Origin of the sequence: Streptococcus suis (genome assembly GCF_046032115.1) — a bacterium.
Taxonomy (GTDB): Bacteria; Bacillota; Bacilli; order Lactobacillales; family Streptococcaceae; genus Streptococcus; species Streptococcus suis_AJ.
Genome location: NZ_JARQOZ010000015.1, coordinates 1 through 52,197 on the forward strand (window position 1 = coordinate 1; position 52,197 = coordinate 52,197).

Here is a 52,197-nt window from a genome sequence, read left to right on the forward strand (position 1 = left end):
AGCCTTTCGACCAAAGTCGACACAATAATGTTTCTCTAACTCATCATAGATAAAACTAAAGTCACAGAGTTCCGTTATGGCTTCGAGCCAGTTTTTCTCGTAGAGAAAAACAAGAAAACCACCAGCTATGCTGGTGGCTGACAAGGCTTTGAGCTTCCATTTCTTTTTCCTGATATAATCTAATTGTTCAGGTTAGATAAAGGAGGAGTAAACTAGTCCAGTGGACTAGTTTAGCATGGCTAAAACCAGTTACAGTTTATCACATACCAAATGGATGTGCTCTATCACATAGTTTTCACACCTAAGTACCGTAGAAAATCCATTTACTACAAAATAAGGCAGGACTTAATTGATATTTTCCGTCATCTATGTCGATACAAAGGCGTGGAAATCAAAAGTTTTGGGCTAGAGGCTACTATGTTAGTACCGTTGGACTGAATGAAAAGACAGTTGCGAAATATATTCGCGAGCAGGAGAAAAATGACATTGCACTTGATTCTTGAGTGTCAAAGAGTATGAAGATCCATTTTCAGATGGCAGTTTTAGAACGAGATAAAAGCCCGTTGTTACGGGCATTAGTCAAGTAATTATAGCACTAACCTGAACGAAGTTCAGCGAACGTCTTTAGACGTCGCTGGAGAGAAACGGCTTATAGCCGGTGTACAAGCCACCCGTTTTCACGGGTGGTTATGACTAGCTGCCGTAAAAAATGATTTTTGGGAACAACAATATCATACAGGGGAGAATAGGAACTAAGATCTAACTGAATTTGATTATCAAGCATAGGAATCACCTCGACTCTAGTATAGCAAAAAAAGCCATCAAGTTGATGACTTTTTCAGTGGGTTCAAAATTAGCACGTCAATTTTTTGGAGGCGTTTTTATTATAGTTTAGTAAACTAAAAGTAAGCTTATACTAAACCTTGGGCAATCATGCTATCCGCAATTTGTTCAAAGGCTGCGATGTTAGCACCTGCGAGGTAGTCTGTACCAAGGTCGTATTTTTCAGCAGTTTCTTTAGCTGTGTTGAAGATATTTGCCATGATGTCTTTAAGACGGCCGTCCACTTCTTCACGAGTCCATGACAAGCGAAGGCTGTTTTGGCTCATTTCAAGGGCAGATACGGCTACACCACCAGCATTGGCTGCTTTAGCAAGGCCGTAAAGAACGCCATTTTCTTTGTAAACTTTGATAGCATCAAGGTCAGATGGCATGTTGGCACCTTCAGCCACACAGTAAACGCCATTTTTCACAAGGGCAGCAGCTTGCTCGCCGTTGATTTCGTTTTGAGTCGCACATGGAAGGGCAATGTCAGCCTTGCCATCGTAGTTCCATACAGAACCTTCGAAGTACTTAGCAGTCGCTTTTTCTGCAGCGTATTCTGTCAAACGAGCGCGGCGTTTTTCTTTGATGTCCACCAAGAGGTCGAAGTCGATACCAGTTTCGTCAATGATGTAACCATTTGAATCTGAAACAGAGATAACTTTGGCACCGAGTTCAGTCGCTTTTTGAACGGCATATTGGGCAACGTTACCAGAACCTGAGATAAGGACTGTTTGGTCTTTGAAGGATTTACCGTTTGCTGCCAACATGTTATCAGTAAAGTAAACCAAACCGTAGCCTGTTGCTTCTGGACGGATCAATGAACCACCGAAGCCAAGAGGTTTACCAGTCAAGACACCTGCATCAAACTGGCGGAGGCGTTTGTATTGACCGTACATGTAACCAATCTCACGACCACCGACACCGATGTCACCAGCAGGGACGTCAAGTGAAGGTCCGATGTGTTTTTGCAATTCAGTCATGAAGCTTTGGCAGAAGCGCATAATTTCAGCATCAGTTTTTCCTTTAGGGTCAAAGTCTGAACCACCTTTACCACCGCCGATTGGAAGACCAGTCAAGACGTTTTTGAAGATTTGCTCAAAACCGAGGAACTTCAAGATGGATTGGTTTACAGTTGGGTGGAAGCGAAGACCGCCTTTGTAAGGACCTACAGCTGAGTTGAACTGAACACGGTAGCCACGGTTGACTTGAACATTTCCATCTTTATCTGTCCATGGAACACGGAAGCTGATGATACGCTCTGGCTCAACGATACGGGCCAAGATGTTTTCTTCGATGTATTCTGGGTGTGCTTCAAAAACAGGCTCAAGTGTAGAGAAGAGCTCTTCTACAGCTTGGAGGAATTCTGTTTCATGTGGGTTGCGGGCTTTAACAGCTTCAAATGATTGGGCAATATAAGCTTTTGAATTTGACATATGGTCACCTGATTTCTTTATTTTTTATTAAATTGTCTGACAATTTAATTTATCTGACAATTATTATAGCACCATGATTTTTTCTTGTAAAGTAAAAAATGCAAAATATAAAAAATTATTTGGCTTGAAGACGAACGTTGCTAGAAAATACTAGTCAATCGTTTCTAATTTTTGTTATAATGAGGAAAAATCAATTAAGGAGAATCTATGGTTTCGACAGCAACGACACTTGGTGGATTTGAATTTGACAATTGTTTGATGAATGCGGCGGGGGTATGGTGCATGACCAAGGAGGAGTTGGCAGCGGTCAAGGAATCTGCGGCTGGGACCTTTGTGACCAAAACAGCAACCTTGGACTACCGCGCGGGTAATCCAGAACCACGTTATCAGAATGTTCCGCTTGGTTCTATCAATTCGATGGGCTTGCCAAATCAGGGCTTGGCTTACTATTTGGATTATCTACTAGAATTGCAGGAAACGGAGCCAGAACGCACATTTGTTTTATCTGTAGTTGGAATGTCGCCTGATGAGACTCATGAGATTTTGAGAACTGTAGAAGCCAGTGATTTTAAGGGGCTGACAGAGTTAAATCTTTCTTGTCCCAATGTCCCTGGAAAACCGCAGATTGCCTATGATTTTGAAACGACGGAAGCCATCTTGCGAGAGGTATTTAGCTACTTCACTAAGCCTTTGGGCATCAAATTGCCACCTTATTTTGACATTGTTCATTTTGATCAAGCGGCAGCGATTTTTAATCAATTCCCCCTTGTCTTTGTCAACTGTGTTAACTCCATTGGAAATGGTCTTTATATAGAAGATGAGCAAGTGGTTATCAAACCTAAAAATGGTTTCGGTGGTATCGGTGGGGAATACATCAAGCCGACTGCCTTGGCTAATGTCCATGCCTTTTACCAGCGTTTGAAACCTGAAATTCAGATTGTCGGAACAGGAGGCGTGCTGACGGGACGGGATGCCTTCGAGCATATCCTCTGCGGTGCCAGCATGGTTCAAATCGGTACAACTCTGCAAAAGGAAGGGCTGGTTGCCTTTGAACGAATAACTGCTGAATTACAGGCCATTATGGCAGAAAAGGGCTATGAAACCATTGAAGATTTCCGAGGCAAGTTACAATATATTGAATAAAGTAATTAAAGTGGGACTGACGTCCCACTTTTACTATGGATTTTTTAGTATTAAAGGTGTATAATGATGTTAATCGGAGGTTGTAAGGATGTCAAGGAGGCGAAGACGGGCTCGAGCACAACAACGTGCTATTCGGAGAAGTGTCCGACAGCTTGTAGGGATTGCTGGATTTTCTCTTATTTTGCTGTTTCTCATTCTTATATTGGAGCATTTTACTCTCTTGAAATATGATAGCAGTCAAACTAGTGGTCTGTCGGATAAATCAGAGTCTCAACAAGTTTTGCAGGAAGCGACAGGGATTCAGACGGCTCGTATCATGGCTCATGGGGATTTGCTCTATCACTTGCCTATTCTTCGAGGAGCAGAACGGCCAGATGGAAGTTACGATTTTTCTGAGAATTTTACCTACGTAAAGCCCTGGATAGAACAGGCTGATTTCGCTATCGCAGACTTTGAAGGGACCATTTCCCCAGATGTCGAATTAGCAGGTTACCCACTTTTTAATGCGCCTGCCATTGTCGCCAACAATATCCATGATGCAGGCTACGATTTGGTGGATTTGGCCCACAATCATATCTTGGATTCACATCTTTCTGGATTGGTTTCCACTGTCAATACATTTAGAGATGCAGGTGTGGATACAGTCGGTGTCTACGCTGAAGGTAATCGGGCAACTGCACCACTCTACATTCGAGAAGTCAATGGTATCCGTATAGCGGTTTTAGCCTATGCTTACGGCTTCAATGGGATGGAGGCTTTGCTGAGTCAGGAGGAATATGATGCCTATTTATCGGATTTTGATAAAGAAAAGATGCAGGCAGAGATTGAGCGAGCTGAGAAAGAGGCAGATATTACCATCGTCATGCCTCAGACGGGTGTGGAATACCAGTTGGAGCCAACGGAGGAACAAACCAGTTTGTATCGTCAAATGATTGATTGGGGGGCTGATATTGTTTTGGGCGGACATCCCCATGTGGTCGAACCGGCGGAAATTCTTGAGAAAGATGGGCAGAGAAAATTGATTATCTATTCTATGGGCAACTTCCTGTCAAACCAGCGTATCGAAAGCATGGAGGACACACCCAATGCCCAGTGGACAGAACGGGGTGTTTTGATGGATATTACCATTCAGAAAGAGAATGGGCAGACCAGGATCCAGACAGCCCAAGCTCATCCGACCTGGGTCAATCGCTTGTCCAAGGGGACGTATTCGTCAGAAGGTTATGAACAATTTGCGTATCAAACCTATATCTTGCAAGATTGGGTAGAAGGCGGTCAGTATTATGGGCAGTTGGATCCAGATACCCAGGCGCGTGTGGGCACAGCCTATCAAGAAATGAAGGATTTTGTAAATCTAAATTGGTAAGGGGAGAATATGGCAGTTCGATTAGTTGCAACAGATATGGATGGCACATTCTTAGATGGTCAAGGAAGTTTTGATAGAGAGCGATTTTCGAGGGTCTTGGAGAAGCTAGAAGAGAAACAGATTCCATTTGTCATTGCCAGTGGTAATGGGATGGGCAGGTTATTGCAGCTTTGCCAAGGATTTGAAGACCGGTTAATCTTTGTAGCAGATAATGGAGCCCATGTTTATCAAAATGGCAGAACAATGATTCGACGTGCTATTCAGCAAGAAGAAGTCGAAGCAATACTGCATTTTTTTAAAGGACGTTGGGCGGATGTATGTCTGATGTTGTCCAATGAAGAAAATATCTATATGCAGGCGGGAGCCGGACAGCCTTTTGAGGGAACGGATTTACCGATTGAACCTGCTCAAATGGCTGCCTTCCAAAATCGTGTGACCTATTTAGACGACCTCAGTGCTTATCCTATTTCTGAGCCGATTTATAAGGTTGGTCTCTGGGTTCCTGAAGCGCGTGTGGAGTCGATAACGGAAGGCTTTAATCAGGCCTTTCAAGGCAATCTAGTGGCAGTCACCAGTGGCTATGGCTCCATCGATATCTTGCCGCAAGGGATTCATAAGGCATGGGGCTTGGAACAGGTTTTGAACCGTTTGGATATCGAACCTGAACAGGTAATGGCCTTCGGCGATTCGGATAATGATATCGAGATGTTAAACTATGTAGGTTATTCCTATGCCATGGAAAATGCGACGGACAAGGTCAAGGCGGTTGCCAAATACCTGGCTCCAAGCCATTTGGAAGCTGGTGTGCTTCAGGTCATTGAAGAATATATAGTCATTTAGTTTATCTTTGATTACTTCGTTAACTCGCTTTGCCGTACTCCAGTACAGCCTGCAGCTCGTTGCCTTGTACTAAAAGCAAACGAAACAACTATATTTTATAAGTATATAGAAAAAAGCTAGAACTCTCCGTCCAGAGAATGCTAGCTTTTTTATACTCTTCGAAAATCAAAAGCAGATGCTGTTGACTTGATTTGATGAGTGAAAGGCTCCAGTGGAGTCTTTCAGTCTGTTACCTTGAAACAAAATAGTAACAGGGGTCTATCTGCGTAAGTAGAAACGAACTACGTTCGCTCTATCTCCAACCTCCAAAGGTTCCCCAAACCTTTGGAGCTAGTCTGATTTTGATTTTCGAAGAGTATAACATCATTAACTCGTCAACCACAAAGCCCTCACTAAGATTATACACCTAGTGAGGGCTTTGTGTTCGTTTTCATTATTCTGTGGGTGAGGGCGAAGCCATCATGGATGTCTTTCCCACTCCCGCTTTTTTTTAATTTCCAACGCTGGTGAACTTGGTCATACCATGGCGGAAGAGCTTGTAATTGATGGCAAATAAGACTAGGACAACCAGTGGCAAAGCCAGTCCCCACATAGATAGGTCTAAGAAGTAGAGGGCTGGGAAATAGGCTGTAAAAGCATAAGGGAAGACAAAAATCAGCAGGATTTGAATGATTTTTGGATAGATATTAAGCGGGTATTGAGCCATCTGATTGAGGGCGAAAATTCCCATAGTCAAAGGAAATGATTCTACAATCCAAAATGCTAAAGCAGTTGGTCCCAGCTGAATGGCTGCATAGAGTAGGCCGATACAAATGGCAATAAAGATTAGTAGGGCTAGTTTTCCAAGACTCCATTCCATACCCAGTTCCTTGGAAGCTTGGACTAGTGCAAGGGAACCGATAAGGGTTGTTCCGATTCCTTGTGGCTGGATTCGTTCGCAAATTAGCTGAAAAAGAGGATTGACTGGCATGAGGAGGAGGCGTTCAAATTCGCCTTGTCGGATGTAGCGACTGCCAAACATCCAGAGATTGTCAAAGAAAATCAAGTGAATGGAGCGTCCGACGGTAGCTATTCCATATATAAAAAGCATTTGACCGTAGTTGAAACCAGCGATTTCCTTGATATTTCCAAAGAGGATGTTGAGGAAAATCAGGTAGACAATTTGTTCAATCAACGAGGAGAAAAGCCCGATGAAGAAGTCCACCCGAAAGGACATCTGGGCCATCATGTAGACCTTGATGTTATATAGATAGAGGCTGATATATTTCTTCATGTTAACCTCCAAAAATGACAATACGACGCTTGGCTTGGGACCAAAGAGCGGCGATGAAGAGAGCGAGGAATGGTATCCAGAGAACTTGCAATCCCAAAGCTGTTAGATCACTTTCCTGTCCTAGTAAAATGGAAACAGGGACATTAACCGCATAATTATAGGGAAGGAGTTTCAAAAAGTTTTCCACAGACTGTGGATAAAAACTGAGTGGCAAGAGTGCTCCAGAAGCCAGATTGAAAAGCCCCATCCGCAGGAGCATGACTCCCCAGGCATTGACCGTAAAAAATGCTAAGAAGCCAAAAGCCATATCCAGTAATTGAACGATAAACATCCCTAGAATCGAACTGACTAGAAAGAGCAAAATGGTCTGGCCATCAGGCAGGTAGAAATCTTGATGAACAAGTAAGATACCGATAAATACGATGGCAAATTTTATCAGTTCCAAGAGCTTATTTCCAAGGTCCTTGAAAAAGAGGGCTAGGATAAAGGAATAGGGTCTGAGAAATTCCCCCGCAATACTTCCTTTTAAAATGCTGTAGGACAAATCTTCTCCGAGTGAGAAAGAATTTAAACTGGCTAGTAGATTAGCAAAGATGATATATGTAGTAAAGGTTTGCAGGGTAAAGCCATTGACTTCTGATTGAGTGAAGAAAATGGTTTTCCAGACATAGAGAGCCACCAAAATCTTCACTGCCAGTGAAACGAAAGTCGCTAGAAAGAAAGCCTTGTACTGCATGGCATTCATCATGGTCAGGCGGGTCATGTAGAGATATTTACGCATGGATACCCTCCTCATAAATTTGGCGGACCATGGTTTCAATTTCCAATTCCTTCATGGTGACATCTTCAACCGAATAATGATTAAAGATTTGCTCAATCACTTGGGCACTGGTCCAAAACTTACTTTGGTAGTGGATTTCAAAATGAAAGTCATCTATTCGTTCAAATTCCCAGCCTTCTAGCTGCAAGTCTTTTTCAATCGGCTTTTCTGTGGAAAAGAGAATGGTCTTCACTGTGGAAAAGCGTTCTTTGAGGACGGTCAGAGAACCATCGTAGACCTTCTTTCCCTTATCAATGATAAAAATCCGCTCACAGAGGCTTTCGATGTCCTTCATATCATGGGAAGTAATCAAAAAGGTGGTCTGGTATTCTTGGTTCATATAGCGGATGAAGGAGCGAATGGTCTCCTTGACGCTGGCATCCAAACCGATGGTTGGCTCGTCCAAAAAGACAACGGCAGGCTGGTGGATAAAGATAGCCGCAAATTCACAACGAACCCGTTGGCCCAGTGACAGATTACGGATTGGTTGCTTCATAATATCAGCCAAGTCCAATAAATCAATCAAAACAGCTAATCGCTCTTTGAATACCTTATCTGGAACATCATAAATTTTTGCGTGAAGGATAAAGGATTCCTGGACAGGCAAGTTCCAATCCAAATGGGATTTTTGTCCAAAGAGTACTCCGATTTGCTTATTGACAGCCTTGCGGTTCTCTTGTGGATTGAGGCCGTTGATTCGGACTGAGCCCTGGTCTGGATAGAGGACTCCCGTCAGCATTTTGATGGTGGTCGACTTACCGGAACCATTGGAGCCGATATAGCCGATGATTTCGCCTTTTTTGACCTGCAAGGAAATATCTTGGACGGCAGGAATTTTCTTTTTCTTGGGTTTGAAAAAGGCCTTAATAGAACCTTTGAGACCGACTTCCTTATCTATGATGGAATAGGTTTTTGATAGATGTTCAGCTTGAATCATTTCATCATCTCCTTTAAGAAAACGTTTGCACGATAAGACTATTATATCATATTTCTTAAGGGGTGAAGGTAGAAAATAATGATTACGGTAACATTTTTATTAGAAAATCGGTCATATATTGAGGAGATTCTTGCTTCCCATTTTTTATCCATACTTGAATGATTCCAAAGAAGGCATGTGAAAAATAGATACTGCTGTATTCTTTTTCAAGTGGTGATAAATCTTCTTTCCCCAAACGCTCAGCCAAATCATTTGCGACCAGCAATCTGACTTTGTTAATCAAGAAATTTTGGATTTCTTGAGTTCCGTTATGGGTCAGTAGGGCTGAGAGCAATTTTTCACGATAGAGCAATTCGAAAATTTCTAAAAATGATGATTGGCGATTGCCATCATAACGGTCAAATATAGCCTCTAATTTGTGAAAAAGTCCTTGTTGGTAGGAGTCGATTAATTCGTACTTATCTTTATAGTGGGTATAAAAACTGGAACGACTGATACCAGCAGTCTGTGCTAGATGGGTGGTTGTAATCTCATTAAATCCTTGAGTTTCTAAGCAAGTCACCATTGCTTCTAAAATGGCTTGACGAGTTCGTTCTTTCCGATTATCTGTTCCCATTTTGCTCCTTTTATACATTTTTAGACACATTGTACAAAAAACGATTCTTATTACTTGATTTTGAAAATGATACTTGTATAATATATTTTATCAGTTTTTGGACAGGATGTCTAAAGGAGTTTCTTATGTCGGAAAAAGTAAAGAATTTTTTCAAAAAACCAATGACCTTGATCACCATTCTCGGTGTTTCCTGTGTCCCAGCCTTATATAACATTAGTTTCCTAACCTCTATGTGGGACCCTTACGGCCGACTAGACCAGTTGCCTGTAGCAGTTGTCAATCAAGACCAGTCGGCGAGCTTTCAAGATAAAACCCTCACCATTGGTGATGATATGGTGGATAATATGAAAGAGAGCAAGAGTCTGGATTTCCACTTTGTATCAGAAAAAGATGCGGAAAAAGGTTTGGAAGAAGGGGACTATTATATGGTCATCACCCTACCAGAAGATTTGTCAGAAAAAGCTTCTAGTCTCTTAACGGACCAGCCAGAGCATCTAATAATTTCCTATCAAACCTCTAAAGGTCACAGCTTTGTCGCTTCTAAGATGGGCGAATCAGCCATGGAAAAATTGAAAGCGTCTGTTTCAGAGACGATTACTGAAACATACACCTCGGCTGTTTTTGACAGCATGGGAGAGATTCAATCTGGTATGGTTGAGGCAGCAGATGGAAGTCAACAATTAACAGATGGTGCTAGTCAATTAGAAACCGGAAGTCAGACTCTATCATCAGGCCTATCTACCTTATCTTCATCAGGTCAATCACTGGTGACAGGAGCAAACCAATTGGCCACCGGTCTTGTATCTTATACAGATGGAGTCAATCAGGCTGCGACAGGCAGTCAAACACTTTCCAGTGGCTTAACAACCTACACAAATGGGGTAGCGAGTCTTGCTTCAGGTGCAGAGCAATTAAATGCCAATTCCTCTCAGCTCATCGCTGGGGTGGGACGATTGCAATCAGGAGCAAGCCGGGTTGAACAACTGGTAACAGGAGCCAATCAATTGCAGGCAGGCTTGGAGCAACTCGCTAGTTCAACTAGTATGTCTGCTGAACAGTCTAGTCAAATACAGGCCTTATTGACAGGGCTTCCTCAGTTGCAAGCAGCTATCAATCAATTAAATGATAGCCTCTCAAGTATCGGAGGACTTGCAGTAGATACCTCTACTCTATCTAGTCTCTTGACGGAGATGGGGGCTCAGGCTCAAGGATTGTTGACTGCAGCCCAAGCCGATAAAACAGCCAGCATTGAAGCCTTACAAGCAACGGCTACCTATCAAAACTTGACAGCTGATCAGCAAGCTGAATTGGTTGGCGCCCTCCAAAACTCGCCTTCGACAACAGCGACAGGAGCCCAAACGATTTTGGGTCAATTGTCTCAACTCAGTCAAGCCTTATCTAGCCTACAAAGTCTTTCTGGCATGGCAACACAAATGAGCCAGCTGCAATCAGCTGTCGGTCAGATTAACACGGCTGCCAATCAAGCATTGCCAGGAGCTACAACAGCCATTGAAAACCTATCAAGTGGCTTGAGTCAGGTCAACACCGCTTTGAACCGGCAAGTTCTACCAGGAACTCAAACCTTGACGAGTGGTGTGAGTCAACTTCAAACGCAATTATCAAATGGAGCTAGTCAACTCATGTCAGGGGTGACAGCCTATACCGCCGGTGTTGCTCAATTAGCAGAGGGTGGAGCTCAGTTGGTTGCGAATAATAGTAGCATCCAATCAGGAGGTAGCCAGTTAACATCAGGATTGGCAACCTTGTCATCCAACTCCAGTCAACTTGTCAGTGGTTCAGGACAACTGGCTTCTGGTAGCCAGCAATTGATTGCTGGTGCGGATCAATTAGCTAGTGGCGGTCAAACCTTGACAAGCGGTATTTCCAGTCTTCGTACAGGTAGTGAAACCCTAACAAATTCACTCAGCTCAGCCAGTCAACAACTATCAGTCATCTCTGTAGAAGACAAAAATGCACAAGCAGTTTCTCAACCAGTCACCTTGGAACACAGCGACCAAGATGATGTGAAGACCAACGGTGTCGGAATGGCTCCTTACATGGTATCAGTCGCACTGATGGTTGCAGCCTTATCAGCGAATGTTATTTTTGTCAAACACATTGATAATCGTTCCTACAAGAATCGTTGGGATTGGGCTAAAGGGAAATTGTTACTGAATGGTACGATAGCCAGCCTAGCAGCATTGATTCTGTACGGTGTTCTTCGCTTGATTGGAATTGATCCGGCTCATCCAATGGCAACCTTGGGATTAATCCTCTTATCCTCTTGGACCTTCATGGCCCTCGTTACAGCCTTGGTGGGCTGGAATAATCGTTTCGGATCCTTCGCAAGTTTAATTATCTTGTTACTACAGCTTGGATCAAGCGCAGGTACCTACCCAATCGAACTTAGTCCACGCTTCTTCCAAGTCATTCAGCCTTATCTTCCAATGACCTATTCTGTTTCAGGCCTTCGTCAAACCATTTCAATGGTTGGAAATAGCAGTCATCAAGTTTGGATGCTGAGTCTCTTCTTAGTAGGCTTCATGGGATTAGGTCTCATGATTTATAATCAAAAAGATGAATAATGAGAAAACCAACTGCGTGAACAGTTGGTTTTTGGTTGATGTAGTTATTTTGGTGTTGGTGTTCGTAGATTAATGGTTGCGTTAGTTGAAGTAATGGTCAGGCTATTATTGCTCTCTTTTTTCTCCAAAGTTAAGGTTTGTTTATCCTCCTCTTTTTTGATCGATAATGTTTGATACTTATCTTTAGTGAAAATACCGACGTTTTCAGCTTGTTCGTTGAAGTAACTCATATCACCAACAGCTTGCTTTAGTTCTTCGAGGGTTTCATAGTGGTAGCCTAAGTGTTCCGCAAGTGTTTTGATGTCCAGCTGTGTACTGATATTCAGATTGATGTCTTGTAAGCTCTTATCTGTTAGGTTTATATTTGTAACAGATAGGCTGTATTCGGAAGGAGTGAGGACGTTTTTTCCTAGGAGAGTCAATTGATCTGCATTCAGTTCTTGGTAATTTTTAATTGTAACATTTTCCAAACTGGTTTCAGATAAGCGGATGCTGCTTCCCTGTAGGTTGATGTGCATATCTTTTAGAGTGGATTGTGTCGCTTGGAAGTAGCCTGCTTCAATCTGACCGCTGTCAATAGTCACCTTGTCAAGAGTGACACCACCAGACAGATTTGCCTCTTTGATATGGATATTCTCAATCGTGAAACCGCCAAAATCATAGAAGTGGAGATTGTGTCCCTCTAATTTATCCAGTGTCTTCCCTTTAGGCACTTCAATGGTGACGGAGAAGACATTGATACGACGTTGGGCCAACCTTTCTCCAAGATACTGCATAATTCCTTCGATAGCAAAAGATTCTTGTTGTGAAGAAAGGGTCAAAGTTCCCTCTTTTTCTGCTAGTTTTAAGGGGGATTGCATATTGTTGTCGGAGTTGGCATAGGTCACATGGTAGTTGCTATCGCTAGACTCCTTGATATAGACGCTGTGGGGGATAAAGTCAATTTTAATGGTATTCAAATCTGTGAAGGTCTTATGGACTTCCGTCGGAGCAGCAACCTCTTCCAAGCGGGTTACGCCCCCAGTGAAAAATCCAATGCCAGCCAGAATTAAGCCTGCAATCAGGCTGACAAAACCGATAATAATGGCGATGGTTAGTTTCTTTTTCATGCTCGTTTACCTCGTTTCAAGATCCATTTGAAGCAAGCCTTGACCAGTCGCCAAGACCAGTAGGCAAAAAATCCAGTCAAGATGTAGATGAGAATAGCTCCGCCAATCAAAGACAAACCTGAGCCAAACCCCATGAGGAAGATATTGAATCCTTCTGACATGAGGCTAAAGGCTTCCCAAATCAGATAGCCACCGCTGGTAAGAAGTCCGACACCCAGAACAAAGGCACCGACAATGAGGGCCAAGATGAGCGCCACCAATCCCAATAGACTAGCTAGGAGAATAAGCAAAAGTGGAATGGCGATAGGCAGGGAAATGACAGCTAGGATAGCCAACCAGAGCGTTCGTTTTGTTTGGCTAAAATTACGGAAGTAGCGACCGAGGAAAAAGGCGCCGAGGATAAGAGTTGCAAACAGAGGAATGACTCCGATAAACTCTCCCATGATAAAGAGTAGGAAGAAAGAGAAGAGACCTGTCATACTTAAGGCTCCCAGACCAACCCAGAGTTTCCAGTTGAGTTGAATAGGTTCTTGTTGATCCTTCTCTTCTTGGATTTGCTTGTTGAGCATGTTGTTGATGAGTTCGCTGGCAGCTTCTTTTGGAGATCCTAATTCTTCGATAATCTCAGCTTCACGCTCTGGTCCAGCCTCGTCAAAATACTCATTAAAGAAGCTGATGGCTTCGAAGTATTCCTTGTGGGGCAGTTTCTTCAAGTGTTTTTCTAACTGCTCCATGTACTCAGTTCTTGTCATGGCGGACGCTCCCTTCTATAATACCGTTGATGGTTGTTGTGTAGGTATCCCAATCATCTTTGAGTCGGACCAATTCTTCGTGACCTAACTGAGTTAGGCTATAATACTTGCGCATCCGACCCTGATATTCTTGGGAATAAGTAGTCAAAAAGTCATTTTGCTCCAATCGCTTTAGGATGGGATAGAGGGCGGACTCCTTGATGTTGGCAATGAGTTTGATGGTCTGACAGATTTCATAACCATAAGAATCATCGGATTCCAAAATAGCCATGATGAGAAATTCTGTCAGCACTGCGGGGACTGGAAAATGCATAGGACGCTCCTTTCCTTTGTTGTTAGTTGGGTTCGGTTTTGATATATAGTGTTCATTTGTATATATCAAAATTTGTTATATATTAAATATACACCTACAAAAATAAATTGTCAAGTGATTATGTGCAAAATAAATAAAATAGCTTAAGACAAATTTTTAAGGTGTAAACGTTTTATAGCCTTGAAAAATATTTTCAGAGTAGTAAACTTAATAACAGTACTAACATTAAGGGATTTTCTAGACTAAAAGAGAATGACCTCAGATGGATTAGTAATATTTAAGGTGGTGTAAAGATGAAACTATATGTTCAGTTTATGATTATTCTAGTATTTTCATTTTTAGGGGAAGCTATTTCGACTATTTTTCATCTTCCTATTCCGGGAAGTATTATTGGCTTAATCCTCCTATTTTTAGCCCTAGAGTTCAAATTGATTCGTCTTCGCCACATTCATACGGTTGGAAATTTTTTGCTGGCTAATATGACCATTCTTTTTTTGCCTGCAGCGGTGGGCATTATGGAGAGATTTGATGCAATTAAAGATTATTTACTTCCTATTTTCATCGTCATTTTAGGCGCCATTTTTTTAAATATCTTAGTAATTGGTTTTGTTGTTCAATTTGTGAAGCAAAAGTTTGAAGGTGACTACATTGATACGGAGGGAATTCATGACTGAACTTTTTTCAAATCCTATTTTTGGTATTATGTTATCAATTGCAGCATATTTAATTGGAATGCTGATTTATCGAAGATTTCCTCATCCAATCACAACCCCACTATTAGTAGCTACAGGATTGATTATTGTCTTTTTAAAAATGACAGGTATTTCCTATAAGGAATATTATGCAGGAGGGTCCTATCTAAATATGCTTATTGTACCTTCAACAGTAGCTCTGGGTATCCCTTTGTATCGTTCTTTCCATCTAATGAAACATCACATTCGAAGTATTCTTTTGGGAATTTTTCTTGCCTGTATTGTCAATACTGTCTTTACTGCCCTAATTGCAAAATGGTTTGGGATGGATTTTTTTCTAGCAATCTCTCTTTTTCCAAAATCAGTCACCACTGCTATGGCTGTTGGTATTACTGATAAAATGCAAGGGATAGCGACAGTTACTCTTGTAGTCGTTGTTGCAACAGGGATTCTGACAAGTGTTCTTGGCCCAGTCTTTTTAAAGTTACTAAAAATTGAAGACCCGGTAGCTGTTGGTCTTGCTTTGGGAGGAACAGGGCATGCCATTGGAACGGGTACAGCGATAAAATATGGGCATACGCAAGGGGCGATGGCTGGCTTAGCTATTGGGATTACAGGCATCATGTATGTGGTGATTAGTCCTATAGTTGCGCAGATTATCTTACAATAAAAAAACTACGATTGGAATTCCAACCGTAGTTTTTTAGTCTACATAAAGTTTGGATTGATTATTCAACCAACTATAAAGAAGTCCGATAAAGAGACCGCCCCCCACGTAGTTTCCTAGTCCAGAAAAGAGGAAATTACTTAATACACTTACTAGATTCATTCCTTCAACTGGTCCACCATTTGCAAAAAAGGCCAGGGAGAAGAGTGAAAAGTTCGCAATGACGTGCTCATATCCCAAGAAAGCAAAGATAAAGATGATGAAAATAACGGAAATGAGACGTCCAGCGTCATCTTTGATGCGTAAGAAGGTAAATACGCCGATATTCACGACAATATTAGCAAAAATCCCTTCAATAAATTGAGTCAAAGGTGTCTTTGAAAGCTTGGCCACCGTTGCTTCAAATAGGTAGCTGTGAGCATCAACATGTTGATAAGGCAGTGTCAATGAAACCAAGTAACAAACAAGGACAGCACCGATAAAGTTGAAAAGGATACAGGTTGCCAACATCTTGAGGGCTGTTTTAGTAGGAATCGTTTTTCGATGGCTGGCTACTGTCATATACATCATGTTGGATGTTCCTAGTTCGGCATTCATATATAAAATCATGAGTAGCCCCCAACCAAACATCAACCCATAACTAAACTTCCCGAGTCCTTCTGCGACATGGTTGAGTTTGTCTGCTGTATAAAGAGAAATGACAATTCCTAATCCTAAATAAAGACTGGCTAGTATCGATCGTACAGCGTAGGCAGAAAAACTGTGTTCAAACAAATCTGCTTTTTTCTGGATACTCTTTTCAAGTGTATACATTAATGTCTCTTGGTTAGCTCCCATCCTAATCTCCTTACTGAATCTACTACTTTTTTGAGTAAACGTTTTCTTTTTGTCGAATGGCTTTACTTTGTTTATTATACTTGATAAAATGGTTGTTGTCCAAAAAAATTTAACTTTTGAAAGGAAATATAAGAAAAATATGGATGTTACATGGACAGTGAAATATATCACTGAATTTTTAGCGACTGCACTCCTTATTATCATTGGTAATGGTACAGTTGCAAACGTTGATTTAAAAGGCACAAAAGGAAACAATTCTGGTTGGATTCTCATTGCGATTGGCTATGGTTTGGCAGTTATGATGCCAGCATTGATGTTTGGTAACGTTTCTGGAAACCACATCAACCCAGCCTTTACACTTGGTTTGGCTGTTTCAGGTCTCTTCCCTTGGGAACATGTTGCACAGTATATCGTTGCGCAATTGTTAGGTGCAATGTTTGGTCAGTTAGTGGTTGTAGCAGTGTATAAACCTTACTTCTTGAAAACTGAAAATTCTAACCATATTCTTGGTTCATTCTCAACTATCAGTGCGCTTGATAATGGAACGAAAGAAAGCCGTAAAGCTGCAACTATTAATGGCTTCTTAAATGAGTTCGCTGGTTCATTTGTATTGTTCTTTGGAGCACTTGCTTTGACTAAGAATTTCTTTGGTGCAGAGCTTGTTGGTAAAATCATTGAACAAGGCTATGACAAGACAGTCGCTGAAACAATGGTTGCTCCATATACTTCAGGTTCAATCGCAGTTGCTCACTTAGGCATTGGTTTCCTAGTTATGGCCTTGGTAGCCTGTGTCGGTGGTCCAACTGGTCCAGCTCTTAACCCTGCTCGTGACCTTGGTCCGCGTCTTCTTCACCACTTCTTGCCAAAAACAGTACTTGGTGAAGCAAAATCTGATTCAAAATGGTGGTATGCTTGGGTGCCAGTGGTTGCTCCAATCCTCGCATCAATTGCCGCCATTGCACTATTCAAATTCTTGTATCTTTAATAGTGAACCCGATTCGTCGGGTTTTTCTTTTTTGTTTTATGGATATTGAGGTGATTCGGTTGTCTGCTTTGCTATTTTCTTAAAAGTTATGCTACAGTAAAGCTAGAAAAAATCGGAAAAGAGGCTAGAATATGTCAGATGTTTTTGCTTTTGGTTATGGGCGTGAGCGTGCAGAAATGCAATTTAAACGGCTCAACCGTCATGGGATCATCGCAGGTGCGACCGGAACAGGGAAGACAGTGACCTTAAAGGTCCTGGCAGAGCAGTTGAGTGACGCGGGTATTCCTATTCTTATACTGTCTGTACCTCGGTTCCGGGTATGAAAGTAAATTCGTTCGGTTATATCTAGACAAAGTTCTTGCCAGATGCCACAAAATTCGTTAAAATAAACGTAAATCACTAATTAGTAAGGAGTTACCATGACTGATCAATTGCAGGCATTATTGAAAGACTATCAGCCCCAGCCATTGGGTGAAAAACGTTCTTATGCAGTCTTCTTGCCCTTAGTCTGGTCAGACAATCAGTGGCAGGTCTTATATGAGATTCGGAGCGAGTCCATTTCTCAACCGGGAGAAGTTTCCTTTCCAGGTGGTGGAATTGATGATGGGGAGACAGCAGAAGAAGCAGCCATTCGTGAGGTTATTGAAGAACTTGACATTCAACAGGAACAAATTGAGTTGCTGGGAGAAATCGATTATCTCGTTTTCGGTCGCTCAACGATTCGCTGTTTTGTCGGTCGACTTCACTTGGACTGGCAGACCCTTCAACCCAATGATGAAGTAGCTCGATTCTTTACAGTTCCACTAGAAACCTTGTTGAAAACGTCCCCTGTCTATTATCAACTGGATTCACAGATTGTCCCAGATTGTGACTTTCCCTTTGAACGTTTGAGAGGTGGGGTTGACTATCCTTTCAGTCATCACAAACGCTCCGTTCCATTTTATGAAAATCTACCAGAAAATATCTGGGGAATGACCGCCCAATTTACCCATCGGTTTGTGGAAATCATAAATCAAAAAACTTCGCCCAGATGAGCGAAGTTTTCTGTTTTTGTTAACATCCCAAATGTCGTTGAACTTATTTTTCAGTTTCCAATAAATGTTGACCTACTAGAGCGGCAAGTGCAGCACCAACTAGCGGAGCAAGGATAAAGACCCAAACTTGGCTAAGAGCGGTTCCACCTACAAAAAGAGCTGGCGCCAAGCTCCGTGCTGGGTTAACTGAAAGACCTGTCACGTTCAAGCCCAAGATGATGAGCAAGGTTAAGGTCAAACCGATTACAAGACCTGCAATTTTTCCGTTGCCCTTACTTGCTGAAGTTACTGTAACGATAACTAAAACAAAGATAAAGGTTGCAATTGCTTCAAACAAGAAAGCACCTGCGGCATTTACAGTTGTAAATCCATTTTCTCCTAAACTTGCTGTTGAAAGTCCAGCATTTGACAAGAAGAAAATCAAGGTTGATGAGGCAAGGATTGCTCCCAAAACTTGTGCAACCACATAAGTAGCAAATTCTTGTGCATTCAAACGTTTGTTGATGAACATAGCCAATGAAACAGCAGGGTTCAAGTGTGCACCTGAAACAGTACCAATACTGTAAGCAGCCGCTACGATAGAAAGACCAAAGGCAAATGCAATTCCAAGATGACCAAGACCATCTACACCATTACCAAAAACAACAGCGCCAGTCCCAATAAAGACCAACATAAATGTACCGATAAATTCGGCTAAAAACTTCTTAGACATGTTTTTTTCTCCAGTCATATAGTGAAGCATTTTCATGAAAATTTCAAGAAAATAGACTTTGAACTTGTGCCAGCGGATGGGAAAGGTTAAAATATTCCTCTCAGATACAGTTAGCTTTTTGTTACTTTTTGCCAAAAAGTAACGTTTTTGTAGTTTTGACAGCCCTGTGATCCATCAAAACTACAAACGCTTTCCGCGGGGTCTTGCAGACGGCTAAGCCAAAAATAAGAAAACAAATAACGCACCAAAAATGGTGCGTTATTTGTTTTTGTGCTATAATGAAAGCAAATATGAGGAGGTCTTTATCTATGATTGGAGACAATATCAAGTCACTACGTCGAACACATGATTTAACACAACCAGAATTTGCGAAAATGGTCGGTATTTCACGCAATAGTTTAAGTCGTTATGAGAATGGAACTAGTAAAGTTTCAACAGAACTTATCGACCGTATTTGTCAAAAATTTAACGTCTCTTATGTTGATATTGTAGGGGAGGATAAGATGTTAGCACCTGTTGAAGATTACCAACTGACTTTAAAAATAGAAGTGATCAAAGAACGAGGAGCAGCCATATTATCACAGCTTTATAGATACCAGGATAGTCAAGATATTGCTTTTGATGATGAATCCAATCCTTGGATTCTGATGAGTGATAATTTGGCTGAATTAATCCATTCGAAAATCTACCTTGCCTATACTTTCGATGAGATCGAGCGTTACAATGGCTATTTAGGTGGTATTGAGCGGATATTAGATATGGTGAATCATCGGAAGGTGCCGTAATGAAACGGGAAATGTTCTGACTTCTGTTCGATATACAAAATGTAGAGATTTTGATTGTGTTAAATCAACAAAAAAGCACCTGAAACCATTGTTTCAAGTGCTTTCTTAGTTCAATTATTTCACCTCAGTAAAGGTTTGAAATGTTGTTTTAGCTGGCTAAAAACGTTATTAAATCAAGGTTTTTAGTATTTTCATTTAGAAAATGTAGTCAAAAATGTAGTCATTAGACTAGCCTGTTAGTTTAGCGATTTCTTTCAGATAAAGATTAACCATTTAGCCAAGTCATCATCATGTAGCACCATAACACGTTTATTAGTTAATTTTGGCTTGGGAGGAATTCTGACTGTGCGTGCTGGATTGTGGGTAAGACTAAAATTGGTTATGCCGAAATCAAAAATATCACTTATTGGCGTCGATTATAATCTAGTTTTTCTTTGTGAAACATAGGAAATACCTCACAACTCTTCTTAGCTCTATTATACGACTTTGCACAAAGAAAAGCCCTTGGAAACTTGTGTTCCAAGGACTTTGTCTTCAATCTGAGCCAAGGTAATTTTAAAAATTACCTTGGCTTTTTCGAAACTACACAAAGTTCACTATTATCAGTATTAACCTAAAGATAATGTACAAAATGGTTTGCGAATGATATAATTTAAGTACAAAAAAATGTTGATGTTTTTTTGTATTGTGGTTAGAAAAACTTATGCAGTTAGAAGAAAAGGAGAATTAAAGATGATTACAAAGAGCTTCGAAAGAAAATTAGAAAAACTTGGTGCATTTGAAATTAGCTTTGATATGTTGAAATTATCAGAAAAGAATGAGAAACATTTGAAATTTTTGAATGCAGGAAGAGGAAATCCTAATTGGATTAATACCTTGGGAAGATTAGCTTTTGCAAGACTGATGGAATTTGGCGTGTCAGAATGCAAAAGAACTCTAGATAAAGGAGATTTAGCTGGATATGTTGACTCCAATGGAATTGAGGAGAGGTACAATGCTTTTTTAAATCGTGACGATGAGGTGGATGTATTTCTTAAAAAGATCGTGGAGTATAGCGTAGACCATCTAGATTTAGATAAGAAAAGCCTTATTTTGGAGCTTACAAATGGCATTATAGGAAATAATTATCCGGTTCCCAGCCGTTGTTTGGAGAATACGGAGCACATCATCAATGCATTTCTCCAAAGTATTCTGTACGGAAAGGCTGACTTAAGAAAGGAAACGAAGGTATTTCCGGTAGAAGGCGGTACGGCTGCAATTGTTTATATATTTGATTCCTTAAAGCATAATGGACTACTTAATGATGGAGACCACATTGCAATCAACACACCGGTATTTACTCCTTATATTCAGATTCCGAGACTATCAAATTTTAATTTAACAGAGATCGATATTCAAGCAAGGGAAGAAAATCAGTGGCATATTCCAGATTCTGAATTTGAAAAGCTTTTGGACCCTTCTGTCAAGGCATTTTTCTTAGTGAATCCATCAAATCCCGGTTCCCGCAGTCTTACAGATGAGACTTTGGAACAGTTAAGAAAAGTAGTTGAAAAGCGCCCTGACCTTATTATTATCACAGATGATGTATATGGAACCTTTGTCAATAACTTCCGTACAGTTTATTCCGTTTGCCCGAGAAACACTATTTTAGTCTATTCGTATTCAAAGCTTTACGGGGTTACAGGATGGAGACTCGGAGTTATAGCAATTAATGAAGATAATGTTTTTGATGAACTGATTAAGAAGCTTCCTGAGAAGAAGAAAAAAGAACTAGAAAGCGATTATTCTATCGTTACACTTAATCCTTCGGAAATGAGCTTTGTTGAAAGGATATGCGCGGACAGCAGATCCATCGGATTGTATCATACCAGTGGGCTCTCCACTCCGCAGCAGATTATGATGGTTCTTTTGTCTATGACGCATTTGGTTCTTGAAAATGAAAAGGATCAATACATTGAAGCTTGTAAAGAAATTACAGCGATTCGTTACCACAATTTAATGTCTACATTAGGCTTACCTGAGGATAACAGTGATTCCAATGCTAAATATTATACACTGATTGACATATATCAACTTGCAGAAACAAATTATGATAAGAACTTCGCAACATGGCTTAGAAATGAATTTGAGGAAATAGATTTTCTTTTACATCTAGCAAAGGAAGAAGGTGTTGTGTTGATGGAAGGAGTTGGTTTTGGAGCAACTCCTGGTACAGTTAGAATTTCAGAAGCAAACCTAGAGGACAATGATTATAAGAAAATAGCAAACCGTATTATATCCCTTTTGAAAGAATATTACGAAAAGTATACAAAAGAGAAAAAAAAGCTATAGTATGGGGAGGAATTTAAAATGGATATAGGTTTAATCTCACATGAAGTGTTGGAAACAGCAGAACGTATTACGGTAACAGGTTTCTCTGATATAGCCCATTATTTGATTGCTAATCCAGTCATTTCTATCTTTATATGTCTTGCACTTGGATATTTTATTGGAAAGGTAAAGATAAAATCCTTTACGGTAGGTGCCACTGTAGGAACTTTGCTGGTAGGACTTCTCATTTCCCTAATATTGAAGGGGGCAGGAACTTATGAGATTGACGGAACTGTAAAGACAATCTTTTTCTCACTGTTTATTTTTGCTATCGGATATGAGGTTGGACCTTCATTCTTCGCAAGTTTAAAAAAATCTGGCCTTAAAATTATTGTCCTATCCATATTCTTCGCCGTGGTAGCCTTTGTCGTTTCTATAGTTTTGTTTAAGGCTTTTGGTATTGGAGCTGGAGAAGCTGGCGGAATTTTGGCAGGTAGTCTTACACAGTCAGCAATCTTAGGAACAGCGGATTCTACTATGAAGGCTATGCTTTCAGGAACAGAACTGAAAACGGCGGAAAGTCAAATGGCAGTTGCATATGCGCTTACCTATGTTTTTGGAACGATTGGGGTAGTGGTATTTTTGAAAAACGGTGCAGCGAAGTTAATTGGTGCAAATTTGACAGATACAGTTAAGAAGAAAATTGAGCAAACAAATTTCCATGAGTCTTCTTCGGAAAACACTGTGGTTGGAAATATTAAAGCACGTGCATTTTGCTTAGAAAAAGGTGCAGAACTTATTGGCAAAACAATCGGTTCGGTGGAAGAGCAGTACGAGGATGATCTTACAATAACGCAAATCATTCGAAAGGGTAAAAAGGTGACCCTTGCGCCAGATGTGCAGCTCCTGGAAGGGGATACGGTTACGATTATCGGACTTCTTGATGCAGTATTACATTTTGAAGCTCCGGGCATGAAGGAAACGGATGATTCGGAAGCCCTTAAGCTTGATGTGATAAAGCAGGAAATCGTTTTGACTAATCATTTCTCTCTGGATGTGATAAAGCATCTTTCAGAAAATGGAATTGTCATTTCAGAGAGGAAGAGAGACAACAATATCCTATCTGAAGATCAGGCGTTAAAAGCTCTCGACCACTTGACCTTGGTGGGACCAAAAGCTGCTATTTCTAAGGCTGTAAAAAAACTTGGGTATGTGAAGGATACAGGTACTGAGACAGACGTGGCCTTCATCAGCATGGGGCTTGTAGTTGGTCTATTAATAGGTGCAATCAGCTTCGTTGTATCCAAAATTCCGATTACACTTGGATCTGGTGGAGGAGCTTTAATTGGAGGACTTCTGTTTGGATATTATCAAGATAGACATTCTAACTATGGACTGATGCCGAAAGCAACCCGATGGTTTTGTAAGAGTGTTGGATTAAATCTCTTTATAGCCATTGTGGGACTTACTTCTGGAGCTTCCTTCATATCTGCATTGCAATCTATGGGCTTAAAGGTACTATTAATTGGTATTTTGGTAACCATTTTGCCTCATATTGCTTCCGTTTACTTCGGAAGATTTGTATTAAAGCTGGATGCTGTAGATATCATTGGATCTCTGTGTGGTGCCGGAACCTGTACCGCAGCGCTTAACGGAGTTGTGGAGGAATATGACTCCAGTATTTTTGCAGTAGCCTATACACCAGGATATGCAATGGGAAATATTTTACTTACAGTTTTAGGTCCTCTTGTAGTAGCAATATGCATACATTAGTTATTTGAGTAGATAAGATAGATTCATACATTTATTTTAAGGAAAAGTGGTTATATAATATTTAGCGTTGGTGAGAGAAAATTCTCTCCCAACGCTAAATTTTTGCAAAAAAATAGGAACACGCATCAAATCTCGTGTATAATTTAAATCGCACAAAATAAAAAACAAGGAGAAATGATATGTGTTCTAATGCTAGTAGAACAGAAATCTTAGGAATTAACGATAAGAATTTAGTAATAGTAATAAATCCATAATTCAAAAATATTTTAATTACCTTAATCCCAATGTAGCTACCTATAGAAATCTACACTTTAATATTGATGACAACAAAAATACCTTAGATATTGAAATAGTAAACAATAGTCAAACTATCAAAGCTGCCAATGTTCTGAGTTCTGGACAGCTTAATGTTTTGGCAATTTCAATTTTTATTGCAAAGAATATCGGTCAAAATAATTCAGCAATTGATTTTATTGCCATAGATGATCCTATTCAAAATATGGATGATATTAATCAATTTTCAATGATTGATGTTTTGGGGAAATTGAATAAACAACTTATTTTTACAACACATGATGCAAAATATGTAAACCTTTTTTTGAAGAAAAATGAGCTTCGGATGAATAATATTGCTGTTTACTATTTAGATGCTGAAGAAGGTAGATATGAGAATATACTAGACTATAACTAAGTGAAATTTTTTTATCTACTTATATCGTCAGTCTATAAATCCATAATCTGATGCTATTACCACAAATGTTCAAATTTCCAACATATTCTTGTTTATTTTTGATATAATGTAAAAAAACAACAAAGGATTAAACATGAATAAACGAGAACGACTAGAAGAAATTACACGATTGGTAAACAAAAAAGGCACCGTTCGAATTTCTGAGATAGTAGAATTGCTAAATGTTACTGATATGACTGTTCGACGTGATTTTATTGAATTGGAAGAGCAAGGTATCTTAACAAAAATTCACGGCGGTGCTAGAAGTAATAAAGCTTTTCAATATCGGGAATATTCCCATTCTGAGAAACACATTCAGAATAAGGAAGCCAAACAAGAGATAGCAGAAAGGGCTGCACAACTGATAGAAGATGGAGACACGGTGTTCTTAGGCCCAGGAACAACAGTGGCCTTTCTGGCTGAGGCCATTAAAAATCCTCGTCTCACTGTCATCACAAACTGTATGCCTGTTTTTACCATCCTATCTCAAAAGAAGACCGAGGAGTTTCAAGTCTTTCTCTTGGGGGGAGAATATCGCCAAGTGACAGAATCTTTTGTAGGAGAAATTACCAATACAAGTTTAGAAAAAATGCGATTCAGCAAAATTTTCTTTTCAGGTAACGGACTTAAGGGAACTGATGTCATGACCTCTACCCTAGCGGAAGCCTATACGCAAAATATTGCCATTAAACATTCGTTAGAAAAATATCTACTGCTGGATGCCTCGAAAATTGGAAAAGATGATTTTACTTCCTTTTGTGATTTGAATGATGTAACTGCTCTAGTGACCGATATGACTGCAAAGGATGAAAATTACCAATTATTAAGTAAGCACATCGAAATTATCACTACAAAATCATAAAGTTATCAAAACCAACAGTGAAATGTTGGTTTTTTGTTTGTATACGAAAAAAATAAACAAAAATAAAACAAAATATGTTGACTTTGTGTTTGTTTAGTTGTATAATTTAAACATAAAAAAGCGAAAACGCTTTTCTAAGTTTTGCAAAACAAAGATTTTCTGCCAAATATGGCTACAACTTTCTATTTTTGTTAGGAGATAGGTTATGACAATCATTATCGGTGCTGATCCAGCGGGCTCAAAACTAAAAGACGTTATTAAAGATTATTTGCTAGAAAAATCATATGACTTTAAAGATGTCAGTGATGGAAGTGATTTTGTTGATACAACTTTGGCAGTAGTTGCAGAAGTTAATCAACAGGAAGGAAATCTTGGCATTGTGATTGATGCTTATGGTGTTGGTCCATTTATGACCGCAACTAAAGTCAAAGGCATGATTGCTGCAGAAGTTTCAGACGAACGTTCTGCCTATATGACAAGAGGACACAACAATTCGCGTATTATTACAATCGGTAGTGAGATTGTAGGAGAAGGAATTGCTAAAAATATCGTTAAAGGATTTGTTGAAGGTGAGTATGATGGTGGCCGTCACCAAATTCGTGTCGATATGCTAAATAAAATGTGCTAATTGTTGTAAACAAAGGAGAATAAGAGATGAAAATTGCAATCGGTTGTGACCACATTGTAACCTATGAAAAAATCGCTGTGGTAGATTATTTGAAAAATCAAGGATATGAAGTATTGGACTTTGGGACTTATGACAATGTTCGTACTCATTACCCAATCTTTGGTAAAAAAGTTGGTGAAGCTGTTGCAAGCGGACAAGCAGATTTGGGAATTTGTATTTGTGGAACAGGTGTTGGAATCAACAATGCTGTAAACAAGGTACCTGGCGTTCGATCAGCTCTGGTTCGTGATATGACCTCTGCACTCTATGCAAAAGAAGAGTTAAATGCCAACGTCATTGGTTTTGGAGGAAAGATTACAGGTGAGTTGCTCATGTGCGACATCATTGAAGCCTTCATTAAAGCAGAATACAAACCAACTGAAGCAAACAAACGTTTGATTGAAAAGATTGCTGCAGTTGAAACGCTCAATCAAGAGCAGGCTAATCCAGAGTTCTTTACGGAATTTCTTGAAAAGTGGGATCGTGGAGAATACCACGACTAGGAGGCTCACATGATTTTGACAATCACTTTAAATCCGTCCGTTGATATTGCCTATCAATTGGATACCTTTCATTTGGATACGGTCAATCGAGTAGAAAAAGTTCAAAAAACAGCTGGAGGCAAGGGGCTCAATGTCACACGAGTTTTGAAACAAATCGGTGAAGATGTTGTAGCAACAGGCTTTATTGGCGGCGAGATTGGAAGTTATGTAAAGAAACAACTCACTCGAAATGATATTAAAAATTCCTTTGTGGAAATTGGGAGCGAAACACGTAACTGTATTGCGGTTCTTCATGATGGCAAACAGACGGAGATTTTAGAACAAGGACCAACTATTCAAGAACATGAAGCCTTGAATTTTATTGAACACCTTGAAATTATTCTGAACAATGTAGATGTAGTTGTCATTTCAGGAAGTTTGCCTAAGGGACTTGCTAGCAATTATTATGTTGAGATTGTAGAACTTTGTAAAAAATTCGGTGTAGCTGTTGTTTTGGATTGTTCTGGTGAGGCGCTGAAAAACGTTTTAGAAAGCCAGCAGAAGCCGACAGTTATTAAGCCGAATACAGAAGAGTTATCACAACTGATTGGTAAAGAAGTTACTGATGATATTCAAGAGTTGAAATCAGTTTTGTCTGGTCAACTTTTCCAAGGAATTGATTGGATAGTCGTCTCATTAGGAGCACAGGGGGCTTTTGCCAAGCACAATGACAAGTTCTATCGTGTCAGAATTCCAAAAATCAAAGTCGTCAATCCAGTGGGATCAGGAGATTCAACAGTTGCAGGTATTGCAGCTAGTTTGGTACATGCCTTACCTGATACAGAATTACTTAAAAAGGCTAATGTTTTGGGCATACTAAATGCCCAGGAAGAACAGACAGGTTATGTCAATTTAGAAAATGCAGAATCGTTGTATTCTCAAATCGAAGTCGAAGAGGTATAATATGGTAGTAACAACAGATAAAAGAAAATACATGGAAAAAGTAAGCAATGAAGCAGGTATTATTTCAGCTTTAGCATTTGACCAACGTGGAGCCCTGAAAAAAATGATGGCAAAACATCAGACAGAAGAACCTACTGTGGAGCAGATGGAAGAACTAAAGAAACTAGTTTCAGAGGAATTAACACAGTTTTCTTCCTCAATTCTGTTAGATCCTGAATTTGGTTTGCCAGCATCACGCGCCCGTGACGAACAGTGCGGTTTGCTCCTAGCTTATGAAAAAACTGGCTATGATACAAGCTCTACTAGTCGCTTACCAGATTGCCTAGTAGAGTGGTCTGTAAAACGACTAAAAGAAGCAGGGGCAGATGCTATCAAGTTCTTACTCTATTATGATGTTGATGGAGACCAATATGTCAACCTTCAAAAACATGCCTATATTGAACGCTTGGGTTCAGAATGTCAGGCTGAAGGTTTACCATTCTTCTTGGAAATTTTGAGCTACGATGAAACGATTGAAGACAATGCCAGTGTGGAATTTGCAAAAGTCAAACCTCGAAAAGTAAATGAGGCTATGAAGGTATTTTCGGACGAACGCTTTGGAGTGGATGTTCTCAAGGTAGAAGTACCTGTGAACATGAATTTTGTAGAAGGCTTTGGAACAGGGGAAGTTGTCTATACAAAAGAAGAAGCAGCCGAATATTTCCGTCAGCAAGAAGCGTCAACTAACTTACCCTACATTTATCTAAGTGCAGGTGTTTCTGCTAAACTCTTCCAAGATACTCTAGTGTTTGCACATGAAGCTGGTGCTAAATTTAATGGTGTATTATGTGGTCGTGCAACATGGGCTGGAGTTGTGCCAGTTTATATTGAGCAAGGGGAAGAAGCAGCACGAGAATGGTTACGAACTGTTGGTCGTGAAAATATTGAGGGACTTGATGCAGTCTTGTCTCAAACAGCAACTTCTTGGCTAGAAAAATAATTGAAAAATAACCATTTTCTTAAAAGAAAGGGTTTACATTTTCTGAGAATATGCTATAATAATCTCATCAGTAAGAATAGAGTGGATTGTAACTAATTCGATTAGGCAAGACTACAAATGGATTTGAGAGTGGGATATTCTCGGTTTGTTTGTAGTCTTTTTTTGCTTAAAAATATAGGAGGGATACATGTTTAGGATTATACAGTCACTAAATAATAACGCTGCACTGGTGAAAAATGAACATGGGGAACAGGCAGTTGTGATGGGATTAGGTATAACCTTTCAAAAGAAGAAAGGGGATTTAATTGTTAAGGACAAGATAGAAAATATCTTTTCGCTAAAAAATGATGAAGCCAAAGAAAATTTTCTAACCTTATTAAAAGATATTCCCTTAGATTTTATTTCGGCAACCTACACGGTTATTAATCATCTGGTAGAAACTTATCATTACCCTGTACAAGAATATCTATATGTGACACTGACAGATCATATCTATTGTGCATATCAGGCGGTTTTAAAGAATACCTATCAAGAAAGTAGGCTACCCAATATTTCAGCCGAATATCCATTGGAATATAAAATGGCGCGCGAAGCCTTAGCTATGTTTCGTGAAAAGTTGCTAAATGATTTTCCAAATGATGAGATTGGTAAAATTGCACTTCACTTAATCAATGCAAAAGGTGAAACAATTCATCCCACTAGTGAAGAACATGACATCAGTAAGAAAATTATTGCTGAGGTTGAACAAATTTTGATAGAGAACGGGATTAAACGCACAAAAGAAAATAGCAATTTTTATGATCGCTTTATGATTCATTTGTCCTATTTTCTGAATTACTTAGATAGATCCCATCAGTCAAATGAATCAATTGCTAGTTTGGAACAGTACATCAAGCTCCAGAATCCAAGAGCCCATCAGGTTGGAAGTCAGATTTTTGAGATGATTACATCATTGGTTGATGAGCCAGTAAATGATAGTGAAAGGTTCTATATTGTACTACATATTCAACGGTTATTGTAAATCATACTCTTCGTAAATCCAATTCAGACGTTGTTGCCTTAACTTGATGAGTGAAAAGCTCCAGTGGAGGTTTTCAGCCTGTTCCATTGAGATGAGAGGGGAACAGAGTTCTATCTACGTTTGATTGATACGAACTCGTTCGTCTTATTTCCAACCTTCAACAGCCCATTCCGAGACTGTTGAAGCTAGTCTGAATGGTATTTCCATTGAGTACATAAAAAATAGGAGGTTCATATTATGAACAGAGAAGAAATTACGTTATTAGGTTTTGAGATTGTTGCATTCGCTGGTGATGCTCGTTCTCGTTTGATGGAGGCACTGGCTGCTGCTCAAAAAGGTGATTACGCAAAAGCAGAAGAACTAGTTGAAGCTGCCAATGCTTGTATTGTTGAAGCCCACCATGCTCAGACAAGTTTGTTGCAGAAAGAAGCGGCTGGTGAGGATTTAGCCTTTAGTGTGACGCTCATGCATGGCCAAGACCATCTCATGACGACATTATTATTGAAAGATATGATGAGTCATATGATTGAACTTTATAAACGAGGTGATAAATAATGAACAAATTGATTGAATTCATTGAGAAAGGGAAGCCTTTCTTTGAAAAGATTTCGAGAAACCCTTATTTAAGGGCTATCCGTGATGGTTTTATCGCTGCCATGCCGGTTATCTTGTTCTCAAGTATCTTTCTAATGGTAGCATTTGTACCTAATATCTTTGGATTTACTTGGTCAGATGAAGCAGTTGCAGCTATCATGAAACCTTACGGTTATACAATGGGTATTGTAGCTGTCTTAGTTGCAGGAACGACCGCAAAATCTTTGACAGATGCGTTTAACCGTCAATTGCCAAAAACCAATCAAATCAACTTCATTTCAACCATGATTGCTTCAATTTCAGGTTTCTTATTACTGGCTTCTGATGGTATTGAAGGTGGATTTGCCAATGGTTATATGGGAACTAAGGGACTTTTGACAGCCTTTCTAGCAGCCTTCATTACGGTTAATATCTATAAGGTCTGTGTGAAAAACAATGTTACCATTCGTATGCCAGACGAAGTTCCACCGAACGTATCCCAGGCATTTAAAGATGTGATTCCATATGCATTGTCTATCTTTGTCTTGTATGGAATCGATCTTGTAACACGTCAATTCCTTGGAACAAACGTTGCTGAGGCTATTCTGAAATTATTTGAGCCATTATTTACAGCAGCAGATGGTTATGTGGGTATTACCATTATCTTTGGTGCCTATGCTTTGTTCTGGTTTGTCGGGATTCATGGTCCATCTATTGTTGAACCAGCAATTGCAGCCATTACTTATGCTAATATTGAAACCAACTTCCAGCTTCTACAGGCGGGTCAACATGCGGACAAAATCCTGACTTCAGGTACTCAAATGTTTATCGTAACAATGGGTGGTACAGGTGCTACCTTGGTTGTGCCATTCATGTTTATGTGGTTGACTAAGTCTAAACGAAATAAAGCAATTGGACGTGCTTCAGTTGTTCCAACTTTCTTTGGTGTAAATGAACCGATCTTATTCGGTGCACCACTTGTACTCAACCCCGTATTCTTTGTTCCATTCATCTTAGCTCCAATTGCTAACGTATGGATTTTCAAATTCTTTGTTGATACGCTAAAAATGAACAGTTTCAGCGTCAACTTAGCATGGACAACTCCAGGACCGTTGGGGATTGTAATGGGAACAAACTTTGCTCCACTCGCCTTTGCACTAGCTATCTTGTTGGTAGTTGTCGATGTACTTATCTATTATCCATTCTTGAAAGTTTACGATGAGCAAATTCTTGCTGAAGAACAATCAGGGAAAGTTGAAAATAGCTTGAAAGAGAAAGTGGCGGCTAACTTTAATACTGCCAAAGCGGATGCTATTCTTGAAAAAGCTGCAGTCGAAACCGAAATTTCTGAACAAACCAATGTTTTGGTACTTTGTGCAGGAGGTGGTACAAGTGGATTGCTTGCCAACGCTCTAACTAAAGCTGCAAAAGAATACGGTGTTCCAGTTACAGCTACAGCAGGAAGCTATGGGGCGCACCGTGAGATTTTGCCAGAGTATCAATTAGTCATCCTTGCACCTCAAGTAGCATCAAACTACGATGACATTAAACAAGAAACCGATGCATTGGGTATTAAACTTGCCAAAACTGAAGGGGCTCAATACATTAAACTCACTCGTGATGGTCAAGGTGCTCTTGACTTTGTCAAACAACAATTTTAGAACCTATATTCACAGTTCAGCACTTCCATCTAAGGCTAGTTTTTCAGCTACTCATCGTTAGTTTTTTTCAAAATACAGTCAGTATTCCCTCAAAAAACCGCCTTGATTAGCGAAAAACTATCTCTTATATACAAGCACTTCACTTGTGAATACAGGTTCTTAATCAAAAGGGGAGGGAGTGAAATCTCCAACTCCTACCCCTATATTTATTTTTGATAGAAGAAGGTAGGCATATGGTTAAAACATTACCAAAAGATTTTATATTTGGTGGAGCAACTGCTGCATATCAAGCAGAGGGTGCCACAAAGACAGATGGAAAAGGTCGTGTTGCATGGGATAAGTATCTAGAAGATAATTACTGGTACACTGCGGAACCAGCTTCAGATTTTTATAATCGTTATCCAGTTGATTTAGAACTAAGTGAACAATTTGGGGTAAACGGCATTCGTATTTCAATTGCGTGGTCTCGTATCTTCCCAACAGGCTTTGGAGAAGTGAATCCAAAGGGAGTAGAGTTTTACCATAAATTATTTGCGGAATGCCATAAACGTCACGTAGAACCATTTGTAACGCTTCACCATTTTGATACACCAGAAACGCTACATTCTAATGGTGACTTTCTAAATCGAGATAACATTGAACACTTTGTCAATTATGCAGCATTTTGCTTCAAAGAATTCCCTGAAGTTAATTACTGGACGACCTTTAATGAAATTGGTCCAATTGGTGACGGTCAGTATCTTGTTGGGAAGTTCCCACCAGGTATTCAGTATGACTTAGCTAAAGTATTCCAATCTCATCACAATATGATGGTTTCACATGCCAAGGCAGTTAAGCTCTACAAGGATGCTGGTTATAGTGGAGAAATTGGTGTTGTACATGCATTGCCAACGAAATATCCTTATGATCCAACCAATCCAGACGATGTCCGTGCAGCGGAACTTGAAGATATTATTCACAATAAATTTATCCTAGATGCTACATACTTGGGTTACTATTCAGAAAAGACCCTTGAAGGTGTTCGCCATATTCTGAAAGTAAATGGTGGGGAATTAGACCTTCGTGATGAAGACTTCGCGGCCTTAGATGCTGCAAAAGATTTGAACGACTTCTTGGGCATCAATTACTATATGAGTGATTGGATGAGAGCTCATGATGGAGAAACGGAAATTATCCATAATGGTAAAGGTGAAAAGGGAAGTTCTAAGTATCAAATCAAAGGAGTCGGTCGTAGAGAGTCTCCAGTTGATATTCCAAAAACGGACTGGGATTGGATTATCTATCCGCAAGGCCTTTATGATCAAATCATGCGTGTGAAAAATGACTATCCAAACTATAAGAAAATCTACATCACTGAAAATGGCCTAGGCTATAAAGATGAGTTTGTAGATGGTACAGTCTATGACGATGGTCGAATCGACTACGTGAAAAAGCATTTAGAAGTGATTTCAGATGCTATCTCAGATGGTGCCAATGTTAAAGGTTATTTCATCTGGTCCTTGATGGATGTATTTTCTTGGTCAAATGGATACGAGAAACGATATGGATTGTTCTATGTTGACTTTGAGACCCAAGAACGTTATCCAAAGAAAAGTGCTTATTGGTATAAAAAAGTAGCAGAAACACAGGTTATTGAATAAAACTAATACAAGGATGCCTAGCTCAAGTTAACATCCTTGTTTTCATATAAGGGAGGCAGTTTTTATGCTCGAATTAAAAAATGAGAACTTAACAGTACAATTTTCTGAATTAGGTGGGCAAATGACTTCGATAAAAGACAATGATGGTGTCGAGTATCTTTGGCAAGGAGATCCGACCTATTGGAGCGGTCAAGCGCCAGTTCTATTTCCGATTTGTGGAAGTTTACGAAATGATTGGGCTATCTATGAACCTGCAGAAAGACCGACATTTACAGGCACAATTCCAAGGCATGGACTTGTGAGAAAAATGCTGTTCAAAAATGTAAATAGTGCTGAAAACTCTTTGGAATTTTCTATTTCATCAAATGAAGAAACCGTAAAAAATTACCCATTTGAATTTGAACTTTCCATTAACTACTCACTATTTGGCAATACAATTCGAACTGAATATCAGGTGAAAAATCTTGAAGGACATAGAAAGCTACCTTACTTTATTGGGGGTCACCCAGGTTTTAATTGTCCCTTGTTGGATGGTGAGAGTTATGAAGACTATTATTTAGAATTTGAAAAAGTAGAATCTTGTACAGTACCTAGAAGTTTTCCAGAAACTGGCTTACTTGATCTGCGAGACCGCCGACCATTCTTGGAAAATCAAAAGACCTTGGACTTGTCCTATCAACTGTTTGAGCACGATGCCATAACATTGGATCAATTAGTATCACGAAAGGTAACCTTGAGATCCAAAAATCATCAGAAGACTCTTTCTATTGCATTTGATGATTTTCCATATTTAGTGATTTGGTCAACTACAAATCAGAGTCCCTTTATCGCTTTAGAGCCATGGAGCGGACTCTCTACTTCACTGGAAGAATCTGACATATTCAATGCCAAACGAAATATTAGTTACGTCGCTCCAAAAGAAGTTGATAAAAAACATTTTGATATTATTATTGAGTAAACTCTTGAAAATGTTTGCTCGTTACAGAAATTTGGTAAAATAATTCATATAATGAAAAAACTAAAAAATAGTAAGCCACGATGGTTTATTCTTATTTGTATCCTAATTTTTCTTGCTTTAGGTTTTGACAGTCGGCTTCAAGTAACTCATTACAGGCTTGTTAGTCCCAAAATATCTCGACCAGTCAGACTTGCTCTAATTACTGATTTACACTCATCAAATTACGGTAAAAACCAGATACAAATCTTGGAAGTATTAGAGAAAGAAGGCCCAGATATCATTTTATTAGGTGGTGATATTTTTGATGATGAACTTTCGGACAAAAAAACACTAGAACTGTTGAGCGGGCTAAGTAAATTTAATCATACTTACTATGTGTCAGGTAATCATGAAATATGGAGTAATCGATATAAACAGATGCTAGAACATCTGCGACAACAGAATGTAGCCATATTATCTGGAAACACTAGTAGAGTTGATATACGGGGGCAGTCAATCACTATTTCAGGCATTGACGATCCTGAATATTTTCAAAAGTATGATACTAGTGTGAATTTGCTAGACCAACTTGAAGACATAAAAGGGAAGCAAATAAGCACTGACTTCCAAGTTTTACTAGCGCACCGACCAGAACTAATTGATACTTATCAAAAGTATGGATTTGATTTAGTGTTATCTGGTCATGCGCATGGAGGACAATGGAGAGTGCCTTATTTGGTTAATGGTGTATTTGCGCCTAATCAAGGTTTTCTTCCGAAATATGCAGGTGGTTTATATGAAGTTGAAAATTCGTATTTTATTGTAAGCAGGGGTCTGGCCAAAGAATCTACACGAGTACCAAGATTCTTTAATCGCCCAGAAATTATCGTTGTAGATCTTGTTAATCAGTAACTTTGCTCTTTTCCAATCACTCAAAAACCCCACTGACTTTCATTAGCCAGTGGGGTTTATTACTTATCCGAATCAAAATCTTATTTCAAAAAAGGTAGTGGTTCGACTGATTTGTACTGCAATGTAATGAAAGTTCATCTTTCAAAAATCGCATTAAATCAAGGTTTCTACCGTCTATTGACGTGTAGTGAATCCCTATTTCACCTCAGTAAAAATCACGTGCTTACGCAATTTTGGTGAGTATTTTTTCAATTGAAGACGGTCTGGAGTGTTACGTTTGTTTTTTGAAGTAAGGTACAAACGCTCACCAGATTCTTTGTGTTCAAGTGTAATATTTACGCGCATGGTATCTCCCTTCTATTATTCAGCTGAAGCAGCCTTAGCGATTTTACGTCCTTTGTAGTATCCTTTCAAAGATACACGGTGAGAACGTGAGTAATCTCCAGTAGTTTCATCAAATTTCACAGTTGGAGCTGCTACTTTATAGTGAGTACGACGTTTGTTTTTCTTCGCTTTTGAAGTGCGACGTGCAGGTACTGCCATTTCTTTCTTCCTCCATTAAATTCAGGGCCAAGCCCCTTTTAAATCTAAAATAGTGCGTATGACTTTCGTCAACTGTAACAGTATAACAAAAGTTTTTTGTAAAGTAAAGTTACTTGACAGATTTTTTTAAAAATTTTACCAAATTTTATTCACCTAAATTCCCACCTAAAGAAATTTTGCTATAATGTTCAAAAAGACGCAAAATTCACTTGACAGTATATATAATGGTTGTTGGACGAGTTCCAATTATTCAATATGAAGGAGAACTGTATGAAAACAGTTGGGAAGTTTTTTGCGAAAAAGTTGGCTAGCCTCTTGGTCTTTTTGCTGGTGTTAGGTATAGGAATTTTCTGGTTTAGAAATAGCATCCTAGCATGGTTCCAAGGAACCCACAAGGTTCAATATGAGTTTGTCATTAAGAAGTTTGAAGCGGAAAGCAAGCTGGTTGTAGCAGGTGCTGAGGTGGACACGACTGCCAACCAGACCTTTGAAAACAATAAATTAAAGGAATGGCCAGACTGGACAGAACCGATTACCAAGCTCTTTGTAGGACGTGAGATGACTGTTGATATTCCTGTGCAGACGGAGTTCAAGTTGGTCTTGGAAGGGATTGGTCAGTCAGATGTTCAGATTCAAAATAATACCTTGACCTTCAAGAAACCTGTGCTTGTCGAAGTTGATTCTCAGCAACACGGAGAAATCAAAATCAGCAATAATAGCAATGGCCTGCTAGACAAGGCGGTCGATGTCTTCACTTCTGGACAAAAGGCTCAGGAATTTTTAAATGATAAATCCCAAGAAGCCATTTACAAGACAAGTGAGGAAGTCTTGAATGATGCAGGACGCCAAGAAAAAGTAGCGGCCTTTGCAGAAATAGCCTTATAAAACCTCCTCAATCTCAACTCAGAAGAAAAACTTGAGGTTGAGATCGAAGTGGCCGACTTGAATTTCCATATTGTAGACAAGAAATAGTTTTTTAAACAAGGTCGTGTCAGTAGGCACGGCTTTTTGTCTGCTCTGCCATTTCCAAAAAAGCCCAAAATATGATAAAATAAGGAAAAGTTTTAGAGAAATGAGAAGGCCTATGAAATTACAAAAACCCAAAGGGACCCAGGATTTACTACCGCAGGATTCTGCTAAATGGCAGTACGTGGAAAACTTTACCCGTAGCATTTTCAAACAGTACAATTACGCTGAGATTCGCACACCGATTTTCGAGCATTATGAGGTGATCAGCCGTTCGGTAGGCGATACGACAGACATTGTGACCAAGGAGATGTACGATTTCTATGACAAGGGAGAGCGTCATATCACCCTCCGTCCAGAAGGTACGGCACCGGTTGTTCGTTCTTATGTAGAAAACAAGCTCTTTGCTCCAGAAGTGCAAAAGCCAGCTAAGTTCTATTACATGGGCCCAATGTTCCGCTACGAGCGTCCACAGGCAGGTCGTCTCCGTCAGTTCCACCAGATTGGTGTGGAGTGCTTTGGTTCCAATAACCCAGCGACAGACGTAGAAACCATTGCTATGGCCTATCACTTCTTTGAAGAGTTGGGGATCAAGGACATCCGCCTCCACCTCAACAGTCTGGGCAATCCAGAGAGTCGTGCCGCCTACCGTCAGGCTTTGATTGACTATTTGACACCGCTCAAGGAACAGTTGTCTAAAGATAGCCAGCGCCGTTTGGAAGAAAATCCTTTGCGTGTGTTGGATTCCAAGGAAAAAGAAGACAAGGTCGCAGTGGAAAATGCACCGTCCATCTTGGATTACTTGGATGAAGAAAGTAGAATCCACTTTGAAACTGTCAAGTCCATGTTGGACAGCCTAGGCATTGCTTATACCATTGACACCAACATGGTACGCGGTCTGGACTACTACAACCACACCATTTTCGAGTTTATGACAGAAGTGGGTGGCAACGACCTGACCATCTGTGCCGGCGGTCGTTATGATGGTTTGGTGTCCTATTTCGGTGGACCAGAAACACCAGCTTTTGGCTTTGGTATGGGGATTGAACGCCTCATCCTCGTCCTTGAAAAGCAAGGCATCGAGCTCCCTCTCGACACCCAGCTAGATGTCTACATCGCAGTTTTAGGTCAGGAGGCCAATGGCGGAGCGCTTGAGTTGGTTCAAGCCATTCGCAAGCAAGGCTTCCGAGCAGAGCGAGATTACCTTGACCGCAAGCTCAAGGCCCAGTTTAAGTCAGCAGATGTCTTTAGAGCTAAGGCCATCATTACCCTAGGAGGTAGTGAAATCGAATCTGGACAGGTTGTGGTTAAAAATAACCAGACAAGAAGTCAAGTTGAAACAAGCTTGGAAACACTTAAAACAGATTTTGCAAGTATTTTAGAAGAATTGGAGAAGCAGTAGTCTAAAGCTGCTTCTTTTTATTTTAGAAAGTAAAAAAGAAGCGATTGGATAATCACTTCTTGAAAATAGTGGAGAACGCATTAGTGTGAGTGGCAGAAGTCTAAGACCATGCGGCCTTGAATAGTTCCCGCTGCCATTTCATCAAAGACTGCTTCGGCATCTTCGACAGGACGTTTTTGAACGACTGGAACAACTAGTCCCATAGCACCGAAGTGGAAGGCCTCTTCTAAATCTTTACGAGTACCAACTAGTGAGCCGACCACTTTGATACCGTCTAGCACAGTCTTCACGATACTGAGGTCCATGTATTCAGATGGAAGTCCAACAGCCACGACATAGCCACCTGCACGAACGCTGTCAATAGCCTGGTTGAAGGCAACCTTAGAAACAGCCGTTACGACAGTTGAGTGGGCACCGCCTCCCGTTACTTCCTTGATATAGCCAGGTACGTCTTCTACTTCAAGTCCATTGATGATAACATCTGCGCCGACTTCCTTGGCTAATTCTAGCTTGTCATTGTTAATATCGACAGCAATAACGTGGGCATTAAAGACTTTCTTAGCGTATTGGACTGCAAGGTTGCCAAGGCCACCAGCACCGTAGATGACAATCCATTGGCCAGGTTCCAAGTGCGCTTCTTTGATAGCCTTGTAGCAGGTTACGCCAGCACAGGTGATAGAACTTGCTTGAGCTGGATCAAGACCTTCTGGAACTTTTACTGCATAGTCTGCTGTTACAATACATTGCTCAGCCATACCACCGTCAACAGAGTAGCCTGCATTTTTAACAGTACGGCAAAGGGTTTCCCGACCAGTTGTACAATATTCACAAGTGCCACAACCTTGGAAGAACCAAGCAACACTCACACGATCGCCAACTTTTAAGCTAGTCACATCTGGAGCAATTTCAGTCACAATACCGATACCTTCGTGACCAAGAACACGACCAGGAACCTTACCAAAGTCACCTTGAGCAACGTGTAAGTCTGTGTGACAAACACCGCAATACTCAATCTGAACCAAAGCCTCGCCAGTTTCAAGTGGACGAAGTTCTTTTTCGACAACGACAACACCAGTAGATTCTGGATTAACAACAACTGCTTTCATGGCAGACCTCCTATTAAATTGCCACATTTTTATAAAATGTGTTAATATATTTATTTATTGTTAATAATATCACAAAAACCAACATAATGCAAGTATATTAATAGATGTTAATGCGAGTATTGGTTTGGAAATAATCAGAAATTTATCCATATTTTTTCACAAAAGTTGTTTGCTTGTAAGCGTTTTCTTGTTAAAATAGAAGCTAAGGAGAAGTTTGTGTTGATTTTCGCTCAGTGATGAGTTGACAAGGGTAGTTTTTGGGAATTTACTGAAAATAGTCAGAAAAATATCGGAAAACGGAGATAAAGCGAGCGTTTTCAAAAATAAAACAGAAAAAATGTGAAAAAATTAACAAATTCTCTTTACAAATAAAAATAAAAGTTGTAGAATAACATTGTGAAAAAGTTAACAAAATGTTGACGAGAAAATTTGGAGGAACACAATGGCTGATAAAAAAGTTGTATCACCAGAAGAAAAATTAGTAGAAGCTCGCAAACACGTTGATGAGCTTGTTCAAAAAGGATTGGTTGCTCTTGATGAGTTCCGCAAACTTGGTCAAGAAGAAGTAGACTACATTGTGGCCAAGGCTTCGGTAGCTGCTCTTGACAAGCACGGTGAATTGGCAATGCATGCCTTTGAAGAAACCAAACGTGGTGTATTCGAAGATAAGGCGACGAAGAACTTGTTTGCCTGCGAACACGTGGTTAACAATATGCGCCATACAAAAACAGTTGGTGTCATTGAAGAAGATGAAGTAACAGGCTTGACCTTGATTGCCGAGCCAGTTGGTGTTATCTGTGGTATCACTCCGACAACCAACCCAACGTCAACTGCTATTTTCAAGTCATTGATTGCTTTGAAGACACGCAACCCAATTGTCTTTGCCTTCCACCCATCTGCACAAGAATCTTCAGCCCATGCAGCGCGTGTTGTCTATGAAGCAGCAGTAGCAGCTGGTGCTCCAGAAAACTGTATCCAATGGGTTACAAAACCATCTATGGAAGCAACGTCTGAGTTGATGAATCATGACGGAATTGCAACAATCCTTGCGACTGGTGGTAACGCAATGGTACGTGCGGCATACTCTTGTGGTAAACCAGCTCTTGGTGTAGGTGCGGGTAACGTTCCAGCCTATATTGAAAAATCTGCTAACATCCGCCAGGCGGCACACGATATCGTCATGTCTAAGTCATTTGACAATGGTATGGTCTGTGCGTCAGAGCAAGCAGTTATCATTGATAAAGAAGTATACGATGAGTTTGTGGCTGAATTCAAATCTTACAAAACCTACTTTGTTAATAAGAAAGAAAAAGCTCTTCTTGAAGAATACTGCTTCGGTGTGAAAGCCAACAGCAAAAACTGTGCAGAAGGCAAATTGAACGCTGACATCGTTGGTCGCCCAGCTGCATGGATTGCTGAACAAGCTGGTTTCTCAGTACCAGAAGGTACAAACATCTTGGCAGCTGAAGTTGCTGAAATCGGTGAAAAAGAGCCATTGACTCGTGAAAAATTGTCACCAGTTATCGCTGTCTTGAAAGTGGATGGCCGTGAAGAAGGTCTTGAAGCTGCTCGTCAAATGGTAGAATTCCACGGTCTAGGTCACTCTGCTGCTATCCATACTGAAGATGCTGAACTAGCTAAAGAATTTGGTACAATCGTGCGTGCTATCCGTGTTATCTGGAACTCTCCATCTACTTTCGGTGGTATCGGTGATGTTTACAATGCCTTCTTGCCATCATTGACACTTGGTTGTGGTTCTTACGGACGCAACTCTATCAGTGATAACGTAAGTGCTATGAACTTGCTCAACATCAAGAAAGTAGGAAGACGTAGAAATAATATGCAATGGTTTAAAGTTCCTTCTAAAACATACTTCGAACGTGACTCTATTCAATATCTCCAAAAATGTCGTGACGTTGAACGTGTCATGATCGTTACAGACCGTGCCATGGTAGAACTTGGATTCCTAGATCGTATCATCGAACAATTGGACCTTCGTCGTAATAAAGTTGTTTACCAAATCTTCTCAGACGTTGAGCCAGATCCAGACATCACAACGGTTTATAAAGGTACAGAATTGATGCGTACCTTCAAACCAGATACAATCATCGCACTCGGTGGTGGTTCACCAATGGATGCTGCCAAAGTTATGTGGCTCTTCTACGAACAACCAACAGTTGATTTCCATGACCTAGTTCAAAAATTCATGGATATCCGTAAACGTGCCTTCAAGTTCCCAGAACTTGGTAAGAAATCTAAGTTTATCGCGATTCCAACTACATCAGGTACAGGTTCAGAAGTAACACCGTTTGCCGTTATCTCTGATAAAGCAAACAACCGTAAATACCCAATCGCTGACTACTCATTGACACCAACTGTGGCAATCGTTGACCCAGCGCTTGTATTGACAGTACCAGCACACGTTACAGCTGATACTGGTATGGACGTATTGACCCACGCAACAGAAGCCTATGTTTCAACTGTAGCTAATGACTTCACGGACGGTTTAGCTCTCCAAGCTATTAAACTTGTTTTTGAAAACCTTGAAAGCTCAGTGAAGAATGCGGACTTCCACTCACGTGAGAAAATGCACAACGCATCTACCATTGCAGGTATGGCTTTCGCCAACGCCTTCCTAGGTATTTCTCACTCAATGGCCCACAAGATTGGTGGACGTTTCCACACAGTTCACGGTCGTACAAACGCTATCTTGCTTCCATACGTAATCCGCTACAACGGTACACGTCCAGCTAAGACAGCGACATGGCCTAAATACAACTACTACAAAGCGGATGAAAAATACCAAGATATTGCACGTATGCTCGGTTTGCCATGCTCAACCCCAGAAGAAGCAGTTGCTGCTTACGCACAAGCTGTTTACGACCTCGGTGAGCGCATCGGTATCCAAATGAACTTGAAAGCACAAGGTATCGACGAGAAAGAACTCAAAGAACACTCTCGCGAATTGGCTCTTCTTGCCTACGAAGACCAATGTACACCAGCTAACCCTCGCCTCGCAATGGTTGACCATATGCAAGAGATTATCGAAGATGCCTACTATGGTTACAAAGAGCGTCCAGGTCGTTTGAAATAATCCTATTCCGTCGTCTTTCGTCGTTAGATTTCCTCGGTGAACTATAGTTCTACCCTCGTCAATCTGCCTAGAACGACTTAGGACTAGAATTATTTCGGTCGTTCGCCTTGTCTCGTTTAGAAAATCATTCTTTGATGGTTTAGCTTCGCCTTCGCCGCCTAGACTCTCTTAGGAAAAACTGATTTCAAAATGAACGTGTAAGTGTTTGTTGGACAAGTCTTTCCTTGATTGAGGATAACTTGCGTCACGATACATCGTTAAAGCTCCTTGCCTAACTTTAGTTATGCCTACGTCGCTTTGCCTTGTCTCGCTTAGAAAATCATTCCTTGATGAATGGGTTATCTTCGTCAATTTGTCTAGATAGCTTTTGGCTTAGAATGATTATAGTAGTAAGTTTAGGAACGTATGGTAAATCCAGTCTCGGTTAGTTGACTGACATATGATTTACAGGAAAATTGCCTCCAAACTTTCATAGATACCGGTCTATCTTGGGATAGGCTGGTATTTTTGATGGAACTTGGTAGGACTAGAACAATAATCTGGGTAATATTGTTAGGAAACTAGGGTTAAAGCCTGACTTTTCCATCATATCTTGCCAATTTTCTGTCAATTTGTGGTAGAATAGAAAAAATAGATTTTTTATGAGGGATACCATGACACTAGTTTATCAATCAACACGTGATGCTAAAAATACTGTATCGGCTAGTCAAGCTATTTTGCAGGGCTTGGCGACCGACGGTGGTTTGTTTACACCGATTTCTATTCCTGCAGTTGACTTGGATTTTTCTGTTTTGAAAGATGTTTCTTATCAAGAAGTTGCCAAATTGATTTTGTCGGCTTTCTTGGATGATTTCACGGCAGATGAGCTGGACTACTGTATCAACAATGCCTACGACAGCAAGTTTGACACGCCAGTTATTGCCCCAGTGGTTAAGCTAAAAGGTCAATACAACTTGGAGCTCTTCCGAGGCTCAACCATTGCCTTCAAGGATATGGCTCTGTCCATCCTGCCTTACTTGATGACGACAGCAGCGAAAAAACACGGTTTGGAAAATGAGATTGTCATCTTGACTGCGACTTCAGGCGATACGGGCAAGGCAGCCATGGCTGGTTTTGCAGACGTTCCTGGCACGCAAATCATTGTCTTCTATCCACGCGACGGGGTGTCTAAGGTCCAAGAATTGCAGATGACTACTCAGACAGGTGCTAACACGCATGTGGTGGCTATTGACGGAAACTTTGACGATGCCCAAACCAACGTCAAGCATATGTTCAACGATGAGGCCCTTCGTGCCAAGTTGGCGGCGAAGAAGCTCCAGTTTTCATCAGCCAACTCCATGAATATCGGCCGCTTGGTGCCACAGATTGTTTACTATGTCTATGCCTACGCTCAGCTGGTTAAGACTGGTGAGATTGCGGCGGGTGACAAGGTCAACTTCACCGTTCCGACAGGCAACTTCGGTAATATCTTGGCGGCTTACTACGCTAAGCAGATCGGTTTGCCAGTTGGCAAGCTCATCTGTGCGTCCAACGACAACAATGTCTTGACCGACTTCTTCTCGACAGGCGTTTACGACAAGAACCGCACCTTCCGTGTGACAACCAGTCCGTCCATGGACATCTTGGTGTCCTCGAACTTGGAGCGGTTGATTTTCCACCTCTTTGGCAATGACGCTGTAAAAACAGCTGAGCTCATGGAAGCTTTGAACACAACTGGTCAGTATGACATTCAAGGAGCTGACGTGGACATCCTCTCTCTCTTTGCTGCCGCCTTTGCGACAGAAGAAGAAACCGCTGCGGAAATCAAGCGTGTCTATGAGGAGTCAGGCTACATTGAAGATCCACATACGGCTGTTGCCTCAGCTGTCTATAAACAGTATGTGGAGCAAACAGGGGACCAAACTCCGACAGTGATTGCTTCTACAGCAAGTCCGTACAAGTTCCCAGTAGTTGCGGTTGAGGCTGTGACAGGCCAGTCAGGCTTGACTGACTTCGAAGCCCTTGCCAAATTGCATGAGATTTCAGGTGTAGCCCTTCCACCAGCTGTGGACGGCTTGGAAACTGCACCAGTCCGCCACAATACCGTCGTTGCAGCTGCAGATATGCAGGCTGAAGTAGAACGCTATTTGGGTGTTTAATAAAAAATAACTTATGACAAACTGCTTAAAACAGGCAGTTTGTTTTCTTTTTTCAATACAAATTAAAATTTACAGACAATTCAAAGAATGATATACTATATGGGAATATGTTTGAGGGAGGTGAACTATGGCACAAGAACAGGAAAAAATCACCAGAGAAAAGAAAAAAGCCCTCTTGAAGCGGCTCAAAGAACGCATCAAGCCCAAGATGAAGCTGGTCTATTTGGCAGCCTTTCTATCCTGGGTGCAGTTTTTGATGCGGATTATTTCCTTCTATTTGATTGCTAGGGGCTTTGTGACCTACTATGAGGGCGGGCAGGTTGATTTAGTACAGTTTGTCCTCATCTTGCTGGGGCTCAATGCCTTTGGTTATGGTGTGGCCCTGATTGCCAAGCGTTTGCAGGGGCTAGGCTCCCAGTTTGCTCGGGATTCGCTCAAGCAGTCCTTCTTTGAGGCCCTCTTGGCCAAGGACGGTCAGTTTGCATCAAAAGCGACAGCGGCAGATGTCTTTAACATCGCTTCGCAAGGGATTGACAGCCTGGATACCTACTATTCCTACTACATGGCTTCTTCCTTGCGGACCCAGTTCAACTGTGCGACTGTGCTCTTGCTGGTCTTTCTGATTTTCCCGTTGGGTGCGGTCATTTTCATCTTGGCCTTGCCTTTGATTCCCATTTCCATCATCGCTATGCAGAAGCGGTCCAAGCGGATCATGAATCGCTACTGGGGCTCCTACATGGATGTGGGCAATCTTTTCCTGGACGACCTCCAGGGGCTCAACACCCTCTATTCCTATCAGGCGGACGTTGCTTATGAAAAGACCTTCAATGAGCAGGCGGAGGACTTCCGCGATGCGACCATGGAGCTACTCAGTTTCCAGCTGCAAGCGGTGGGCTACATGGATGCGGTCATGTATCTGGGGATTGGTCTATCTGGTTTTGTGGCGGTCAATAGCCTAGCGGCAGGCAATCTCTCCCTCTTTAGTATGCTCTTCTTTGTCCTCATTGCGACGGAGTTTTTTGCACCCATACGGGAGCAGGGCTACGGTATGCACTTGGTCATGATGAATACCAAGATGGCGGATCGCATTTTTGGTTTCTTGGACAGCATGACAGCGGAGCGGGAAATCGATGCTACCCATGTGCCTGTTTTTGACAGTCTGAAATTGGAAAATCTGGCCTTTGCCTACGGAGAAAAGCCAGTCTTAAAAGATATTTCTATGACCATGACGGCTGGCAAGGTCTATGCTTTGGCGGGCGAGTCAGGGCAGGGGAAAACGACCTTGGCCCAGCTGCTCTTGGGACGCTTGCGGGCGGATAAGGGAGCTATTTACTTGGGTCAGCAGGAGATTTCAGGTGTTAGTCAGTTATCTCTGAATGAGCAGGTCCTCTATGTGTCGGGCCAGTCAACCTTGCTCAACCAGTCAATCTATGAGAATTTACGCATGGCTTGCGACTGGTCTAAGGAGGACATCTTGGCCTGGGCAGATCAGCATGGGGTCTTGCAGTTTGTTAAAAATCTGCCAGACGGTTTGGACACGATTGTGGGCGATGATGGGGCTTTCTTGTCGCCTGGTCAACGCCAGCAGGTCATCTGTGCCCGTGCGGTCTTGGCCAAACGCTCGCTCTATATCTTTGACGAGGTGACTTCTAGTGTCGATCAGGACAATGAAGCCTTGATTTACGACCTGATTAACTTGGTGGCAAAAGATGCCATTGTCATCATTATTACACATAAGATGAAGCAGGTAGAGCAGGCAGATGATATTCTCTTCTTGTCTGAGGAGGGAGCTGTGACAGGCAATCATGCCACGCTTTATCAGACTAGCTCTGCCTATCGTCAGCTGGTCGATCAACAAAGAGAATTGGAGGAAGCCGTTTATGGATAAGAAAGAAATGCCAACAAGTGTGCTGATTCCGAGACTCTTGCAGTCCATGAAGCACCTCTTGCCACGGATTGCGGTGGCAGTTTGCTTTGCGATCTTGGGACAGGTGGTGACCATTGCTATTCCAGTAACGCTGGTCTATCTGGCTTTTGATGCCCTTACTGGCAATCCTGCTCCGCTATGGACCTTGGGAGCCCTAGTCATTCTGGCTCTTTTGCGTGGTGCCTTCCGCTACGGTGAGCATTACTTTGGTCATTATGTGGCCTTTCATACGCTGGCGGCCTATCGTCGTTTGATTTTTGCAAAACTGCGGGCCCTGGCTCCTGGGAAATTGGATCGACAGGACAGCGGTAGCCTGCTTAAGATGATTGGGGAGGACATTGAGGCCTTGGAGGTTTTCTTTGCCCATACCATTGCCCCGATTTGTACAGGGATTTTAGTGGCTCTTGGCTTGACAGTCTATTTTGGTCTGTCCAGCTGGGGCTTGGCTCTCTTGGCTCTGGTGACCTATGCCCTTTTAGCGATTGCTATTCCAAATCGGTTTGCCCAGCTGTTACAACCCTTGCTCAAGGAACAAAATATCAGTCGTAAGGGCTATGTTTCCTACTTTATTGAAAGTCTTAAGAGCATGAAGGATCTCATGCAGTTCCAGCAGACAGATGCTCGCTTTGCCAATCTGACACAGAAAAGTCAAGAGGTCAATGGGCAGGAGCGAAAGGTTGCCCAGACCAACTTTATGCAGTATGCCGTTTCCTTCTTGGTGGTGGGCTTGTCTATCATGGGCTTTGCCTGGCTGACTTTTGACTTGGTCGGCAGTCAGAGCTTGGACTTGGCAACTGGTGTGGCCCTCCTGGTGTCCTTTACCAGCTCCTTTGCTCCCTTCTTGGAGCTCAGCCGTCTGCCTCTTGGTTTCAAGCGGGCTATGAATGCTGGTCGGAACATCTATGCTCTTTTGGATGAAAAAGAAGCAGAGCGAACAGGTGACTTGGTTGAGGTCAGCGTGACGGATATTGCTATTGAGCAAGTTGATTTCGACTATGATGACCGAGAAACCGGGCTCTATCGGAACCTGTCTGTTCAGTTTGAACAGGGGGGCATCATCGGTCTGGTCGGTGAGTCCGGTGCAGGAAAATCCACCTTGATGAAATTGATTATGCGGTGGTATGACTGGCAGCAAGGTCAAATCCGCCTGTCTGGCTTGGATAGTCGGAAGGTAGACAAGGCTCATTTACAAGGCTCCTTTGCCTACGTACCTCAGGTACCGCAAATCTTCCGCCAGACCATTCGAGAAAACCTCCTCTTGGGACGGACAGATGTGTCGGATGAAGTTATCATGGACTTGGCAGAGAAATGCCACATGAAAGAACGGATTTTGGCAGCACCGCAGGGCTTGGATACGATTGTGGAAGCCAGTGACTTTTCAGCAGGAGAAGGACAACGTCTGGAACTCATGCGGGCCCTGCTCAAAAACGCAGACTGCTATATCTTTGATGAGCCAACTAGTAACCTAGATTCGCTCAATGAAGCCCGCTTTATCCAACTGGTTAAGGAACACTGTCAGGGCATGGTTTTCTTGATTTCTCATAGAAGCTCGACCATGGCCTGTGCGGATACCATTTTCCGCTTGGAAGACGGGCAATTAGTAAAGGAAAAATAAATGAAGAAATTACAAGTAAAAGATCTGATGGTAACAGGGGCTTTTGCTGCCCTCTACTTTGTTTGTGTTGGTCTAGGAACCTTGTTGAGCTTGGTTTTTGATCGTTCGGGTAATATGATGTATGCACCTGCTGGAGCAGCCCTTTTGGCAGGACCTGTTTATATGTTATTGGTAGCCAAGGTTGGTAAATTTGGTTTAATTAGTCTAGTTGGAGCAGTAATGGCCTGTTTCTTTTTCCTATCAGGCTATATGACAGCGGCCTTTCTCCCAAGCTTGACCTTTGGTTTTTTGGCAGAAATGGTAGCGAAGTCAGGTCACTATAAACAAAAATGGACCAATCTTCTTAGCTATATCATTTTCTCTTTTGGAAACATGGGACCGATTATTCTTATGTGGTTCATGCGTGATGCCTATGAGGCCAATCTTTTGGCACGTGGAAAATCAGCAGAATACATCGCTCGTGTCATGCTTGATTTCACTCCAGGGAATGTACTCTGGTTGTCAACGACCATTATCTTAACAGCTCTTATCAGTGGTCTGTTTGGTCAATATATGCTTCAGCGCTATTTTAAACAATCAGGTTATCTTTCATGAAATTAGATGCTCGTACAAAAATTATTCTCGTCATCTTCACTAGTTTTACCTATGGGATGCGTCTTACAATACTAGAAAATGCAGTGCTGGTCTTAGGCCTTAGCCTGCTTTTCTGGTTTTCTGGAAAGCGGAAAATGGCTATAATGAGTCCGATAGCCTATGCTATGTTTTGTCTGATGTCCTATATTACATTTTTACCAGCATGGCTGACGCATTTGTTGCTTGTATTGACCTATACATGGCCTCCGCTTTTGGCAGGACATCTATTGCTGATGACGACAAGTGGTTACGAACTCATTCATGGCTTACGGAAATGGCACCTGCCAGAGGTATTTCTTTTGACGTTGGGAGTAATGTTTCGTTTCCTACCTGCCATTAAACAGGATGCTCGTACGATTTGTGCCTCTTTGAAGGTTAGAGGAATTTTTTTACGGAAGAGAGATGTGGTTTGTAAGCCACTCCAGTACATGGAGTTTTTCTTGGTTCCCTTGATGATGTCTCTCTTGCGAACAGCTCAGGAATTGACAGTAGCCAGTCTGACAAAAGGTTTGGCTGTATCTACAAAATCACCTGCATATATTCGGTCGTCTTGGACCGTGCTAGATTGGAGTCTTTGCTTATGTTGTCTCGGTTTTCTGATTCTCGTCCGGCTGTGACGGTAAAAAATGTAGCATTAACTTATTCAGGGGCAGATAAACCAGCCTTGCAGATAGAGGATTTGACCATTCCAGAAGGCCAGTGTGTTGTTTTATGTGGGCAGAGTGGCTCTGGGAAGTCTAGTTTTCTCAAGGTACTGAATGGTTTGACGCCAGAATATTATCCTGCTCAGCTTTCGGGACAAATTTTCTTAGGGGACTTGGATTTACAAAAATCTAGTCTGGAAGAAACATCTCGGCACATTGCTTCAGTCTTTCAGCATCCGTCTACTCAATTTTTTCATAGTCAGGTCTTGCAGGAATTGGTTTTCCCTTGTGAAAATCAGGGTTTGTCAAGAGAAGAAATCGAGAATCGCCTGGCTTGGGTTATGGAATTATTTGGTTTGGCTTCTCTTAGCCAGCGAACGATTTCCAGTCTATCAGGTGGTCAGCAACAACGTCTAGCCTTGGCCGTTGCAGCTATGCAAGGGACAGGTGTCTTGGTTTTAGATGAGCCGACTGCCAACCTAGATCAGGAAGGGATTGCGATTGTAGAGGACATCTTGAAAACTTTAAAAAGCCAAGGCAAGACCATCATTATTGCCGAGCATAGACTGTCTTATCTCAGTCAGTTGGCAGATCGCTATTTATATTTTCAAGATGGGCAAGTGGTGACGGATTATCTAGCAGATGAGTTTTTAAGTCGGACAGAAGAATGCCGTCAGGATATGGGACTGCGTTGTTATGACTCGGAGCCTTATGGGCGGGCAATAGCGGAGCTGGCGGACCAGTTTGTTAATGATAAAGAGGGGTTACTTGTTGAAAATTTATCGGTAAGTCAGAAGGAGAATACTCTCTACAAGATTGAAAAGCTTTGCTTGGCACCAGGACAGGTGGTGGGTTTGGTTGGATCGAATGGTTCTGGAAAAACAAGCCTTGCTCGTTATCTGGTCGGTTTAGCGGAAGATAAGAAGAGTAGGATTTCTTGGCAAGGTCAAACCTTGTCTGGTCGCCAGAGATTGGAAAAAACAGCCTTTGTTATGCAGGATGTTCGACTCCAATTATTTGCGGAAAGTGTTAAGCGAGAACTTACTCTTGGAAGGAAAAATAGAGCTGTCGATGAACATTTGGTAGCTCGTTTTGGTCTATCGGATTTGTTGGAGAGGCATCCGGTCAGTTTATCGGGTGGTGAACAACAGCGCGTGATGATAGTGGCCAGCTTACTGGCAGATAAGGAAATTTTCATTTTTGATGAACCGACGAGCGGCTTGGATTTGAGAGGAATGCAACAAGTTGCTTCTGCTTTAGTAGACTTAAAAATGAAGAATAAGTTGGTTTTGTTAATTTCTCACGATGAAGAGCTATTGAATCTTGTTTGTGATAAAATAGTAGATATTAAACAGTTGAAATAGAGATTATGAACAAACAAACCTATAAAGAAATTTTAACCATTGCCTTTCCAGCCATGGGGGAAAACCTTCTCCAGATGTTAATGGGGGTAGTAGACTCTTATCTAGTAGCCAGTATTGGCATCGTAGCTTTGTCTGGAGTTTCCCTTGTTAATAATATTTTAGCCGTCTATCAGGCGGTTTTTATTGCCCTGGCAGCAGCGGTGTCTTCTCGTTTGGCTCAGACTTTGGGTGAAGAGGCCTCAGAAGGCATTGGAGGAACTGCTAGTGAAAGTGTCAAGTTTACAGTTTTTATCGGTCTCCTTTTAGGGATTTTTTCAGTTCTGGCAGGTCCAATAGTACTTACTAGCTTGGGAGCAGAGTCAGAAGTGGTACGGGCTGGAGGTCTTTATTTGATATTGGTTGGTGGGGGAGCGCTTTTTTTGGGACTTATGACAAGTTTGAGTGCAATCTTACGAACCTTGGGGGAACCACGTTTTCCTATGTATATCAGCCTGCTCTCTAACATTTTAAATGCACTATTTTCAGCATTTGCAGTCTTTGTGCTTCATGCAGGTGTAGCTGGGGTTGCGATTGGAACGGTATTATCGCGATTGATTGGTTGTAGTCTGCTTTGGTCTCGCTTACCGATTTCTTTAAAACCATGGACCTGGTCCTTTGATAAAGAACTGCTTAGACTTGCCCTGCCAGCAACTGGTGAACGGTTGATGATGCGGGTGGGAGATGTGGTAGTCGTAGCTTTGATTACCAGCTTAGGAACAGCGACGGTAGCTGGAAATGCGATTGGAGAAACCCTGACGCAGTTTAATTATATGCCGGCTTTAGGGATTGCTACCGCGACAATCATCCTTACAGCGAAACACAGACAGGATAAGGCTATGGTCCGACATATTTTTCGAACAAGCTTTGGCCTTTCTTTGCTGTTTATGTTTTTTGTGGCTGGTGTGACTTATTTTGCGGGGCCTTTCCTAATCGGTCTTTATACTAAGGATATTCAAGTAGCACAAGCTAGTCAAACAGTATTATTTTATGCCATGTTGGGAGTTCCCTTTACAGCTGGCACTCTTATTTTGACAGCTCTTTGGCAAGGTTTAGGAAATGCTAGATTACCCTTTTATGCCACAACTATCGGTATGTGGCTAGTGCGGATTGGCATAGCTTATTTATTTGTAACATTTTTTAAAATCGGTTTGTCAGCCATTTGGATTGCAACGATTTTAGATAATGCCTTCCGAGCAGGGGTGCTATTTTTTCTGTATAGGTATTCAAAACAAGAATCAATTTAAGATAAGGCTAAGAAATCTTTCAGTTTTGTTTAAGTTCAAAGATTTATACTATATTCAAGCTAGAAATAGCAACAAGTTTTTTTCATATAATCTCCTAGAGAACAGTCGGCCGCGGTCGGCTGTTTTCGTGTGTTTTATTCTTATGTAAAAATGGTATAATAGTAGTGATTGTATAAGTCTAGTGGTAAAAAGTCAATAGAAAGTTGAGAAAAATCTAGTTGTTTTTTTAGAAAACAGGGTACACTAAA

The 52,197-nt window shown here is 41.1% G+C and carries 46 protein-coding genes and 3 pseudogenes; 35 read left to right on the plus strand and 14 right to left on the minus strand.

Features of this window, described 5'->3' with window-relative positions:
* The first annotated feature begins 235 nt into the window (after positions 1-235).
* Positions 236-556 (plus strand): annotated as a pseudogene (locus P7J36_RS05990) (transposase).
* Between the two features lie 355 nt (positions 557-911).
* Here P7J36_RS05990 and gdhA read toward each other — a convergent pair.
* Positions 912-2,258, minus strand: coding sequence for an NADP-specific glutamate dehydrogenase (gene gdhA / locus P7J36_RS05995; RefSeq protein WP_408551495.1), 1,347 nt, complete (start codon positions 2,256-2,258; stop codon positions 912-914).
* Positions 2,259-2,465: 207 nt separating this feature from the next.
* On the opposite strand from gdhA, the gene P7J36_RS06000 reads away from it, so the two are divergent.
* The 3 genes from P7J36_RS06000 (at position 2,466) to P7J36_RS06010 (ending at position 5,607) form a co-directional block, all read left to right on the plus strand.
* Positions 2,466-3,401, plus strand: a complete 936-nt coding sequence (locus P7J36_RS06000; RefSeq protein WP_408551496.1) for a dihydroorotate oxidase — start codon at positions 2,466-2,468, stop codon at positions 3,399-3,401.
* 88 nt (positions 3,402-3,489) lie between these two features.
* Positions 3,490-4,767 (plus strand): CapA family protein, encoded by a 1,278-nt coding sequence (locus P7J36_RS06005; RefSeq protein WP_398581784.1) that lies wholly within the window; start codon positions 3,490-3,492, stop codon positions 4,765-4,767.
* A gap of 9 nt (positions 4,768-4,776) precedes the next feature.
* Positions 4,777-5,607 (plus strand): Cof-type HAD-IIB family hydrolase, encoded by an 831-nt coding sequence (locus P7J36_RS06010; protein ID WP_398581785.1) that lies wholly within the window; start codon positions 4,777-4,779, stop codon positions 5,605-5,607.
* A gap of 490 nt (positions 5,608-6,097) precedes the next feature.
* On the opposite strand, the gene P7J36_RS06015 is transcribed toward P7J36_RS06010, so the two are convergent.
* The 4 genes from P7J36_RS06015 to P7J36_RS06030 form a co-directional block, all read right to left on the minus strand.
* Complete coding sequence (locus P7J36_RS06015) at positions 6,098-6,880, minus strand: ABC transporter permease (protein WP_408551497.1); 783 nt, start codon at positions 6,878-6,880, stop codon at positions 6,098-6,100.
* 1 nt (position 6,881) lies between these two features.
* Positions 6,882-7,661: an ABC transporter permease gene (locus P7J36_RS06020; RefSeq protein ID WP_172083291.1), complete on the minus strand. Its 780-nt coding sequence runs from the start codon at positions 7,659-7,661 to the stop codon at positions 6,882-6,884.
* Positions 7,654-8,637 carry an ABC transporter ATP-binding protein gene (locus P7J36_RS06025; protein WP_105206566.1) on the minus strand — a complete coding sequence of 328 codons (984 nt, stop codon included), beginning with the start codon at positions 8,635-8,637 and terminating at the stop codon, positions 7,654-7,656. The genes P7J36_RS06020 and P7J36_RS06025 overlap by 8 nt, the downstream gene beginning before the upstream one ends.
* 82 nt (positions 8,638-8,719) lie before the next feature.
* The gene (locus P7J36_RS06030; RefSeq protein WP_408551498.1) at positions 8,720-9,253 is read right to left on the minus strand and encodes a TetR/AcrR family transcriptional regulator; all 534 of its coding nucleotides are present in this window, start codon (positions 9,251-9,253) and stop codon (positions 8,720-8,722) included.
* Between the two features lie 125 nt (positions 9,254-9,378).
* On the opposite strand from P7J36_RS06030, the gene P7J36_RS06035 reads away from it, so the two are divergent.
* Complete coding sequence (locus P7J36_RS06035) at positions 9,379-11,838, plus strand: YhgE/Pip family protein (protein ID WP_408551499.1); 2,460 nt, start codon at positions 9,379-9,381, stop codon at positions 11,836-11,838.
* A 44-nt stretch (positions 11,839-11,882) separates the two neighbouring features.
* Here the strand turns inward: P7J36_RS06035 and P7J36_RS06040 are convergent, their stop codons facing one another.
* From P7J36_RS06040 to P7J36_RS06050, 3 genes are read right to left on the minus strand one after another with little or no spacing between them, the layout of a single operon-like run.
* Positions 11,883-12,947 (minus strand): DUF4097 family beta strand repeat-containing protein, encoded by a 1,065-nt coding sequence (locus P7J36_RS06040; RefSeq protein ID WP_408551500.1) that lies wholly within the window; start codon positions 12,945-12,947, stop codon positions 11,883-11,885.
* Positions 12,944-13,699: a DUF1700 domain-containing protein gene (locus P7J36_RS06045; RefSeq protein WP_408551501.1), complete on the minus strand. Its 756-nt coding sequence runs from the start codon at positions 13,697-13,699 to the stop codon at positions 12,944-12,946. The genes P7J36_RS06040 and P7J36_RS06045 overlap by 4 nt, the downstream gene beginning before the upstream one ends.
* On the minus strand, positions 13,686-14,012 hold the full coding sequence (locus P7J36_RS06050; protein WP_029180417.1) for a PadR family transcriptional regulator: 327 nt from the start codon (positions 14,010-14,012) through the stop codon (positions 13,686-13,688). Before P7J36_RS06050 ends, P7J36_RS06045 begins: the two co-directional genes overlap by 14 nt.
* Positions 14,013-14,305: 293 nt before the next feature.
* Between P7J36_RS06050 and P7J36_RS06055 the strand changes: the two genes are divergently transcribed.
* Positions 14,306-14,686: a CidA/LrgA family protein gene (locus P7J36_RS06055; protein ID WP_408551502.1), complete on the plus strand. Its 381-nt coding sequence runs from the start codon at positions 14,306-14,308 to the stop codon at positions 14,684-14,686.
* On the plus strand, positions 14,679-15,374 hold the full coding sequence (locus P7J36_RS06060) for an LrgB family protein (protein ID WP_398581794.1): 696 nt from the start codon (positions 14,679-14,681) through the stop codon (positions 15,372-15,374). The genes P7J36_RS06055 and P7J36_RS06060 overlap by 8 nt, the downstream gene beginning before the upstream one ends.
* 33 nt (positions 15,375-15,407) lie before the next feature.
* Here the strand turns inward: P7J36_RS06060 and P7J36_RS06065 are convergent, their stop codons facing one another.
* Positions 15,408-16,208 (minus strand): formate/nitrite transporter family protein, encoded by an 801-nt coding sequence (locus P7J36_RS06065; RefSeq protein ID WP_408551503.1) that lies wholly within the window; start codon positions 16,206-16,208, stop codon positions 15,408-15,410.
* Between the two features lie 139 nt (positions 16,209-16,347).
* Here P7J36_RS06065 and gla point away from each other — a divergent pair, with 139 nt between their 5' ends.
* From gla to P7J36_RS06080, 3 genes and pseudogenes are all read left to right on the plus strand, one after another.
* Positions 16,348-17,193 (plus strand): aquaglyceroporin Gla, encoded by an 846-nt coding sequence (gene gla / locus P7J36_RS06070; RefSeq protein ID WP_029180420.1) that lies wholly within the window; start codon positions 16,348-16,350, stop codon positions 17,191-17,193.
* Between the two features lie 131 nt (positions 17,194-17,324).
* A pseudogene (locus P7J36_RS06075) lies at positions 17,325-17,498 on the plus strand (helicase HerA-like domain-containing protein); the annotation flags it as partial.
* Between the two features lie 114 nt (positions 17,499-17,612).
* Complete coding sequence (locus tag P7J36_RS06080) at positions 17,613-18,227, plus strand: NUDIX hydrolase (RefSeq protein WP_408551504.1); 615 nt, start codon at positions 17,613-17,615, stop codon at positions 18,225-18,227.
* Positions 18,228-18,270: 43 nt separating this feature from the next.
* On the opposite strand, the gene P7J36_RS06085 is transcribed toward P7J36_RS06080, so the two are convergent.
* Positions 18,271-18,939, minus strand: a complete 669-nt coding sequence (locus tag P7J36_RS06085; RefSeq protein ID WP_105206696.1) for an MIP/aquaporin family protein — start codon at positions 18,937-18,939, stop codon at positions 18,271-18,273.
* 308 nt (positions 18,940-19,247) lie between these two features.
* Between P7J36_RS06085 and pezA the strand changes: the two genes are divergently transcribed.
* Positions 19,248-19,724 (plus strand): type II toxin-antitoxin system antitoxin PezA, encoded by a 477-nt coding sequence (pezA, locus tag P7J36_RS06090; protein WP_408551505.1) that lies wholly within the window; start codon positions 19,248-19,250, stop codon positions 19,722-19,724.
* A 257-nt stretch (positions 19,725-19,981) separates the two neighbouring features.
* Here pezA and P7J36_RS06095 read toward each other — a convergent pair.
* Positions 19,982-20,131, minus strand: a pseudogene (locus P7J36_RS06095) (site-specific integrase); the annotation flags it as partial.
* A gap of 325 nt (positions 20,132-20,456) precedes the next feature.
* Between P7J36_RS06095 and P7J36_RS06100 the strand changes: the two are divergent.
* The 14 genes from P7J36_RS06100 (at position 20,457) to P7J36_RS06165 (ending at position 35,234) form a co-directional block, all read left to right on the plus strand.
* The gene (locus P7J36_RS06100; protein ID WP_408551506.1) at positions 20,457-22,055 is read left to right on the plus strand and encodes a bifunctional aspartate transaminase/aspartate 4-decarboxylase; all 1,599 of its coding nucleotides are present in this window, start codon (positions 20,457-20,459) and stop codon (positions 22,053-22,055) included.
* 18 nt (positions 22,056-22,073) lie between these two features.
* Positions 22,074-23,807, plus strand: coding sequence for an aspartate-alanine antiporter (gene aspT, locus P7J36_RS06105; RefSeq protein WP_408551507.1), 1,734 nt, complete (start codon positions 22,074-22,076; stop codon positions 23,805-23,807).
* A 412-nt stretch (positions 23,808-24,219) separates the two neighbouring features.
* Positions 24,220-24,498, plus strand: a complete 279-nt coding sequence (locus P7J36_RS06110; RefSeq protein WP_408551508.1) for a hypothetical protein — start codon at positions 24,220-24,222, stop codon at positions 24,496-24,498.
* A 133-nt stretch (positions 24,499-24,631) separates the two neighbouring features.
* Entirely contained in the window at positions 24,632-25,399 is a 768-nt protein-coding gene (locus P7J36_RS06115; protein ID WP_024416030.1) for a DeoR/GlpR family DNA-binding transcription regulator, read from the plus strand.
* A gap of 205 nt (positions 25,400-25,604) precedes the next feature.
* On the plus strand, positions 25,605-26,027 hold the full coding sequence (gene lacA / locus P7J36_RS06120; RefSeq protein ID WP_002935225.1) for a galactose-6-phosphate isomerase subunit LacA: 423 nt from the start codon (positions 25,605-25,607) through the stop codon (positions 26,025-26,027).
* Positions 26,028-26,053: 26 nt separating this feature from the next.
* Positions 26,054-26,569 (plus strand): galactose-6-phosphate isomerase subunit LacB, encoded by a 516-nt coding sequence (gene lacB / locus P7J36_RS06125; RefSeq protein ID WP_002941130.1) that lies wholly within the window; start codon positions 26,054-26,056, stop codon positions 26,567-26,569.
* Positions 26,570-26,578: 9 nt separating this feature from the next.
* On the plus strand, positions 26,579-27,511 hold the full coding sequence (locus tag P7J36_RS06130) for a tagatose-6-phosphate kinase (RefSeq protein WP_024377392.1): 933 nt from the start codon (positions 26,579-26,581) through the stop codon (positions 27,509-27,511).
* Position 27,512: 1 nt separating this feature from the next.
* Entirely contained in the window at positions 27,513-28,490 is a 978-nt protein-coding gene (gene lacD, locus P7J36_RS06135; protein WP_277943858.1) for a tagatose-bisphosphate aldolase, read from the plus strand.
* Between the two features lie 187 nt (positions 28,491-28,677).
* Positions 28,678-29,511: a PRD domain-containing protein gene (locus tag P7J36_RS06140; RefSeq protein ID WP_024418732.1), complete on the plus strand. Its 834-nt coding sequence runs from the start codon at positions 28,678-28,680 to the stop codon at positions 29,509-29,511.
* A 237-nt stretch (positions 29,512-29,748) separates the two neighbouring features.
* Positions 29,749-30,066 (plus strand): PTS lactose/cellobiose transporter subunit IIA, encoded by a 318-nt coding sequence (locus P7J36_RS06145; protein WP_003048451.1) that lies wholly within the window; start codon positions 29,749-29,751, stop codon positions 30,064-30,066.
* The gene (locus P7J36_RS06150; RefSeq protein WP_024418733.1) at positions 30,066-31,745 is read left to right on the plus strand and encodes a lactose-specific PTS transporter subunit EIIC; all 1,680 of its coding nucleotides are present in this window, start codon (positions 30,066-30,068) and stop codon (positions 31,743-31,745) included. Before P7J36_RS06145 ends, P7J36_RS06150 begins: the two co-directional genes overlap by 1 nt.
* A 233-nt stretch (positions 31,746-31,978) precedes the next feature.
* Positions 31,979-33,385 (plus strand): 6-phospho-beta-galactosidase, encoded by a 1,407-nt coding sequence (gene lacG, locus P7J36_RS06155; RefSeq protein WP_105212242.1) that lies wholly within the window; start codon positions 31,979-31,981, stop codon positions 33,383-33,385.
* A gap of 64 nt (positions 33,386-33,449) precedes the next feature.
* A complete protein-coding gene (locus P7J36_RS06160) occupies positions 33,450-34,343 on the plus strand; it encodes an aldose 1-epimerase family protein (RefSeq protein WP_408551509.1) in 894 nt (297 codons plus the stop codon).
* A gap of 51 nt (positions 34,344-34,394) precedes the next feature.
* A complete protein-coding gene (locus tag P7J36_RS06165; protein WP_408551510.1) occupies positions 34,395-35,234 on the plus strand; it encodes a metallophosphoesterase in 840 nt (279 codons plus the stop codon).
* A 195-nt stretch (positions 35,235-35,429) separates the two neighbouring features.
* Here the strand turns inward: P7J36_RS06165 and rpmG are convergent, their stop codons facing one another.
* Positions 35,430-35,579 (minus strand): 50S ribosomal protein L33, encoded by a 150-nt coding sequence (rpmG, locus tag P7J36_RS06170; RefSeq protein ID WP_002262412.1) that lies wholly within the window; start codon positions 35,577-35,579, stop codon positions 35,430-35,432.
* 15 nt (positions 35,580-35,594) lie between these two features.
* Positions 35,595-35,777, minus strand: a complete 183-nt coding sequence (gene rpmF / locus P7J36_RS06175; RefSeq protein ID WP_002937589.1) for a 50S ribosomal protein L32 — start codon at positions 35,775-35,777, stop codon at positions 35,595-35,597.
* 270 nt (positions 35,778-36,047) lie between these two features.
* Here rpmF and P7J36_RS06180 point away from each other — a divergent pair, with 270 nt between their 5' ends.
* Positions 36,048-36,662 (plus strand): hypothetical protein, encoded by a 615-nt coding sequence (locus P7J36_RS06180; protein WP_408551511.1) that lies wholly within the window; start codon positions 36,048-36,050, stop codon positions 36,660-36,662.
* 199 nt (positions 36,663-36,861) lie between these two features.
* Positions 36,862-38,145 carry a histidine--tRNA ligase gene (hisS, locus tag P7J36_RS06185; protein WP_408551512.1) on the plus strand — a complete coding sequence of 428 codons (1,284 nt, stop codon included), beginning with the start codon at positions 36,862-36,864 and terminating at the stop codon, positions 38,143-38,145.
* A gap of 80 nt (positions 38,146-38,225) precedes the next feature.
* Here hisS and adhP read toward each other — a convergent pair whose 3' ends face one another.
* Entirely contained in the window at positions 38,226-39,251 is a 1,026-nt protein-coding gene (adhP, locus tag P7J36_RS06190) for an alcohol dehydrogenase AdhP (protein ID WP_105113142.1), read from the minus strand.
* A 442-nt stretch (positions 39,252-39,693) separates the two neighbouring features.
* On the opposite strand from adhP, the gene adhE reads away from it, so the two are divergent.
* From adhE to P7J36_RS06230, 8 genes are all read left to right on the plus strand, one after another.
* Positions 39,694-42,345: a bifunctional acetaldehyde-CoA/alcohol dehydrogenase gene (gene adhE, locus P7J36_RS06195; RefSeq protein WP_408551513.1), complete on the plus strand. Its 2,652-nt coding sequence runs from the start codon at positions 39,694-39,696 to the stop codon at positions 42,343-42,345.
* Between the two features lie 653 nt (positions 42,346-42,998).
* A complete protein-coding gene (gene thrC / locus P7J36_RS06200) occupies positions 42,999-44,483 on the plus strand; it encodes a threonine synthase (protein WP_408551514.1) in 1,485 nt (494 codons plus the stop codon).
* Between the two features lie 127 nt (positions 44,484-44,610).
* On the plus strand, positions 44,611-46,371 hold the full coding sequence (locus tag P7J36_RS06205) for an ABC transporter ATP-binding protein/permease (protein ID WP_408562436.1): 1,761 nt from the start codon (positions 44,611-44,613) through the stop codon (positions 46,369-46,371).
* The gene (locus P7J36_RS06210) at positions 46,364-48,025 is read left to right on the plus strand and encodes an ABC transporter ATP-binding protein (RefSeq protein WP_408551516.1); all 1,662 of its coding nucleotides are present in this window, start codon (positions 46,364-46,366) and stop codon (positions 48,023-48,025) included. The genes P7J36_RS06205 and P7J36_RS06210 overlap by 8 nt, the downstream gene beginning before the upstream one ends.
* Entirely contained in the window at positions 48,026-48,619 is a 594-nt protein-coding gene (locus tag P7J36_RS06215) for an MptD family putative ECF transporter S component (protein WP_408551517.1), read from the plus strand.
* Positions 48,616-49,275, plus strand: coding sequence for an energy-coupling factor transporter transmembrane component T (locus P7J36_RS06220; protein ID WP_408551518.1), 660 nt, complete (start codon positions 48,616-48,618; stop codon positions 49,273-49,275). Before P7J36_RS06215 ends, P7J36_RS06220 begins: the two co-directional genes overlap by 4 nt.
* Positions 49,239-50,666: an ABC transporter ATP-binding protein gene (locus P7J36_RS06225; protein WP_408551519.1), complete on the plus strand. Its 1,428-nt coding sequence runs from the start codon at positions 49,239-49,241 to the stop codon at positions 50,664-50,666. Before P7J36_RS06220 ends, P7J36_RS06225 begins: the two co-directional genes overlap by 37 nt.
* Positions 50,667-50,671: 5 nt before the next feature.
* On the plus strand, positions 50,672-51,949 hold the full coding sequence (locus tag P7J36_RS06230) for an MATE family efflux transporter (RefSeq protein WP_408551520.1): 1,278 nt from the start codon (positions 50,672-50,674) through the stop codon (positions 51,947-51,949).
* Positions 51,950-52,197 lie beyond the last annotated feature (248 nt).

Coding starts and splice junctions, on each gene's coding strand:
- rpmG (WP_002262412.1), bottom strand. CDS start 35,579: ATGCGCGTAAATATTACACTTGAACACAAAGAATCTGGTGAGCGTTTG.
- P7J36_RS06225 (WP_408551519.1), top strand. CDS start 49,239: ATGTTGTCTCGGTTTTCTGATTCTCGTCCGGCTGTGACGGTAAAAAAT.
- gla (WP_029180420.1), top strand. CDS start 16,348: ATGGATGTTACATGGACAGTGAAATATATCACTGAATTTTTAGCGACT.
- adhP (WP_105113142.1), bottom strand. CDS start 39,251: ATGAAAGCAGTTGTTGTTAATCCAGAATCTACTGGTGTTGTCGTTGTC.
- P7J36_RS06165 (WP_408551510.1), top strand. CDS start 34,395: ATGAAAAAACTAAAAAATAGTAAGCCACGATGGTTTATTCTTATTTGT.
- gdhA (WP_408551495.1), bottom strand. CDS start 2,258: ATGTCAAATTCAAAAGCTTATATTGCCCAATCATTTGAAGCTGTTAAA.
- P7J36_RS06025 (WP_105206566.1), bottom strand. CDS start 8,637: ATGATTCAAGCTGAACATCTATCAAAAACCTATTCCATCATAGATAAG.
- P7J36_RS06080 (WP_408551504.1), top strand. CDS start 17,613: ATGACTGATCAATTGCAGGCATTATTGAAAGACTATCAGCCCCAGCCA.
- P7J36_RS06085 (WP_105206696.1), bottom strand. CDS start 18,939: ATGTCTAAGAAGTTTTTAGCCGAATTTATCGGTACATTTATGTTGGTC.
- P7J36_RS06045 (WP_408551501.1), bottom strand. CDS start 13,699: ATGACAAGAACTGAGTACATGGAGCAGTTAGAAAAACACTTGAAGAAA.
- P7J36_RS06065 (WP_408551503.1), bottom strand. CDS start 16,208: ATGGGAGCTAACCAAGAGACATTAATGTATACACTTGAAAAGAGTATC.
- P7J36_RS06005 (WP_398581784.1), top strand. CDS start 3,490: ATGTCAAGGAGGCGAAGACGGGCTCGAGCACAACAACGTGCTATTCGG.
- P7J36_RS06010 (WP_398581785.1), top strand. CDS start 4,777: ATGGCAGTTCGATTAGTTGCAACAGATATGGATGGCACATTCTTAGAT.
- P7J36_RS06140 (WP_024418732.1), top strand. CDS start 28,678: ATGTTTAGGATTATACAGTCACTAAATAATAACGCTGCACTGGTGAAA.
- P7J36_RS06020 (WP_172083291.1), bottom strand. CDS start 7,661: ATGCGTAAATATCTCTACATGACCCGCCTGACCATGATGAATGCCATG.
- P7J36_RS06035 (WP_408551499.1), top strand. CDS start 9,379: ATGTCGGAAAAAGTAAAGAATTTTTTCAAAAAACCAATGACCTTGATC.
- P7J36_RS06115 (WP_024416030.1), top strand. CDS start 24,632: ATGAATAAACGAGAACGACTAGAAGAAATTACACGATTGGTAAACAAA.
- P7J36_RS06205 (WP_408562436.1), top strand. CDS start 44,611: ATGGCACAAGAACAGGAAAAAATCACCAGAGAAAAGAAAAAAGCCCTC.
- P7J36_RS06220 (WP_408551518.1), top strand. CDS start 48,616: ATGAAATTAGATGCTCGTACAAAAATTATTCTCGTCATCTTCACTAGT.
- P7J36_RS06050 (WP_029180417.1), bottom strand. CDS start 14,012: ATGCATTTTCCAGTCCCCGCAGTGCTGACAGAATTTCTCATCATGGCT.
- P7J36_RS06040 (WP_408551500.1), bottom strand. CDS start 12,947: ATGAAAAAGAAACTAACCATCGCCATTATTATCGGTTTTGTCAGCCTG.
- P7J36_RS06055 (WP_408551502.1), top strand. CDS start 14,306: ATGAAACTATATGTTCAGTTTATGATTATTCTAGTATTTTCATTTTTA.
- P7J36_RS06180 (WP_408551511.1), top strand. CDS start 36,048: ATGAAAACAGTTGGGAAGTTTTTTGCGAAAAAGTTGGCTAGCCTCTTG.
- P7J36_RS06210 (WP_408551516.1), top strand. CDS start 46,364: ATGGATAAGAAAGAAATGCCAACAAGTGTGCTGATTCCGAGACTCTTG.
- P7J36_RS06150 (WP_024418733.1), top strand. CDS start 30,066: ATGAACAAATTGATTGAATTCATTGAGAAAGGGAAGCCTTTCTTTGAA.
- lacB (WP_002941130.1), top strand. CDS start 26,054: ATGAAAATTGCAATCGGTTGTGACCACATTGTAACCTATGAAAAAATC.
- pezA (WP_408551505.1), top strand. CDS start 19,248: ATGATTGGAGACAATATCAAGTCACTACGTCGAACACATGATTTAACA.
- thrC (WP_408551514.1), top strand. CDS start 42,999: ATGACACTAGTTTATCAATCAACACGTGATGCTAAAAATACTGTATCG.
- adhE (WP_408551513.1), top strand. CDS start 39,694: ATGGCTGATAAAAAAGTTGTATCACCAGAAGAAAAATTAGTAGAAGCT.
- P7J36_RS06130 (WP_024377392.1), top strand. CDS start 26,579: ATGATTTTGACAATCACTTTAAATCCGTCCGTTGATATTGCCTATCAA.
- rpmF (WP_002937589.1), bottom strand. CDS start 35,777: ATGGCAGTACCTGCACGTCGCACTTCAAAAGCGAAGAAAAACAAACGT.
- P7J36_RS06160 (WP_408551509.1), top strand. CDS start 33,450: ATGCTCGAATTAAAAAATGAGAACTTAACAGTACAATTTTCTGAATTA.
- P7J36_RS06030 (WP_408551498.1), bottom strand. CDS start 9,253: ATGGGAACAGATAATCGGAAAGAACGAACTCGTCAAGCCATTTTAGAA.
- P7J36_RS06015 (WP_408551497.1), bottom strand. CDS start 6,880: ATGAAGAAATATATCAGCCTCTATCTATATAACATCAAGGTCTACATG.
- P7J36_RS06215 (WP_408551517.1), top strand. CDS start 48,026: ATGAAGAAATTACAAGTAAAAGATCTGATGGTAACAGGGGCTTTTGCT.
- P7J36_RS06145 (WP_003048451.1), top strand. CDS start 29,749: ATGAACAGAGAAGAAATTACGTTATTAGGTTTTGAGATTGTTGCATTC.
- P7J36_RS06230 (WP_408551520.1), top strand. CDS start 50,672: ATGAACAAACAAACCTATAAAGAAATTTTAACCATTGCCTTTCCAGCC.
- aspT (WP_408551507.1), top strand. CDS start 22,074: ATGGATATAGGTTTAATCTCACATGAAGTGTTGGAAACAGCAGAACGT.
- P7J36_RS06060 (WP_398581794.1), top strand. CDS start 14,679: ATGACTGAACTTTTTTCAAATCCTATTTTTGGTATTATGTTATCAATT.
- P7J36_RS06000 (WP_408551496.1), top strand. CDS start 2,466: ATGGTTTCGACAGCAACGACACTTGGTGGATTTGAATTTGACAATTGT.
- P7J36_RS06100 (WP_408551506.1), top strand. CDS start 20,457: ATGATTACAAAGAGCTTCGAAAGAAAATTAGAAAAACTTGGTGCATTT.
- lacG (WP_105212242.1), top strand. CDS start 31,979: ATGGTTAAAACATTACCAAAAGATTTTATATTTGGTGGAGCAACTGCT.
- hisS (WP_408551512.1), top strand. CDS start 36,862: ATGAAATTACAAAAACCCAAAGGGACCCAGGATTTACTACCGCAGGAT.
- lacA (WP_002935225.1), top strand. CDS start 25,605: ATGACAATCATTATCGGTGCTGATCCAGCGGGCTCAAAACTAAAAGAC.
- lacD (WP_277943858.1), top strand. CDS start 27,513: ATGGTAGTAACAACAGATAAAAGAAAATACATGGAAAAAGTAAGCAAT.